This is a genomic window from Christiangramia qingdaonensis (genome assembly GCF_048381525.1).
GTDB lineage: Bacteria > Bacteroidota > Bacteroidia > Flavobacteriales > Flavobacteriaceae > Christiangramia.
The window spans coordinates 360,890-404,711 of the sequence record NZ_JBLWIM010000012.1 but is presented as its reverse complement, the minus strand read 5'-3'; the positions used below and the strand labels follow the sequence as shown (position 1 = coordinate 404,711).

Annotated in this window: 42 protein-coding genes and 1 tRNA gene; 32 read left to right on the top strand and 11 right to left on the bottom strand. The window is 38.6% G+C overall.

What is annotated here, in order from left to right; genetic code table 11:
* Both rnr and ACNI3T_RS06730 read left to right on the top strand, forming a co-directional pair.
* The coding region (gene rnr / locus ACNI3T_RS06735) for a ribonuclease R (RefSeq protein ID WP_418227165.1) at nucleotides 1-1,888 on the top strand (1,888 nt) is incomplete at its 5' end.
* Nucleotides 1,889-1,974: 86 nt separating this feature from the next.
* A complete protein-coding gene (locus tag ACNI3T_RS06730) occupies nucleotides 1,975-2,700 on the top strand; it encodes a LysE family translocator (protein WP_418227164.1) in 726 nt (241 codons plus the stop codon).
* A 37-nt stretch (nucleotides 2,701-2,737) separates the two neighbouring features.
* Here the strand turns inward: ACNI3T_RS06730 and ACNI3T_RS06725 are convergent.
* The 3 genes from ACNI3T_RS06725 to ACNI3T_RS06715 form a co-directional block, all read right to left on the bottom strand.
* Nucleotides 2,738-2,811: transfer RNA gene (locus ACNI3T_RS06725), tRNA-Cys, on the bottom strand.
* A gap of 50 nt (nucleotides 2,812-2,861) precedes the next feature.
* Complete coding sequence (gene folB, locus ACNI3T_RS06720) at nucleotides 2,862-3,218, bottom strand: dihydroneopterin aldolase (protein ID WP_418227163.1); 357 nt, start codon at nucleotides 3,216-3,218, stop codon at nucleotides 2,862-2,864.
* 44 nt (nucleotides 3,219-3,262) lie between these two features.
* A complete protein-coding gene (locus ACNI3T_RS06715) occupies nucleotides 3,263-3,976 on the bottom strand; it encodes a ZIP family metal transporter (protein WP_418227162.1) in 714 nt (237 codons plus the stop codon).
* Between the two features lie 110 nt (nucleotides 3,977-4,086).
* Here ACNI3T_RS06715 and ACNI3T_RS06710 point away from each other — a divergent pair, with 110 nt between their 5' ends.
* The 4 genes from ACNI3T_RS06710 to ACNI3T_RS06695 all read left to right on the top strand — a co-directional run bounded on the left by ACNI3T_RS06710 (nucleotide 4,087) and on the right by ACNI3T_RS06695 (nucleotide 6,871).
* Nucleotides 4,087-5,766, top strand: coding sequence for a glutamine--tRNA ligase/YqeY domain fusion protein (locus tag ACNI3T_RS06710; RefSeq protein WP_418227161.1), 1,680 nt, complete (start codon nucleotides 4,087-4,089; stop codon nucleotides 5,764-5,766).
* Between the two features lie 124 nt (nucleotides 5,767-5,890).
* Nucleotides 5,891-6,271, top strand: coding sequence for a YtxH domain-containing protein (locus ACNI3T_RS06705; protein WP_322301593.1), 381 nt, complete (start codon nucleotides 5,891-5,893; stop codon nucleotides 6,269-6,271).
* A gap of 7 nt (nucleotides 6,272-6,278) precedes the next feature.
* Nucleotides 6,279-6,638 carry a phage holin family protein gene (locus ACNI3T_RS06700; RefSeq protein WP_418227160.1) on the top strand — a complete coding sequence of 120 codons (360 nt, stop codon included), beginning with the start codon at nucleotides 6,279-6,281 and terminating at the stop codon, nucleotides 6,636-6,638.
* Nucleotides 6,638-6,871, top strand: coding sequence for a DUF6327 family protein (locus ACNI3T_RS06695; RefSeq protein ID WP_418227159.1), 234 nt, complete (start codon nucleotides 6,638-6,640; stop codon nucleotides 6,869-6,871). The genes ACNI3T_RS06700 and ACNI3T_RS06695 overlap by 1 nt, the downstream gene beginning before the upstream one ends.
* Here ACNI3T_RS06695 and ACNI3T_RS06690 read toward each other — a convergent pair.
* Both ACNI3T_RS06690 and gltX read right to left on the bottom strand, forming a co-directional pair.
* Nucleotides 6,868-7,872: an SPFH domain-containing protein gene (locus ACNI3T_RS06690; RefSeq protein ID WP_418227867.1), complete on the bottom strand. Its 1,005-nt coding sequence runs from the start codon at nucleotides 7,870-7,872 to the stop codon at nucleotides 6,868-6,870. The genes ACNI3T_RS06695 and ACNI3T_RS06690 overlap by 4 nt on opposite strands.
* A 107-nt stretch (nucleotides 7,873-7,979) precedes the next feature.
* Nucleotides 7,980-9,497: a glutamate--tRNA ligase gene (gltX, locus tag ACNI3T_RS06685; protein WP_418227158.1), complete on the bottom strand. Its 1,518-nt coding sequence runs from the start codon at nucleotides 9,495-9,497 to the stop codon at nucleotides 7,980-7,982.
* A 111-nt stretch (nucleotides 9,498-9,608) separates the two neighbouring features.
* On the opposite strand from gltX, the gene ACNI3T_RS06680 reads away from it, so the two are divergent.
* From ACNI3T_RS06680 to ACNI3T_RS06660, 5 genes are all read left to right on the top strand, one after another.
* The gene (locus tag ACNI3T_RS06680) at nucleotides 9,609-12,821 is read left to right on the top strand and encodes a DUF4175 family protein (protein ID WP_418227157.1); all 3,213 of its coding nucleotides are present in this window, start codon (nucleotides 9,609-9,611) and stop codon (nucleotides 12,819-12,821) included.
* Nucleotides 12,802-13,236, top strand: a complete 435-nt coding sequence (ybeY, locus tag ACNI3T_RS06675; protein WP_418227156.1) for an rRNA maturation RNase YbeY — start codon at nucleotides 12,802-12,804, stop codon at nucleotides 13,234-13,236. Before ACNI3T_RS06680 ends, ybeY begins: the two co-directional genes overlap by 20 nt.
* A gap of 15 nt (nucleotides 13,237-13,251) precedes the next feature.
* On the top strand, nucleotides 13,252-15,123 hold the full coding sequence (mnmG, locus tag ACNI3T_RS06670) for a tRNA uridine-5-carboxymethylaminomethyl(34) synthesis enzyme MnmG (RefSeq protein WP_418227155.1): 1,872 nt from the start codon (nucleotides 13,252-13,254) through the stop codon (nucleotides 15,121-15,123).
* Nucleotides 15,124-15,156: 33 nt separating this feature from the next.
* Entirely contained in the window at nucleotides 15,157-16,017 is an 861-nt protein-coding gene (locus tag ACNI3T_RS06665; RefSeq protein ID WP_418227154.1) for a class I SAM-dependent methyltransferase, read from the top strand.
* A 221-nt stretch (nucleotides 16,018-16,238) separates the two neighbouring features.
* Nucleotides 16,239-16,790: an OmpH/Skp family outer membrane protein gene (locus ACNI3T_RS06660; RefSeq protein WP_418227153.1), complete on the top strand. Its 552-nt coding sequence runs from the start codon at nucleotides 16,239-16,241 to the stop codon at nucleotides 16,788-16,790.
* A gap of 64 nt (nucleotides 16,791-16,854) precedes the next feature.
* On the opposite strand, the gene ACNI3T_RS06655 is transcribed toward ACNI3T_RS06660, so the two are convergent.
* Together ACNI3T_RS06655 and ACNI3T_RS06650 are read right to left on the bottom strand one after the other, a co-directional pair.
* Complete coding sequence (locus ACNI3T_RS06655) at nucleotides 16,855-17,250, bottom strand: DoxX family protein (protein ID WP_418227152.1); 396 nt, start codon at nucleotides 17,248-17,250, stop codon at nucleotides 16,855-16,857.
* A 6-nt stretch (nucleotides 17,251-17,256) separates the two neighbouring features.
* Nucleotides 17,257-18,408: a DNA polymerase III subunit gene (locus tag ACNI3T_RS06650; protein ID WP_418227151.1), complete on the bottom strand. Its 1,152-nt coding sequence runs from the start codon at nucleotides 18,406-18,408 to the stop codon at nucleotides 17,257-17,259.
* A gap of 68 nt (nucleotides 18,409-18,476) precedes the next feature.
* Between ACNI3T_RS06650 and ACNI3T_RS06645 the strand changes: the two genes are divergently transcribed.
* The 3 genes from ACNI3T_RS06645 to ACNI3T_RS06635 are packed head-to-tail and all read left to right on the top strand — an operon-like array spanning nucleotide 18,477 to nucleotide 22,298.
* Nucleotides 18,477-19,661, top strand: a complete 1,185-nt coding sequence (locus tag ACNI3T_RS06645; RefSeq protein ID WP_418227150.1) for a phosphoglycerate kinase — start codon at nucleotides 18,477-18,479, stop codon at nucleotides 19,659-19,661.
* A gap of 48 nt (nucleotides 19,662-19,709) precedes the next feature.
* Nucleotides 19,710-21,290: a lytic transglycosylase domain-containing protein gene (locus tag ACNI3T_RS06640; protein ID WP_141876433.1), complete on the top strand. Its 1,581-nt coding sequence runs from the start codon at nucleotides 19,710-19,712 to the stop codon at nucleotides 21,288-21,290.
* Between the two features lie 27 nt (nucleotides 21,291-21,317).
* Complete coding sequence (locus tag ACNI3T_RS06635) at nucleotides 21,318-22,298, top strand: DUF4837 family protein (RefSeq protein WP_418227149.1); 981 nt, start codon at nucleotides 21,318-21,320, stop codon at nucleotides 22,296-22,298.
* A 54-nt stretch (nucleotides 22,299-22,352) separates the two neighbouring features.
* Here the strand turns inward: ACNI3T_RS06635 and ACNI3T_RS06630 are convergent, their stop codons facing one another.
* Complete coding sequence (locus ACNI3T_RS06630) at nucleotides 22,353-22,562, bottom strand: twin-arginine translocase TatA/TatE family subunit (RefSeq protein WP_026913640.1); 210 nt, start codon at nucleotides 22,560-22,562, stop codon at nucleotides 22,353-22,355.
* 157 nt (nucleotides 22,563-22,719) lie between these two features.
* On the opposite strand from ACNI3T_RS06630, the gene ACNI3T_RS06625 reads away from it, so the two are divergent.
* From ACNI3T_RS06625 to ACNI3T_RS06595, 7 genes are read left to right on the top strand one after another with little or no spacing between them, the layout of a single operon-like run.
* Nucleotides 22,720-23,589, top strand: a complete 870-nt coding sequence (locus ACNI3T_RS06625) for a murein hydrolase activator EnvC family protein (RefSeq protein WP_418227148.1) — start codon at nucleotides 22,720-22,722, stop codon at nucleotides 23,587-23,589.
* A gap of 3 nt (nucleotides 23,590-23,592) precedes the next feature.
* The gene (locus ACNI3T_RS06620) at nucleotides 23,593-25,086 is read left to right on the top strand and encodes a GH3 auxin-responsive promoter family protein (RefSeq protein WP_418227147.1); all 1,494 of its coding nucleotides are present in this window, start codon (nucleotides 23,593-23,595) and stop codon (nucleotides 25,084-25,086) included.
* 9 nt (nucleotides 25,087-25,095) lie between these two features.
* Complete coding sequence (locus ACNI3T_RS06615) at nucleotides 25,096-26,784, top strand: DUF6909 family protein (protein ID WP_418227146.1); 1,689 nt, start codon at nucleotides 25,096-25,098, stop codon at nucleotides 26,782-26,784.
* 9 nt (nucleotides 26,785-26,793) lie between these two features.
* Nucleotides 26,794-27,336 carry a dTDP-4-dehydrorhamnose 3,5-epimerase gene (gene rfbC / locus ACNI3T_RS06610; protein ID WP_141876438.1) on the top strand — a complete coding sequence of 181 codons (543 nt, stop codon included), beginning with the start codon at nucleotides 26,794-26,796 and terminating at the stop codon, nucleotides 27,334-27,336.
* Nucleotides 27,333-28,184: a dTDP-4-dehydrorhamnose reductase gene (gene rfbD / locus ACNI3T_RS06605; RefSeq protein ID WP_418227145.1), complete on the top strand. Its 852-nt coding sequence runs from the start codon at nucleotides 27,333-27,335 to the stop codon at nucleotides 28,182-28,184. The genes rfbC and rfbD overlap by 4 nt, the downstream gene beginning before the upstream one ends.
* A 9-nt stretch (nucleotides 28,185-28,193) precedes the next feature.
* Nucleotides 28,194-29,183, top strand: coding sequence for a UDP-glucuronic acid decarboxylase family protein (locus ACNI3T_RS06600; RefSeq protein ID WP_418227144.1), 990 nt, complete (start codon nucleotides 28,194-28,196; stop codon nucleotides 29,181-29,183).
* A gap of 1 nt (nucleotide 29,184) precedes the next feature.
* Nucleotides 29,185-29,955 carry a glycosyltransferase family 2 protein gene (locus tag ACNI3T_RS06595; protein ID WP_418227143.1) on the top strand — a complete coding sequence of 257 codons (771 nt, stop codon included), beginning with the start codon at nucleotides 29,185-29,187 and terminating at the stop codon, nucleotides 29,953-29,955.
* Here the strand turns inward: ACNI3T_RS06595 and ACNI3T_RS06590 are convergent.
* The gene (locus ACNI3T_RS06590; protein WP_418227142.1) at nucleotides 29,945-31,255 is read right to left on the bottom strand and encodes a phenylacetate--CoA ligase family protein; all 1,311 of its coding nucleotides are present in this window, start codon (nucleotides 31,253-31,255) and stop codon (nucleotides 29,945-29,947) included. The two genes, ACNI3T_RS06595 and ACNI3T_RS06590, sit on opposite strands and share 11 nt — an antisense overlap.
* Nucleotides 31,256-31,339: 84 nt before the next feature.
* On the opposite strand from ACNI3T_RS06590, the gene purD reads away from it, so the two are divergent.
* The gene (gene purD / locus ACNI3T_RS06585; protein ID WP_418227141.1) at nucleotides 31,340-32,611 is read left to right on the top strand and encodes a phosphoribosylamine--glycine ligase; all 1,272 of its coding nucleotides are present in this window, start codon (nucleotides 31,340-31,342) and stop codon (nucleotides 32,609-32,611) included.
* Here the strand turns inward: purD and ACNI3T_RS06580 are convergent.
* Nucleotides 32,603-32,830, bottom strand: coding sequence for a DUF6341 family protein (locus tag ACNI3T_RS06580; RefSeq protein WP_295180392.1), 228 nt, complete (start codon nucleotides 32,828-32,830; stop codon nucleotides 32,603-32,605). The two genes, purD and ACNI3T_RS06580, sit on opposite strands and share 9 nt — an antisense overlap.
* Nucleotides 32,831-32,873: 43 nt before the next feature.
* Between ACNI3T_RS06580 and ACNI3T_RS06575 the strand changes: the two genes are divergently transcribed.
* The 3 genes from ACNI3T_RS06575 (at nucleotide 32,874) to ACNI3T_RS06565 (ending at nucleotide 35,593) form a co-directional block, all read left to right on the top strand.
* Nucleotides 32,874-33,797 carry a DUF6427 family protein gene (locus tag ACNI3T_RS06575; RefSeq protein WP_418227140.1) on the top strand — a complete coding sequence of 308 codons (924 nt, stop codon included), beginning with the start codon at nucleotides 32,874-32,876 and terminating at the stop codon, nucleotides 33,795-33,797.
* Nucleotides 33,798-33,902: 105 nt separating this feature from the next.
* Nucleotides 33,903-34,511, top strand: coding sequence for a DUF4254 domain-containing protein (locus tag ACNI3T_RS06570; protein ID WP_141876446.1), 609 nt, complete (start codon nucleotides 33,903-33,905; stop codon nucleotides 34,509-34,511).
* Between the two features lie 2 nt (nucleotides 34,512-34,513).
* A complete protein-coding gene (locus tag ACNI3T_RS06565) occupies nucleotides 34,514-35,593 on the top strand; it encodes a glycosyltransferase family 9 protein (protein WP_418227139.1) in 1,080 nt (359 codons plus the stop codon).
* Here the strand turns inward: ACNI3T_RS06565 and ACNI3T_RS06560 are convergent.
* On the bottom strand, nucleotides 35,590-36,639 hold the full coding sequence (locus ACNI3T_RS06560) for a 2Fe-2S iron-sulfur cluster-binding protein (RefSeq protein WP_418227138.1): 1,050 nt from the start codon (nucleotides 36,637-36,639) through the stop codon (nucleotides 35,590-35,592). The genes ACNI3T_RS06565 and ACNI3T_RS06560 overlap by 4 nt on opposite strands.
* Nucleotides 36,640-36,736: 97 nt before the next feature.
* Between ACNI3T_RS06560 and ACNI3T_RS06555 the strand changes: the two genes are divergently transcribed.
* The 7 genes from ACNI3T_RS06555 to atpB all read left to right on the top strand — a co-directional run.
* The gene (locus tag ACNI3T_RS06555) at nucleotides 36,737-38,221 is read left to right on the top strand and encodes a DUF5687 family protein (RefSeq protein ID WP_418227137.1); all 1,485 of its coding nucleotides are present in this window, start codon (nucleotides 36,737-36,739) and stop codon (nucleotides 38,219-38,221) included.
* Nucleotides 38,222-38,233: 12 nt separating this feature from the next.
* Complete coding sequence (locus ACNI3T_RS06550) at nucleotides 38,234-38,944, top strand: ABC transporter ATP-binding protein (RefSeq protein WP_141876450.1); 711 nt, start codon at nucleotides 38,234-38,236, stop codon at nucleotides 38,942-38,944.
* Nucleotides 38,945-39,038: 94 nt separating this feature from the next.
* Complete coding sequence (gene porW, locus ACNI3T_RS06545; RefSeq protein ID WP_418227136.1) at nucleotides 39,039-41,606, top strand: type IX secretion system periplasmic lipoprotein PorW/SprE; 2,568 nt, start codon at nucleotides 39,039-39,041, stop codon at nucleotides 41,604-41,606.
* 12 nt (nucleotides 41,607-41,618) lie between these two features.
* On the top strand, nucleotides 41,619-42,017 hold the full coding sequence (locus ACNI3T_RS06540) for a bactofilin family protein (protein WP_322301622.1): 399 nt from the start codon (nucleotides 41,619-41,621) through the stop codon (nucleotides 42,015-42,017).
* Nucleotides 41,998-42,213 (top strand): AtpZ/AtpI family protein, encoded by a 216-nt coding sequence (locus ACNI3T_RS06535; protein WP_322301623.1) that lies wholly within the window; start codon nucleotides 41,998-42,000, stop codon nucleotides 42,211-42,213. Before ACNI3T_RS06540 ends, ACNI3T_RS06535 begins: the two co-directional genes overlap by 20 nt.
* Nucleotides 42,213-42,596 (top strand): hypothetical protein, encoded by a 384-nt coding sequence (locus tag ACNI3T_RS06530; RefSeq protein ID WP_418227135.1) that lies wholly within the window; start codon nucleotides 42,213-42,215, stop codon nucleotides 42,594-42,596. The genes ACNI3T_RS06535 and ACNI3T_RS06530 overlap by 1 nt, the downstream gene beginning before the upstream one ends.
* Before the next feature lie 133 nt (nucleotides 42,597-42,729).
* On the top strand, nucleotides 42,730-43,822 hold a 1,093-nt coding region (gene atpB / locus ACNI3T_RS06525), incomplete at its 3' end, for a F0F1 ATP synthase subunit A (RefSeq protein WP_418227134.1).

The following is a 43,822-nucleotide window of genomic DNA, read 5'->3' as shown; positions in this document are numbered from 1 at the left end:
CTTTATTGCAAATAAAGATCTAAAATCAGCTTTTGATGGTGATACAGTCGAGATATACATTTATAATCGCCGTCGTAATAAGAAAAGTGAAGGTGAAGTTGTAAATATCACTAAACGTAAGCGAACAGAATTTGTTGGAACGCTTCAGAAGAAAAAAGATTTTGGATTTGTGGTAGTGGATGACAAATCCATGTACACAGATTTCTTTGTTTCGGCGAATAAAATGAATGGCGCTGAAGATGGAGACAAAGTAGTAATCCAGTTCGAAGAGTGGCCAGATAAGGCTGATTCGCCTTTTGCCACGATCACCAGAGTGCTTGGTACTCCTGGAGAACATAATACAGAAATTCATTCTATACTTGCACAGTATGGTCTTCCTCATGATTTTCCTGAAGAGGTGGAGGAATACGCTAATAAGATAGATACTTCTATCAACGAGGATGAGATCGCTAAAAGAAGGGATATGCGTGATATTCTTACTTTTACGATAGATCCAAAAGATGCAAAGGATTTTGATGATGCTCTAAGTTTTAGAAAACTTGAGAATGGTTATTATGAGATAGGAATTCATATTGCAGATGTATCGCACTACCTGCAACCTGGAACTATTCTCGACGATGAGGCTTATGAACGTGCGACATCAGTCTACCTGGTGGATCGCGTTGTACCAATGCTTCCTGAAATACTTTCTAACAACGCCTGTTCATTAAGACCGAATGAGGAAAAATTTACTTTTTCTGCGGTCTTTGAAATTAACGATAAGCTTGAGGTAAAAGATCAGTGGTTTGGAAGAACAGTAACCTATTCAGACGAGCGTTTTGCTTATGAAGAGGCTCAACATATTATTGAAACCAATGCTGGTAGTATTCCAAAAGATATTTCAATTCGTGAAGATGCCTATTCAGTTAGCGGTGAAGTAGTGGATGCTATTTCCACGCTGGACAGGCTCGCTAAAAAGATGAGAAGCCGTCGCTTGCGTAATGGTGCAATTTCTTTTGATAAGGTAGAAGTGAAATTCAACCTTAACGAGGAAAATGAACCAGTGGGAGTTTTCTTTAAAACTGCCAAAGATGCGAATAAACTTATCGAGGAATTCATGTTACTCGCTAACCGAAAAGTGGCTGAATTTATTGGTAAACAAAAGCCGAAAAAGACTTTTGTGTATAGATGTCATGATGAACCTAATGAAGAAAAACTTGCTTCTCTACAAAGCATCGTTGGTAGATTTGGACACAAACTGAATCTCACAGACCGTAATTCCACAACCAGTTCTTTAAATAAACTTCTGGAAGATGTGCAGGGTAAAAAAGAACAGAACATGGTGGATACTCTGGCAATTCGTACCATGAGTAAGGCCTATTATAGCACAGAAAATATTGGACATTATGGTTTAGCCTTTGATCACTATACTCATTTTACTTCTCCTATTCGAAGGTATCCGGATGTTATGGTGCATAGATTGCTTCAACATTATCTGGATGGTCATAAATCTGCCAGCGAAGAAGAGTACGAAGACAAATGTAACCATAGTAGTGATCGTGAGTATCTGGCTACCAACGCTGAACGGGATTCTATTAAGTTCATGCAGGTGAAATTTATGATGGATCACCAGGATGAAGAATTTCTGGGAGTAATTTCCGGAGTTACAGACTGGGGAATCTTCGTGGAGATCGTCGAAAATAAATGTGAAGGAATGATCAGGTTACGGGATATGAACGATGATCATTATGAGTATGATGCTGATGAGTTTGCTGTAACTGGTAAGCGTACCGGTAAAACTTTTACGTTAGGTGATGAGGTTTACGTAAAAGTTAAGAATGCAGACCTCGTGAAACGTCATTTAGATTTCACATTATTAGGTAGCAGAGCAGATGTAGAAGCAAATTAGTAGGAAAAGGTATGCTTTCAGGCATTAATTGATATATTTACTTTAAAAGCCACAAAAAGTTTACATTTGCAAAACAACTTAACTGTATGTTACAGGACGTTTTAGCTGCCTTACCCTTAGGTTTCTTTCTGGCATTTCTATTTGGACCGGTTTTTTTTGTATTACTGGAAACCGCTGCTATAAAAGGGTTTAGAGCTGCTATTGCATTGGATTTTGGGGTTATCTTCGCTGACTGTGTTTTTATAACCATCGCTTATTTTAGTACAACCAAGCTACTGGAAAGTCTTAAAGATGATCCCGCTCTATTCATTTTTGGGGGTATGATCCTCGCTACCTATGGCTTAATGACCTTTGTGCAATCTAAGAAATCTCTGCAAACAGATGATAAGACCCCTGAAATTAGAAAGCTAGGTAAAAGTGCCTATTTTAGCTTGTTCGTTAAAGGATTTCTACTGAATTTCATCAATATTGGCGTGCTTGGTTTCTGGCTGGGAGTGATCATTGTTTTTGGTCCCAAACTGGATATGCAAGTGGATAGAATAGGAATATTCATTTCTACAGTGCTTATTACGTACCTAATTGTGGATGTAGCCAAGATCTTACTGGCAAAAAAGCTAAACCGGAAATTAACACCCAACCGAATCTACATAATGAAAAAGTTCATTAGTTGTATACTGGTGATCTTCGGGGTGGTCCTGATCTTTCAGGGACTCTTTCCAGATCAGGTAGATGAGATCAAAGACCAGATCGAAGAAATTACACCAAGTGATTCTTTGATCGGTTATCTGGATTTTACGAAAAAAAATGATTGAAAATAAAAAAAGCTTCCTGAATCAGGAAGCTTTTTTTTGGAGGCATCGAGCGGATTCGAACCGCTGTACAAGGTTTTGCAGACCTCTGCCTAGCCACTCGGCCACGATGCCCTTTGCGGGATGGCAAATGTAATAAAAAATTTAAGTATCAAAACTAAAATCTACCTTGATTTCTGCATGCTTACAGTAACCATAGCAACATTACCTCCGATAGGTGGGTTGATCTTGGAAACTTCTACTTCAGCTTGCTGAACCATAATTAGTTCGCTAAGAATACGCGTTAAAATCCTATCAGCAACCGTTTCCAGTAATTTGGATCTAATCGCCATTTCCTGCTTAACAATATGATTTAGATGGACATAGTCGATGGTATCTTTTAGTTCATCTGTCTTTGCAGAATGGGAAAGATCTCCATAAACTTTAAGGTCTATCTGGTATTCGCTTCCAATTTTACTTTCTTCATCAAGACATCCATGATAAGCGAAAGTTCTAATATTCTTAAGTGTGATTACTCCCAAAACTTTTTATACAAAGATATGTTTCCTGAAGAATAGAGGAATTATTAAATTAATTTTTCTCCAATCATACCTATCAAAAAACCAAGATTAGCACCTAAAGCAGGTATCCATGCCCGTTTCAGCTTTACATTTGGGGCGATATCCTGAAATATGAGATATAATATTCCACCACCAGCAAATACCATCAGGAAGGCCGTGACTTCAGGTAGGTTCGTTAGAAATTCATAACCGAGCAGCGCACCTATAACTCCGCTAAAGCTCAATGCAAATAGTATTCCTAGTGCTTTTTTCGATTTCATTCCAGATCTAATTAGATCCTGGTAAGAATTGAAAGATTCAGGTAAGTTCTGTAAACCTATGAATGCGGCCAGTAGGGTACCAGTCTTAGGATCTGTCGCGAATATTGCACCTAAGGCTATCGCTTCCGGTATAAAATCCAGGAGCATTGCCAGTAATTGCGATAAAGTACTTCCAGATCTTTCTAGTTTCCGGTCTATTAAAAACACAATCAGGGCACCGGCTATAAATGCCAACAGCAAAACAGGGAGATCCAGATCTTCCATTCCTCGTGGTATCAATACCAATGCAACGGCACCCATAAGAATACCTCCTCCAAAAGCCGTAATAAAATGGGTTATTTCTTTCTTTCGATTGGTCCTGTCTGGATTGCTTCCGAAGTATTTGGAAAGCAAACCTCCTACAAATACTGTTATTCCCGAAAGTGCTGAGTATAATATGATTTTGTACAGGTCATCCATATTTTAATCCGTCATTTTAATTCAAGTTATCAATTTTAAATATACTATTGTTCGCATGCTGTCTTTATCGATTTAAAATTTGATAAATTTGCAGCTTATTAAAACAGGTTATGGCAGAAGCTAAAAAGTCCCTCAATTTCATTGAGCAAATCATAGAAGAAGATCTTAATTCTAATTATTCAAGAGAAGAACTCAAATTCAGGTTTCCTCCTGAACCCAATGGGTATTTGCATATTGGTCACGCATCCTCGATTTGTTTAAATTTTGGATTGGGTGAAAAATATAATGCACCTGTAAATTTAAGATTTGATGATACGAATCCTGCAAAAGAAGAGCAGGAGTATGTAGATGCTATCAAAAGAGATATCGAGTGGTTAGGTTTTAAATGGGCTGAGGAATGTTATGCTTCAGATTATTTCCAGAAGCTTTACGACTGGGCGGTAGAAATGATTAAAAATGGAGATGCTTATGTTGATAGTCAGACTTCAGAAGAGATCGCAGAACAGAAGGGAACACCTACTGAACCTGGAACGGAAAGTCCGTATAGAAACCGTTCAGTAGAAGAAAACCTGGAGCTTTTTGAGCAGATGAAGAATGGTGATACTCCTGAAAGAGGACACGTTCTTCGCGCAAAAATCGATATGACGTCTTCTAACATGCTAATGCGTGACCCGATCATGTATCGTTGTTTGCATAAGGATCACCACCGCACTGCAGATAACTGGAAGATCTATCCAATGTACGATTGGGCGCATGGACAGTCAGATTTTATTGAGCATGTTTCTCATTCGTTTTGTACTCTTGAATTTTTACCACATAGAGAATTATATAACTGGTTTCTTGACAAAGTCAGCAAACAAGGTGAATTTGAGCCAAAACAGCGAGAATTTGCACGTAGAAACCTAAGTCATACCATTGTAAGTAAACGTAAATTATTACAACTTGTAGAAAAAGGTTTTGTAGACAGCTGGGATGACCCTAGAATGCCTACGATCTCGGGATTGCGAAGAAGAGGCTATACCGCTGGTGCTATTCGAAAGTTTGCCGATTCGATTGGCGTTGGAAAACGTGAGAATATGATTGATGTTTCACACCTTGAATTCTGTGCCAGAGAAGATCTAAATAAAATAGCTCCAAGGGTTATGGGTGTTCTTGATCCTGTTAAACTGGTAATTACGAACTATCCTGAAGGAGAAGAAGAATGGCTGGAAGCTGAAAATAATCCTGAAGATGAAACTGCCGGGAGCAGAGAAATTCCATTTTCACGCGAACTATTCATTGAAAGAGAAGATTTCAAAGAAAGTGCAAACCGTAAGTTTTTCAGGTTGACACTAGGAAAAGAAGTACGCCTTAAACATGCATATATTATTAAAGGCGAGGAGGTTGTAAAGGATGCTGAAGGAAATATTACTGAAATTCATGTTACTTACGATCCTAAAAGTAAAAGTGGAAGCGGTTCTGAAGAATCCCTTCGGAAGGTGAAAGGTACTTTACACTGGGTTTCTGTTAAACATGCTGTTGAGGCTGAAGTTAGACTTTATGACAGGTTATTTACTGAAGAAGCACCAGATGGACATAAGGAAAAAGATTATCTTGAGTTTGTAAATCCCGAATCACTAAAAGTAGTGACTGGTTATCTTGAGCCAGGCCTTAAGGAGGCAAAACCTGAAGATAAGGTACAGTTCCAGAGAATAGGATATTTTTGCGTAGATAAAGATTCCACGAGTGAAAAACCTGTTTTCAATCGAACCGTCACTTTGCGCGATTCATGGGCTAAAATTAAGTCTTAAACTTATTTTCAGGCTATTTAAGAATAATTTAGCATTGAATTTTTAACATATTAACCGGTTATTAACAAGCTAGGGTGAATCCATCTGCTATCTTTGAGTTTTAATAACCTAAAATCAATAACTTATGGCAAGTACAGGAAATACATTATTAGCATTAATTACCGGAGCAGCAATTGGAGCTGGTGTTGGTTTACTTTATGCCCCAGATAGTGGAGATAAAACTCGCAAGAAACTTAGGGATGATGCTCAGAACGCACAGGACAGACTGAATAAGAAATATAACGAAACTTCTTCTAATCTTTCTGAAAAAGCTAAAAAAGCAAGAACAGATTTCGAAGCAAGACTGGAAGAGACTTTGTCGTCAGCAAGTCACAAAGCAGATGATATTCTATCTGCAATGGAGTCTAAATTAGAGGAACTCAGAAAGCAAAATTCTAAATTGCAGAAAGATAAGCCTGGAACCTCCTCTGGATCTGGAAACACTCCAAATAAAGCGGTAGTATAATTTCTGTATGGCATTTGAAAAACTTTCTAACAACGTAGACGACTTAAATCATAATATACAGGCATTTTTACATAGTAATGCTGAGTATTATAAACTTAAAGCCTTTAAACAGGGAATGAAAGGAGCAACATCGCTCGTTCGCTTCCTCATAATGGGTTTTTTGCTAAGCATTGCTGGGATCATGTTATCCTTTGCTATTGCGATTATTATAAGTCAGGCAATTGGTGTACCCAGCTCCGGTTATTTTATCGTAGGTGGTTTTTACCTTATCGTTGGGATATTGATTTTTATTTTTGGAAAAGAACCAATAGAAAAATTGATACTTCAGAAGTTTTCAAAGGCAGTTTTTAATGATAAAAATGATTAATGAGAGTTTATTCATCCTTTAAAGATATAGACAAGGATCTTAAGATTTTGAAATTACAAACAGAGATCGATAAAGAGGAGATTCGCCTTAGTATGGATCACACTAAAGAACAAATGACACCAATGTCATTGCTGGGAAGTGGTGTGGGTTCGATAGTTCATAAAATTTTATCTATACGTGCGGTTTCCAAGATTATGGGTATTAAAAGAACCGATTTGGATCATAATCTTTAATCATCATACATAAAAATTAAAGCCCCAATCGGGGCTATTTTTAATGCTTCATTTTCGTTATTCCTCTTTTGCTCTTCTATTTTTTTTTTGTTCTGTTCTTTCATCGCCTCCCCAATTTGGTTAGAAGCGGTAAAGGACGCAACCATATTGTTCAGCATTTCACTACCTGCCTGTGGAGAATTAGGTAAGAGAATAAGATTTGAATTCGTTTCTTCACCAATGGCCTGTAAAGTATCATAATGTTGCGTAACCACAATAAGGGCAGACGCTTCCTGAGAATTGATACCTACATTATTCAAAACATCCACGCTTTCTTCCAGTCCGCGTGCGATTTCTCGTCGCTGATCGGCAATTCCCTGACCCTGTAAGCGCTTACTCTCGGCTTCTGCACGGGCTTTCGCGACGATCTTGATACGATCTGCTTCAGCATCATATTCTGCTGCAACCTTTTCTCTTTCCGCAGCATTAATCCTGTTCATGGCAGCTTTCACCTGTACATCAGGATCTATATCTGTAACCAGGGTTTTGATAATATCATATCCATAAGACTGCATCGCTTCGTTCAATTCACGATTCACAGCAATGGCGATGTCATCTTTACGCTCAAAAACGTCGTCCAGCTTCATTTTAGGCACTTCTGCGCGCACAACGTCAAAAACATAGGCTGTTATTTGGTCATGCGGACTTTCAAGCTTGTAGAAGGCATCATAAACGTTATCTTTTCTTACCTGGAATTGTACAGAGATTTTCAGTTTTACAAATACATTGTCTTTGGTTTTAGTTTCCACCAGAACATCCAGTTGCTGAACTTTTAGATTGATCCTTCCTGCTACCTGATCAATCAGGGGAACTTTTAATTGTAATCCGGAATTCCGGATACTGGTAAACTTTCCGAAGCGCTCTACAACTGCTGAGGTTTGCTGCCGAACTACAAAGATTCCTGAGAATATAAGTAGTAACAGAATAATGGCAAGTATGGGTATTAAGACAAAATTTATTATGCTAATAGAATTTTTTACTGAAATTAAGCATTCTTCAGCATTTATTCAGCATAAAAAAAGCCGATAAGATCAAGTTTCTTACCGGCTTAAATAATATTCAGAATCAATTATCCCAACGTTTCAATGGCTTTAGTAAGCCTGCTTAATGTTTGTTGTTTTCCAATATAGCTTGCAATCTCGTAAACGTCTGGTCCTTGTAATGCTCCAACCAGCGCGAGACGTAAAGGCATCATTACCTTTCCAAAACCAATCTCCTTGCTTTTTATCCAGTTTTTGACTTCAGCCTGTAGTTGTTCGGTTTCAAAATTATCCTGTCCTTCCAGGAAGGTTTTTAATTCATTCATTAATTCCGCTGAACCTTCTTTCCATGCTTTTTTAGCATCTTTTGGTTCGAAAGAAGTAGGGGAGATGAAGAAGAAATATCCCTGATCCCAGAGATCCTCTACAAACACTGCTCTTTCTTTGATCAAGTTAACTACGTTCTTAACATAGGATTCTTCTACCACGATCTCTTTTTCCTTCAGGATCTTTTGATATTCCTTTGTAACCTTCGATTCATCTGCTTCCTGCATATAATGCTGCTGGAACCATTTTGTTTTTTCAGGGTCAAATTTTGCACCTCCTTTATGTACTCGTTCCAGTTCAAAAGCGCTCGTTAATTCCTCCAGACTAAAGAATTCCTGCTCTGTTCCAGGATTCCATCCTAAAAATGCCAGCATATTTACTACCGCTTCAGGATAGTAACCCTCTTCTTTGTATCCTGTAGAAACATCCCCAGTTGCTGGATCGTTCCACTCAAGAGGAAATACCGGGAAGCCCATTTTTTCACCATCTCTTTTGCTTAATTTCCCTTTACCCTGAGGTTTCAGAATAAGTGGTAAATGGGCAAATTCTGGAGCGGTCCATCCGAACGCACGATAAAGCATATAATGTAAAGCGAGAGAAGGCAGCCATTCTTCACCACGAATTACATGCGTGATCTCCATCAAATGGTCATCCACGATATTGGCGAGGTGATAGGTTGGCATTCCATCACTTTTAAATAGAACCTTATCGTCAAGTATGTTGGAATCAATTTCCATATCCCCTCGAATCACATCTTTTAAATGCAAGGTTTCATCTTGCGGAGATTTAAACCTAATCACATAAGCATCCCCGTTTTCAATTTTCTCCTTTGTCTCTTCGGAAGAGAGGGTAAGGGAATTATTGAGCTTTTCCCTGTTATGCCAGTTATATATAAAGGTTTTACCTTTTTCTTCGTGATCCTTTCTATGTGCGTCTAGTTCTTCTGAAGTATCAAAAGCATAGTATGCGTTTCCAGATGCTATCAATTCTTCTGCATAAGCACGATACTTATCTTTTCTCTCGCTTTGCCTGTACGGTCCGAAGCCTTTCTCCTTGCCCGGCCCTTCATCGTAAGGGATTCCGCACCAGTTCAGGGATTCGATAATATAATCTTCGGCTCCATCCACATACCTGTTTTGATCTGTATCCTCAATACGAAGAACGAAATCACCACCGTGTTTTTTGGCAAATAGATAATTGTATAAAGCGGTTCTTACACCACCAATATGTAATGGTCCCGTAGGGCTCGGAGCAAATCTTACTCTAACTTTAGAAGACATAAAAAGTGAATTTTAGTGCAAAGATACAACCTTATTCAAGCATTCCTAAACTCAGCCAATTACTAATTAAAGTGTCTTAATTATCGTATTTTTAAACAAACTATAGAAGAAGTGACCAGCAATTTTGATCGCGTAATTTCCAGGCTTGATGCTTTCATTCGAAAATATTATTTCAGCCAGATCCTAAAGGGCTTGATGCTCTTTGCAGGTATTGGGTTGTCGTATTTTCTCCTAATCGGAAGCCTCGAGCACTTCTTCTGGTTTAATGAATCTGTAAGAGCATTCCTGTTCTGGTTGTTTATCGCCATAGAAATTGCCCTTTTCATTTACTTTATTGGGATACCTCTTTCGAAACTTTTTAAACTACGGAAGGGAATAGATAAAGAACAGGCTTCAGAAATTATAGGAACACATTTTCAAGAAATAGGGGATAGGTTACTCAATTTATTGCAACTGGGTCATACTTCTGAAAGATCTGAATTACTTATAGCAAGCATTGATCAAAAAGCTAAGAATTTAAAAATCTTCGATTTTTCTGAAGCAGTTGAGCTAAAGAAGAACCGTAAATATTTACCGGTTGTAATTCTTCCTGTACTGATCATATTTGCTTTGCGGATCTCTAATATCGCTCACGTTTTTACTGAGGGTTTTAACAGAATAAGTAATTATGATCAGGCGTTCGAAAAGCCGGCTCCATTTCAATTTTTAGTACTGAATGATAAACTGGAAACATTTCAGAATTCAGATTTTGAACTGGTAGTACAGATTAAAGGAGACCAGATTCCTGAAGAGCTGCATCTTATTACAGATGACTACAAACGTGTTCTTACTGCAGTAGGGAATGGACGCTTTGTTTATAAGTTTGAAAATGTAGACAACTCTCTACAATTCAAATTACATGGTGCTGATATAAGTTCTAGGACTTATAAGTTGAAGGTTTTGGCACTACCGTTGATCACAAATATGGAAGTTGAGGTGAGTTATCCCAATTATCTAAATTTAGATGAGCAGGTATTCAAAGGTATGGGTTCCTTTCAGGTGCCTGAAGGTTCGAAATTAACCTGGAGGTTTTCAACTATAGCTACAGATTTTGTACAGTTCACGATTAATGACTCAGTCCGCAACCTATCAGTAAATGATCATCAAGCTGAAATAGAGCATCAAATTTTTAGAGATTTTGATTATTCTGTCAGTTCTTCTAACGCTTTTACAACTGAACATGAAAAGTTAGATTATCAAATTGAAGTAGTGCGCGATCTTCACCCGGAAATAGCTGTGCAAAGCACAAGAGATAGTTTAGACTTACAGCAGACTTACATCAAAGGTCACGTAGAAGACGATCATGGAATCTCACGATTGCAGTTGGTTTATTATCCGCAAGATTCGATTCAGAAACAGCAGACTCAAAATTTAGAAATTAGCTCAGCTCTTGTGGATGAATTCTACTATAGCTTTCCCAATAATTTGCAACTTGAACCTGGTATGTCATATTCCTATTATTTTGAAGTATTTGATAATGATGGTGTAAATGGAGCTAAATCGAGCAGGTCAGAGATCCTTAATTACCGAAAGATCACCAAAACTGAAAAAGAAGATCAAAAACTGCAGAAACAGCAGAATTCTATCGAGACGATTTCCGAAGAACTGGAACAATTCAGAAGGGATTCGAATGAACTGCAAGAGCTTCAAAGGATAGACAGGGAGAACAATAACTTGAATTACAACGAGAAGCAACGGCTGAACCAATTTTTAGAAAGGCAGAAGATCCAGAATGAGTTAATGCAAAAGCATAGCAAGGAACTTCAGCAAACTATAGAAGAACAATCTAATGATGAACCATCCTCAGATAAAGAAGATCTAAAACAAAGGCTTGAGGAGAATGAGAATAGCCTGAAAGAGAACGAGGAATTATTAAAGGAACTTCAGGAGTATTCTGATAAAATTGAGAAAGAAAATCTTGGAGAAAAGTTGGAGGATCTGAGTAAAAATAATAAGAACAATGAGCGTAATCTTGAGCAGCTTCTGGAACTTACCAAACGATATTATATAGAAGAGAAACAACAAAAGATAGCTCGGGATCTGAATCGTCTAGCCAATGAACAGGAGAAAATATCGAACGTTCCTGAACCAAGTTCAGAGGAACAGGAAAATCTAAATAATGATTTTGATAGAATTCAGGAGGAATTAGATGCCTTATCGAGAGACAATCAGGAATTGAAAAAACCAAAATCCTTAGCTCGCGATGAAGCCATAGAAGAGGAAATTTCAGAAGATCAAAAGAAGGCGTCAGAACAATTACAACAGCAAAAGAATGCCAGCGAGGAACAAAAGGATGCTGCTAAGAAAATGCGGCAATTGAGTTCTAAAATGCAACAAGCCGGTATGCAGGCACAAATGCAAAAGCTGGAAGCAGATGCTAAAGTACTACGCGAAATTTTGGATAATCTTGTAAGATTTTCTTTGATACAGGAGGATCTTATGGAAGACTTCAAAAGTATCAAACAAACAAGTCCGGCTTATGCGTACAAACTTAATGATCAAAGCGAACTTCGCGAAAACTTTGAACATATAGATGATAGTATTTACAGCCTGGCGCTACAAAATCCTATGTTCTCAAATAAGATTACTTCCAAACTTACCGACATAGATTTTGATATAGAAAAGTCGCTGGAACGACTTGCTGAAAATCAAATAGGGCAGGGAACCGCTAGCCAGCAATATGTTGTTACCGGGGCAAATGATCTTGCAGTTATGTTATCTGATGTTCTGGATTCGATGCAGGAGATGATGTCCAATCCTCAATCTGGTTCTGGTGATGGACAGGACTTTCAATTGCAACAGATCATCGATGAGCAAAAAGAACTTCAGCATGATATGCAGCAAAATATGGAGATTCCTGAAAAGTCTGGAAAGCCTGGTCAACAAAATTCTGGTGAAATATTTGAGATATATAAACGCCAGCAGAATATAAGAAGGAAACTAAATGAATTAATGGAAAACGGGTCATCTGACGCTCTAGAGAAAACTATGGAGCAAATAGAGCAGGACCTTCTGGACAAGGGTTTTGATTCGGAAATTTTGGAAAGAATGAAGCAGTTGGATTATGAGTTAATGAAAATGAAGAGCGCTGCACAAAGTCAAGGATTTGATAATAATCGGAAATCAAACTTGAATACCCTGAACTACCAGAATGAGCTTCAAAACCAGATAAATACCGCTAAAGATTATTTCCAATCGACTGAAATTTTAAACAGACAAGTCTTACCTTTGCAGCAAATTTACAGATCTAAGGTCAAGGAATATTTTGGTAAAAGGAACAATTAATTTTTTTAATGAAAATAGTTACAATCTCATAGATGAGGAACTGTTTCAAGACTGGTTATTCAGACTTGCAAAATCTGAGCATAAGAATATAGGCGAGATCAATTATATTTTTTGTGATGATGAGTACTTACTGGAGATCAACCAGAATTATTTAGATCATGATACCTATACAGACATTATCAGCTTTGATAATACTGTAGGTAATTCTCTAAATGGAGATATTTTCATTAGTACAGAGAGAGTAGAGGAGAATGCTAGGGAATATAATGTAGATTTTCTTCAGGAACTGAAAAGAGTTATAGCTCACGGTATGTTACATCTTTGTGGATATAAGGATAAATCTGAAAGTGAAAGTGAATTAATGCGACGTAAGGAAGACGAGAAAATTGAAATGTTCCACGTGGAACAATCGTAAAGAAAAGAAGATTTTATGTTCGAGAAGGAATATGATGTTATAGTAATTGGAGCTGGTCACGCGGGAAGTGAAGCTGCCGCCGCTGCCGCTAATATGGGTAGTAGCACGCTCTTAATTACAATGAACTTACAGAATATCGCTCAAATGAGCTGCAATCCTGCTATGGGTGGCATCGCAAAAGGTCAGATTGTAAGAGAAATAGATGCGATGGGTGGTTATAGTGGTATTGTAAGTGATACTAGTGCTATCCAGTTTAAAATGTTGAATAAATCCAAAGGACCTGCAATGTGGAGTCCGCGCGTACAAAGTGATCGTATGCGCTTTGCTGATGACTGGCGTTTAAAGCTGGAGCAAACCCCAAATCTTGATTTTTATCAGGAAATGGTCGCAGGACTGATCATCGAAAATGATAGGATTGTTGGTGTTCGAACTTCCTTGGGTCTGGAAGTTCGTGCTAAATCTGTTATATGTACCAATGGAACATTTTTAAACGGACTCATCCATATAGGTGATAAGCAATTTGGTGGTGGAAGAGCAGGGGAAAGAGCTGCAACCGGAATCACAAAGGATCTTATTGATGTTGGATTTGAGGCGGGAAGAATGAAGACAGGAACTCCTCCACGTGTGGATGGTAGATCTCTGGATTATTCTAAGATGATCGAACAACCTGGTGATGAAAAACCTTCTAAATTTTCTTATTCAGATGAGACTAGGCCGTTAGAAAAACAACGTAGTTGTTTTATGACTTACACTTCTAATGAAGTGCATGAGATACTAAAGGATGGTTTTGATCGATCTCCCATGTTTAACGGACGTATAAAAAGTCTGGGTCCAAGATACTGTCCTTCCATAGAGGATAAGATCAATAGATTTGCAGATAAGGACAGACATCAGTTATTTGTAGAACCCGAGGGTTGGAATACTGTAGAGGTTTATGTGAACGGATTTTCAACTTCACTTCCGGAGGATGTTCAGTTTAAAGCCTTGCGATCTGTTGCGGGATTTGAGAATGTGAAATTCTTCAGACCAGGTTATGCGATCGAATATGATTATTTTCCACCAACTCAGTTGAAGCATACCCTGGAGACTAAGTTAATTGATGGTTTATATTTTGCCGGGCAGATAAATGGAACAACAGGGTATGAGGAAGCGGCTTGTCAGGGTATGATGGCTGGTATAAATGCTGCTCTAAAAGTTCAGGAAAAAGAAGAATTTATTCTGAAGCGTAACGAGGCATATATTGGTGTTCTTATAGATGATCTCATTACGAAAGGTACCGAAGAACCCTATCGAATGTTTACCTCAAGAGCTGAGTATAGAACTTTATTGAGACAGGATAATGCCGACTTTAGGTTAACCGAGAAATCCTATAATATTGGTTTAGCTTCCGTAGAACGTATGCGAAAAATGGAAGAGAAAAAAGATAAGTCTTTAAAGTTTGTTCAGCACCTTAAGGATCTTAGTGTGGTCCCGGAAGAAGCGAATCCTGTTCTGGAGAATCGAAATTCTTCTCCCATGAAACAAAGTGATAAGGTCTTTAAAGTTTTTTCAAGACCACAAATTACGATGGAAGATGTACGTGGTTTTTCTGGCGTAAATGAATTTATCGTTGAGAATGATCTTAATAATGAAATGATCGAACAAACGGAAATTCAGGTCAAATATTCAGGATATATTGAAAAGGAGAAAAACAATGCTGACAAATTAAATCGTCTAGAGAACGTAAGAATTCCGTCGAATTTTGATTATTCCAGTATAAAAAGTATGTCATACGAGGCGAGGGAAAAACTTAAAAAAGTTCAACCTGCTACAGTTTCTCAAGCTTCTAGAATTAGCGGAGTAAGTCCTAACGATATTTCAGTATTATTGGTATACATGGGTCGATAATTTACTCATGTTCCACGTGGAACAATTAGAATTTTGATAGAATCAAATCAGATAAAATCAGCTAAGGAAACGCAGGAAGTTATACTTACCTGTAAAGATCATCTGGTATCTCAGGAAACCTTTTCTATATTAGAAAGCGAACCTGGAATCTTGCGTACTTCCCCTGTTCCAGAAAATTTACCGGCCTATTACGAGAGTGATAGATATATTTCTCACACAGACTCAAAAGAAAATCTTCAGGATAAGATCTATCAGTATGTAAAGTCTAAAATGCTTTTGAAAAAAGCAAAATGGATTGAGCAGGAAACAGCGGGTTGCAAACTTCTGGATTATGGAGCTGGTACCGGAGATTTTCTGGCATATATGCAAAATAGGAACTGGAATGCATTTGGTGTTGAACCAAATAAAGATGCCAGATCTTTAGCTTCGAGAAAAGGAATCACAATTGAGGACAATCTGAATAAATTGGATGCAAGAACATTTGATGTAATTACCCTCTGGCACGTATTGGAACATATTCCGGATTATGAAGAAATCTTGAAAAGACTTATAGCTAAATTAAATAAGGATGGGCTTCTTATTATCGCAGTTCCAAATCATAGATCCTATGATGCTTATTATTATCAAGATTATTGGGCTGCCTGGGACGTTCCAAGACATCTCTGGCATTTTTCTAGAAGTGGTATTGCTCAGCTTTTAAAAGAGAATGACCTTATAGAGGTTTGTGAAAAACCTTTAATATTCGATTCATTTTATGTAAGTCTGTTAAGCGAGGAGAATCAAAAACAGAAGCCTTCTAAAATAAATGCAATTTGGCGCGGTCTAATCTCCAACCTTAAGGCTAGATCTACCAGAGAGTACTCTTCCATTGCTTATTTCTACAGAAAATCATAAATAAGCTTATTTTAGCCATTTTAAGAGCAGTTGATATATATGTATAATGTTCATACCACAAAATTGCTTAAAGTCTCTTAAAACAGATTTAAATATATTATTTTTGATAGATTAAACTTATAATGAAGTTATTTTAGATTAATCTTATCGATAATAACTCTTCAATCTCCTATTTTACTCTGAGATTAGTTTATTACCTTTGCCAATCAAATTTTTTAACTATGATCAAAAAAGTTTTCGGAATTGCTGCAGTTGCAATTTTAATGGTATCCTGTAATGAGCAAAAAACAGCTTATGTAGATACTAAAGTATTGGTTCAGGAATATAAAGAAATGAAAGAAGTGGAAGCTGAGTTCACTTCAAAATCAGATTCTGTTCGTCAACAACTGGATTCTGTTGCAAAATCTTTTCAGGAAGAAGTTCAGGCTTACCAGTCTGAAATGAATTCCATGTCTGATGCACAAAGACAGGAAAAGGAACGTACGCTTATGCAAAAACAGCAAATGCTACAACAACAACAGCAAATGCAAAGTAACCGTCTTAGAGAGCAAAGTACGGCTGCTATGGATTCTTTAGTTGAAAAGGTTAAGGGATACGTGAAAGACTACGGAAAGGATAATGGTTATACCTACATTTTTGGTTCCAATGAATCTGCAAATATTATGTATGCTGAAGAAGGTCTTGATATTACTCAGGATGTTCTAGCTGAATTGAACGAGCAATACGGTGGATCTGATGTTACTACTGAAGAAAACGAAGAAGTAGAAGACTAAACTCTACGAATAGCTTAAATAAAAAAGGCTCCTAATTAGGAGCCTTTTTTATTTAAAAAGTTTTTTAATTCATCATCCATACACCCAGTATACATACGATAAAGTATCCAGTGAGCGTAAATGCTCCTGCATAATCTTTAGCAACTCTTTGTCCAAATAACAACATAAGCAAGGTAACACAGGCGAGAATGGAGGCTAGTAGTCCCAAATCAGGATCACCGCTGGCTATTAAAGTATAGATACCAGCGATTGCGAGAAGTCCGACAATGACTTCGATCACCAGTATAATTCCAACCATGAGGGGAACCATTCCTGCCAGAAAGGTTTTTGAGAAATGTTCCTTCAACCAACCTGTATTACCATTCCAGTCCATCATTTTATCCACTCCAGATTGTAAGAATGTGATAAGAATGAATAGCAGTATTAGAATCTCAGTAATATAGGTATTCAGATTTTCCATAATTCGTTAATTTTTGTGTAGGTATCGGGTTAGTTTAATTGAAAGATCGGTCAGTATGATTTTAGCATTTCCATTTCTACCAATATGATAAATGGCAGTTTCTATTGCTTCGGAAATTTCTCCAATATTCTTACCATTAATAAAGGTGGCGAATTTATCGAATTTAAAGACTTTTGGTTCAATATCATTGTATACTAAGTCTTTAGCCTTATAATTCTGAAGCATGGCCTGCCTAAAGAAGTCTAGACAATAGCGAAGGAAGCTTTTTTGAGTTTCACGGTTGAGGGATGCAATCTCATCACTCCAGGCTACCAGCTCCAATACTGTAGCTTTGTTTCCTTTAGCCTGAAATGCACTCCGCACCCATTGAATAAACCAGGTCTGAAACTGTTCGTCTCCCGCATCCTTTCTTAGAATGTGTACTGCCTTCGTGTAGTCTCCATTAGCCTGATGCGCAATCTTCTTTGCAATTTTTGGCTCGCAATCCTCTTTGCGTATTAGAAAATCTTCTATATCAGATTCCCCAAGGGGTGGAAAATGTAATCGTTGGCATCTGGATCTAATGGTTTGTATTATTTGTTCTTCAGCTTCAGTAACAAGTAAAAAGATGGTTTTGCTTGGCGGCTCTTCAATTAATTTCAGCAACTTATTAGAAGCTTCATTATTCATTTTTTCAGGCATCCAGATGATCATCACTTTAAAACCACCTTCATAACTTTTTAAGGAAAGTGATTTTACGATCTCATGAGCTTCATCTACCCCAATCTTGCCTTGCTTATTTTCAATTCCAAGACTTTGATACCAATCATACAAACTTCCGTAGGGATTCGTATGAACGAACTCTCGCCACTCCTCGAGAAAATGTGAAGAAACCGGATGTTTTTTGATCTTTTCATTGGTTGCCACCGGAAATGCGAAATGCAGATCTGGATGGGAAAGATTATTGAATTTAAGATTGCAGGAAGCTGAACTTTCTGAATCATTTTCTCCATTGGAATTGCCACATAATATATACTGAGCGTAGGCGATCGCCATGGGTAAAGTACCACTACCAGCCTTTCCGGAAAAAAGTTGAGCATGCGGAATTCTTCTCCGGTCTGCCGTGGTCACAAGGTGATTTTTTATATGCGGAAGGCCTATTATTTCTCTAAAAAGCATAGGCAAATATAAAATTATATAAGCTTTATTATCTTCGGAAAAATTTATATTTGTAACAAAGCAAACCTATGAAAACTATAGACGATTATAACTTTAATGGTAAACAGGCCTTGATTCGAGTAGATTTTAATGTGCCATTGAATGATGAAATGGAGGTAACTGATGCCAATAGAATAGAAGCTGCTAAACCTACAATTATCAAAATTCTTGAAGATGGTGGCAGTGTAGTTCTAATGTCACACCTGGGTCGTCCAAAAGGAAAGGAAAGTAAATACTCGTTACAACACATTCAGGACAAAGTTTCCGAAGTTATTGGCGTGAACGTTAAGTTTGTTGAAGACAGTACTGGTGAGGAAGTTGAAAAGGCTGCGAATGATCTTAAGTCTGGAGAAATTCTTTTACTGGAAAATCTTAGGTTTCATGATGAAGAGACTGCTGGAAATGAAGCTTTCGCTGAAAAGCTTGCGAAACTTGGTGATATTTACGTAAACGATGCGTTTGGAACTGCACACAGAGCTCATGCTTCCACAACTATCGTAGCTAAATACTTCCAGGATAAGTGCTTTGGTTATTTGTTAGCTAAAGAAATCAAAAGTCTTGATAAGGTATTAAATAGTAGTGAGAAGCCGGTAACAGCTGTACTTGGTGGTGCGAAAGTGTCTTCCAAGATCACCGTAATAGAGAATATTCTTGATAAGATCGATCACCTTATCATTGGTGGTGGAATGACTTATACTTTTATTAAAGCTCAGGGTGGGCATATTGGAACTTCACTAGTGGAAGATGATAAACAGGAACTTGCTCTTGAAATCCTTAAAAAAGCTAAGGAAAAAGGCGTGGTAGTTCATTTACCGGTAGACTCAGTGATCGCAGATAGTTTTTCTGAACAGGCGAGCACACAGGTTGAGAGTGTGGATAATATTCCTGATGGTTGGATGGGACTTGACGTAGGTCCAAAAACAGTTAAGAATTTCGCAAATGTGATCAAGGATTCCAAGATCATTCTTTGGAACGGTCCACTGGGTGTTTTTGAAATGGAGACATTTGCTCAGGGAACTATAGAGCTTGGTAAAGCGATCGTAGAAGCTACAGAAAATGGTGCTTTCTCTTTAGTTGGAGGAGGAGATTCAGTTGCCGCGGTGAAACAATTTGGATTTGCAGATAAGGTGAGTTATGTTTCTACCGGTGGTGGAGCGATGCTGGAGATGCTAGAAGGAAAATCACTTCCGGGTATCGAAGCAATTAGGAATTAATCGGGTACGAAATTTGATTAATTCCCGTTTGTAATTCAAAATAATTTTATGCTGAAACGAAGATTTTTTGCAGTGCTGCTATTGGCAGGAATTTCTGGTTTTGCTCAGGAGAAAGATAAGAAGGTTCGTGAGGAAAAAGCGAATTTCAGAGTTCAGATCTTTCAGAAAAGTGATGATACTGAAATCAAACTGACTGAACCAGATCCGGAATTTCAGAATAAACTGCCTATTTCCGCAGTGATCAGAGATTCATCAAAAGTGGCGCTTTCAGATCTTCCTAAAGCAAAGACTATAGATTCTCTCTGGAGGCTGGAGCTTACAAATTCAGATCTTTTTGAGACCATGCAGAAGTCTATAGAAGATCAGGACTACGAAAAAGTGGTCTATGATGAACTTCCTACAGATACTCTTAAGGCAAGGTTAGCCAGGCTGAATGCAAGAACGCCTTTTAACGTTGAGTACAATCCAATACTGGAATCGGTCATAAAATCATATCTGAAAAGGAATAAAAAAGGAATGGAGCGACTTATGGCTCTAAGTACCTACTACTTTCCGCTCTACGAGCAGGAATTGGATAAATATGATGTTCCTTTAGAGATCAAATATCTATCTATTGTAGAGTCGGCTTTAAATCCCAGAGCTAAATCACGAGTTGGTGCTACAGGTTTATGGCAATTTATGTTTCCAACCGGGAAGATGCACGGACTTGATGTAAGTTCTTACGTAGATGAGCGTATGGATCCATCAAGATCTACGGAAGCTGCAGCGCAATATCTTTCAAGTTTATATAAAGTCTTTGGTGACTGGAACCTTGTACTTGCTTCTTACAATTCTGGCCCCGGCAATGTGTCTAAAGCAATACGAAGAAGCGGTGGATCTACAGATTACTGGCACTTGAGAAGATTCCTTCCACGTGAAACAGCAGGTTATGTTCCTGCATTTCTGGCTACCTTATATCTTTTTGAGTATGCCGATGAGCATAAGTTTCAGCCAGCAAATCCAGATGTTGTATTTTTTGAAACTGATACACTACAGGTGAAGCAGTTGATTACTTTCGATCAGATATCCAAAGTAACGGGAGTAGAAAAAGAAATGCTTCAGTTTTTAAATCCAAGCTATAAGCTTGATATCATTCCATTTGTAGAAGACGAAAAATATACGTTAAGATTGCCGAAACCGGCGATTGGGAAATTTGTTTCCAATGAAAACGCGATCTATGATTTTGTAGATACTCAGGCAAAAGAAAAGGAAAAAGAACTACCACAACTGGTGAAAACCGAGGATAAGGTTCGTTACAGAGTAAGAAAAGGCGATTATCTAGGCAAGATCGCAGAAAAATACGGGGTTGGGGTTAGTAGTATTAGGCGCTGGAATAACATGCGTAGTAATAATTTAAGAATAGGACAGTATCTAACCATCTATCCTAGAAAGCCCGTAGCATCCTCTTCAAATACTTCCACAGCCTCTAATTCATCGAACCCAAAGATCTATACGGTTAAGAGTGGAGATAGTCTCTGGAGCATCTCAAAAAAGTTCCCGGGAGTTACGGTACAGAATTTGAGGAGTTGGAATGATATGAATACCAACAGCCTTAAACCTGGAATGAAGATCAAAATTTCCAAAGGTTAAGGTTCTAAAAAAACCTAATCCGAAAAAATGAAACGTAGTTTATTATTATTAGCCAGTATTTTCCTGTTTTTTGCCTGCGAGGAAAGTAAAGATCAAAAGAAAGACACCAGAATCCTATCAGATTCTTCCGGAAACATAAATCAGCTCACAGTAGTGATCGATAATCAAATGTGGGAAGGTGAAGTAGGTGAGGCCATAAGGACTAAATTCGCAGCGCCGGTAGACGGACTGCCACAGGAAGAACCACTTTTCAGCTTAAGCCAGATACCACCAGAAACTTTTACCGGGTTTGTACGTAACAGCAGGATCTTTTTAAAAATCGAAAATGGCAAACAGGGAATGGCCGTGGTAAGTGATGAGTTTTCCCGTCCTCAAAAAGGAATTGTACTACAAGGGGCAAATTCGCAGGATATCATAGATGTGATTGAGAAAAAGTCTGATACTATTATAGACATTCTTAAACAAACCGAACTTACAGAGAAACAACGCCGAATTAGAAAATCACTTTCAGATGATGTAGCACTGAAAGAGAAATTTGGAATAGATCTAAATTTTCCTTCAGCTTACAGATATGCTAAGGATGAAGATAAATTCAGCTGGATTAGAAAAGAGATCCCAAAGGGAAGCATGGAAATTCTTATTTACGAGGTTCCTATGAGTTCTATAGATAATGACTCCAGCGTAGTTGCAAACATCATTAAAATGCGTGATTCTATTGGAGAAGCGATGATCCCAGGTCGTCTGGAAAATTCCTATATGATCACTGAAAAAGCATATGCTCCATACTTGTTCGAATCTACAGTTGATGGCAAATTTGCTTATGAAACAAGAGGTACGTGGGAGGTACAAAATGATTTTATGGCTGGACCCTTTGTGAACTATGCTGTAAAGGATGAAGCGAATAACAGGTATTTGATCCTGGAAGGATTTGTATTCTCACCATCGAGGGCAAAACGGGATAATATCTTCGAGCTCGATGCTATACTGCGATCGGCAAAACTGAACTAAACTAAAAAAAGCCCAACTGAAAAGTTGGGCTTTTATATATTCTAAAATACCGGTTTACTTGTTCTCTTCCGGTACTTTTTTACTATCATCTGTAGTTGCAGGATTCTCGTCATCCTTAGAAGCGTCTTTAAATTCTTTAATTCCGCTACCAAGGCCTCTCATTAATTCCGGGATTTTTCGTCCTCCAAAAAGCAACAATATTACCACTACAATCAGGATAATTTGTGGTGCTCCTATAGCCAAAGGCAAGATAAATGCGTTCATGTGTTATAATTTTGTTCTACAAACTTAACAAGAATAACCTAATATAAACGTTAAGAAGACAATAAATTGATGTATACCTGCTCACTAATAATAACGGTCACGGTCATTCAGGAATTCGAATTATTTTAATTTATCTTTGTAATACTCAATCACGGCTATGGCTGAAAACACAAAACCTAAAAAGAAGTTCGCTAAGAAACTGCTGCATAAGTACCGCATGGTGGTTCTTAACGAAGATACTTTTGAGGAAAGGTTCTCTTTTAGACTAACCAGATTGAACGTTTTCGTAGCTGTTGGTATCTCTGCAATTCTATTGATCGCTATGACTACCTTCCTGATTGCGTTTACACCATTGCGAGAGTATATTCCTGGTTATTCTTCCGCAGCATTGAAAGAAAAGGCTACAAAACTGGCATATACCTCAGATTCTCTGCAGAACAGGATGCGTATGAACGACCAGTATTTGAAGTCTATACAGGATGCGCTACGAGGAGAGTTTGATGTACAGCAACTGGACAGGGATTCTATTCTAAGCCAGCCGATCACTGACCTGGAATATCAGGAAATTAACCGGATCAAGGCAGATAGTCTGTTGCGCGAAGAAGTAGCTCAGGAGGACAAATATAATATCCTGCCAACAGCAACAGATAACATCAACTTTTCACTGTTTCCGCCGGTAAAAGGGACTATTTCTGAAAATTATAATATCGAAAATAAGCATTATGCTATAGATATCGTTACCACCAGGAATTCGCCAATAAAGTCGGTTGCAGATGGTCGTGTGATCTTTGCCGAGTGGACTGCTGAAACCGGGTATGTGATCATCATCGAACACAGTTATGGTTTGCTTTCGGTATACAAACACAATGCTTCACTAAGTAAAAGTCAGGGCGATATAGTGCGATCTGGCGAGGTGATCGCTACTGCTGGTAATACCGGTGAATTTACTACAGGACCGCATTTACATTTTGAACTTTGGAACGAAGGAAACCCTGTGGATCCTTCAGAATATATTGATTTCAATTAATTTATGTCTATAAAATCTTTTGCTGCCGGGATCTTTGCGTCCTATGTTAGAAAAAAAATGAATAAATGGGTTGAGAATCCTCATGATACCCAAGAGAAAGTATTTCAGCAATTATTGAAAAAGGGCGCAAATACAAAATTCGGTAAGGATCACGATTTTCAAAATATCAACAATCATCAGGATTTTTCAAAGCAGGTTCCGGTAAGAGATTATGAAGAGTTAAAGAATTATATGGACCTGATGGTTTCCGGAGAAGAGAATGTATTATGGCCTGGAAAACCTTTGTATTATGCGAAAACTTCAGGGACCACGAGTGGAGCCAAATATATTCCACTAACCAAAGACAGTATGCCCACACATATAGAAGCTGCCAGAAATGCCATTTTATGCTATATCCATGATACCGGGAATAGTAAGTTTGTGGATGGTAAGATGATATTCCTGCAGGGAAGTCCGGAGTTGCAGGAGAAAAACGGAGTGAAATTAGGCAGGTTATCGGGAATCGTGGCGCATTATGTTCCAGGCTATCTTCAAAAGAACAGAATGCCTTCGTGGGAAACTAATTGTATCGACGATTGGGAAACGAAAGTGGATGCGATCGTGGAGGAAACTGTACAGGAGGACATGTCGGTAATAAGCGGGATTCCGTCCTGGGTGCAGATGTATTTTGAAAGATTGATCGATAAGACAGGGAAAAAGGTAGGAGAGATTTTTCCAAATTTTGACCTGTTCATTTATGGCGGAGTTAATTACGAACCATATCGAGCCAAATTCGAAAAATTAATTGGCAGAAGGGTAGATAGTATTGAATTATACCCTGCTTCGGAAGGTTTTTTTGCTTTTCAGGATAAGCAGAATGTTCATGGTATGCTGCTTCAGCTAAACTCAGGGATTTTTTACGAATTTATTGAAGCAGATAAATTCTTTGAAGAAAACCCAGCACGTTTACTTCTGAAGGATGTACAGATTGGGGTGAACTATGTCATGATCATAAGTTCTACCGCTGGTCTATGGGCATATAATATTGGCGATACGATACAGTTCACTTCAGTAAAACCATACAGAGTCATAGTTTCCGGAAGGATCAAGCATTTTATTTCAGCTTTTGGAGAACATGTAATCGCTAAAGAAGTGGAAGAGGCCTTGCAGGAAGCAGTTAAAGATACACAGGCTGCTATTAGCGAGTTTACGGTAGCACCACAAATTAGTCCGGATAATGATGAACTACCGTACCATGAATGGTTTATAGAATTTGAAAAAGAACCCCAGGATATAGATCATTTTGCGGGAGTTATCGATAGAGCAATGCAACAGCAGAATTCATATTATAAGGATCTTATAGATGGAAGCATCCTTCAGAGGCTCAAGATCACTAAATTGCCCCCAAACACATTTCAGCAATACATGAAATCTATTGGAAAGCTTGGAGGACAGAATAAACTGCCAAGATTATCCAACGACAGGAAGATTGCTGATAAATTAAACGAGATTATATAAAACAAAACTATGTCAATATTAAAGTTACAGGGAAGAACAAGAGCTCAGGAAAGTTCAGGAGCAATTGAACGAATGTATATCACTATGAGACACCTTTTTAACCGTGGTTTTTATAAACCTATGGGTGTTTCCGGAGAAACTTTAAGGGAATCCTTACTTACATTACGTCCTGAAATTTACGGATCTATCGCGAATGAAAAAGCAGAACTGGAAGGTTTGCTATACGTTATAGATCGTTTACCACACGGTATCGAAGAATGCAGGTTTATAAACCTAACCAGCGATGAAGGCTATGGGAATTCGCATTTCAAGCCTATTATACCGCCGAAAAGACGTAGAAACTGCTATAGGATCGATGATGAGCAAATGAACATTGAGATCACTCGTGGTCGCTCAGAGATCTATGATATCCTTACGCATCTTACTTTTCTATTTATAGAATCGCATAAGATCATGAAAAGAGTGATTATTGATGAAGACGGGAGCGTGAACCGGGACTGGGAAAAACTGGATTTTGCAGTAACCCAGAAAGATCCGCTTACACAATCACAGCGGGAAATAGCTCTTACCCATACCGCTAGTATCCTGGGAAGAACTTTTTCAGATATCAATAAACTTTATCCTAAATTCAGCACACCAGACAATCCAGACAGATTTCTTAGAGTGATCTGGTCTCTTGGAAAAATGGCGATCAAGGAAGCGGTTCAGAATGAAAAAAGAATTATCACTTTTAGCCCTGTGCTGCGGGAAAGACTGGGACATCACATTCACGGAGAAGTCTGGGCGAATGATATAAAGAGTTTTCTAACCAAAGAAGAACTTATAAAAAGACCAATTCATATCATCTCTGCGAATATGCACAGTGTCATGAACACTTTGTATACTCCGTGCGCTTTCAAAGCAGAATTAAAAAAGAAAAAACCCCTTGATATTTACGAAGAACTAAGTGATAGTGGAAATGGGAACCTTAGAACCAAGATCACCAAGTTTGCTCTGGACAACGGGATGACCTTTCTTGAAGATAAAAGCGGAACCAATATCGATGTGCAGATCTTTGATACTGCGCAACTGGAAGGTGGTTTCCAAACCGATAAATTCGCTGATATAGATCTTTCAGAAAAACCGGTACTAGTGGTCATGGACTACGCCTTTGGTGAGCAGGCTTATGAAACTATGGATGAACTGCTTAAACCTTTTGATAACGACGGAAAAGAGATCAAACTCAATGTGAAGTCGGTTTCTATCATGGGGAAAGCGGGGATTCTTGAAGGTGGCAAGGGTGATATTATGATTCCTGATGCCCATTTATTTGAAGGAACAGCAGATAATTATCCTTTTGAAAACCAGTTAAAGAAATCTGATCTTGAAGGCCAGGGAATTAGCGTGGTAGACGGAGCAATGATCACTGTACTGGGAACATCATTGCAGAATAAGGATATTCTAAGATTCTTCCATGATTCTACATGGAATGTGTGTGGTCTGGAAATGGAAGGTGCACATTACCAAAAAGCGATACAGGCAGCTTCCAGATTACGAGGAAGTATTGATGAAGATGTTCAGGTAAGATATGCTTATTACGCATCAGATAATCCATTGGAAACAGGAAGTACACTTGCTTCTGGAGGACTTGGAACATCTGGAGTGAAACCAACCTATCTTATTACTGAAAAGATCCTGGAACAGATCTTCAATTCCTAAAAACCGTTTATGCAAATTGAAAAAACTCCGCTAAAAGATTGCCTGCTCATCAAACCTACCATGTTTGAAGATCATCGTGGTTTATTTCTGGAGACTTATCATCGCAAGAGGCTGGCAGAATTTAGTGGTATAGATGCTGAATTCGTTCAGGATAATCAATCTATGTCGCATTATGGTGTCTTAAGGGGACTGCATTATCAACAGGGAGAATTCGCGCAAACCAAGATCGTAAGAGTGATCCACGGGAAGGTTTTGGATGTGGTGGTGGATTTACGGCCAGATTCTCCAAGTTTTAAAAAGACTTTTTCTGTAATACTGGACGATGAGAATTTGTTTCAGCTTTATGTTCCGAAAGGTTTTGGACATGGTTTTGTAACGCTTTCCAAACGTTCTGTTTTTGCTTATAAATGTGATCACTATTATACTCCAGGCTCTGAAGCCGGAATTAGATACAATGATCCCGATCTCAATATCGACTGGAATTTTCCTGAAGATCAAATGATCTTATCAGATAAAGACAAAGAGCTTCCATTTCTAAAAGATGTATTTTGAAGAATATACTGGTAACCGGTGCAAATGGTCAGTTAGGTTCATGTTTTAGAAAGCATAGAAAAAAATATTCCGATCTCAACTTCGATTTCAAGAGCTCGCGCGAGTTGGATATTAGCGATTTTGCTGAAGTAGAAAAGTTATTCTCTTCGCGATCTTACGATTTCTGTATTAATGCAGCGGCTTATACCAATGTAGAAAAAGCAGAATCTGAGAAAGAGAAGGCATTCCAGATCAATGCTGAAGCGGCAGTTAAACTTGCAGAAGTTTGTGCTGCAAAGCAGGTTAAAATGATCCATTTCTCAACCGACTATGTTTTCGACGGAAGCAAAACAGAACCTTATCTGGAAACCGATGATGTAAACCCCATCAATGTTTACGGAGCCTCCAAATTAGCGGGAGAGCAACGGATCACTGAAGTTCTTGACGATCATTTGATCTTCAGAACGAGTTGGTTGTATTCAGAATTCGGACATAATTTTTTCTGCACGATCTTAAAAAAAGCTGCTGAAAAAGCAACCTTAAATATAACGACCACTCAGCTTGGTACTCCAACCAATGCCAACGATCTGGCCATATATGTTCTGGATGGTATTCAGAAAGAATCTTCAGCAACGGGCATTTACCATTATAGTAATCTGGGACAGGCGACCTGGTATGATTTTGCTGAAGAAATATTAAATTATTCAGGAAAAATTGATCAGGTTGTTCTAAATAAAACGGGATTTTTTAAGACCTTGGCACGAAGGCCTGAATATAGTGTGCTTTCCAAGGAAAAAGCACTAAAGGAGATCGGTGAGATCAAGGATTGGAGGAAAAGTCTTTGGGACTTGATAGATGAGGTTGTTTAAAAACAGGATATGTCAAAAAGAATACTAATTACAGGAGCAGCAGGATTTTTAGGATCTCATCTATGTGACCGGTTTATCAGGGAAGGTTATTCTGTTATTGGAATGGATAATCTTATTACTGGTGATCTTAAGAATATTGAACATCTCATCAAGGAAAAGAATTTCGAATTTCATCATCATGACATTACCAAGTTCGTTCATGTAGCCGGAGATCTTGATTATATATTGCATTTTGCCTCTCCGGCGAGTCCTATAGATTATTTGAAAATTCCTATACAAACCTTGAAGGTTGGTTCCTTTGGAACCCATCATTGTCTTGGTCTGGCAAAAGAAAAAAATGCCAGGATTCTAATTGCTTCCACTTCTGAAGTTTACGGAGATCCCTTGGTACATCCGCAGAATGAGGATTATTATGGCAATGTGAATACTATAGGACCTCGAGGAGTTTATGATGAAGCAAAACGTTTTCAAGAATCCATTACCATGGCCTATCATAGATTTCATGGTCTGGAAACAAGGATCGCAAGAATATTCAATACGTACGGTCCGCGAATGCGACTAAATGATGGTAGAGTGATTCCGGCCTTTATAGGTCAGGCATTAAGAGGCGAGGACCTTACCGTCTTTGGAGATGGTTCTCAGACACGTTCTTTTTGTTATGTTGATGACCAGGTAGAAGGCATTTGCCGACTTTTACTTAGCGATTATTCCAAGCCCGTAAATATTGGAAATCCCGATGAGATCACCATACTTGATTTTGCCAAAGAGATCATTAAGCTAACCGGAACAGAACAGAAGATCATCTTTCAGGAGTTGCCGCAGGATGATCCATTGCAACGCCAGCCCGATATCACGAGAGCGAAGGAAATTCTGGGGTGGGAACCTCAAGTTTCAAGGAGCGAGGGTATGAAGATCACTTATGACCACTTCCGAAGTATGAGTAAAGAGGAACTGGATAAAAGAGAGCACAAGGATTTTTCAGCACATATTAGACGATAGAATGAAGGAGGGACTGGTGTCTGTCATAATGCCCGCTTACAATAGCGAAGCTTATATTGCTGATGCGATTCGTTCTGTAATTTCTCAGACTTACCACAACTGGGAACTGCTTATTGTAAATGATGCTTCCAAAGATTCCACTGCACAGATCCTGCAGAAATTCGATTCCGAAGAAAATAGGATCAGGGTTTTTACCAATTCGACGAATAAAGGTACCGCATATTCCCGAAATAAGGCGATTGAGGCTGCAGAGGGACAGTATATTTCATTTCTTGACGCAGATGACCTCTGGAAGGAGAATAAGCTTGAGAGGCAGCTAAAGGTTCTTTCCAAGGCTAATGTCGCGGCTTGTTTCTCCAGTTACCAGTTAATGCATGAATCGGGCAACAAAAGTAATATCGTCATTCAGGCCTTGCCAGTGTTAAGTCATCGAAGATTGCTTAAAGCAAATTATGTTGGGAACTTAACAGGTATTTATAATGCTGGGCTGTTGGGAAAGATCTATGCTCCAGACCTTCGGAAGCGCCAGGACTGGGCAATGTGGCTAAGAGTTATTGAAGAAGGTGGACCCATGGAAGGAATCTGGGAATCACTGGCCTATTATAGACTTCGGAAGAATTCAATTTCAGGAAATAAACTGGAAATGCTGAAATATAATTACAAGGTTTACCGGCTTGTTGGTTTTGGCAGAAGAGCATCGCTTAAGAAAATGCTTATTTTTCTGAATGAGCAATTCTTTGTAAAATCGAAACAGAAATTAACTATTGAATAAGCGAGGTAAATTGTTTTAGTTTCCCGCTTTTTGTACGTTTTAGCACCTCATTTTTCTGAAAACTAATCTTCAGATCTTTTCCCACATACATTTCGATCGCCTTCATAATACCTTTTTTCTGAAGCTCAGAAAGTTCGATATCGCTCACATAATCTATATGAAATGTATCCAGTCTGGTTTGGGTAATAATAAATTCCCTAATGTTCCCGCTGTCTTCTATAATGGTTTTAGTGACATAATAAAAGGTTAGTCCTGGAACTACTTTACCATCTGGTAAGCGGGCAATGTCATTCGTACGACCTACTAATTGTTCCAGAACTGGCTTTTTTCGCGTACTTCTGGTAGATAAAGACCCGGTATCTCCAATATCGTAACGTATCATTGGGTGAGCATAATTATATAGTGCTGTGATCACGATCCGGCCTTCCTCACCATAGGGCAATATCCTGTCATTTTCATCGAGAATTTCTACGTAAAGATCTTCAGAATTTACGATCCAGTGATGGTTAGGATCCTCGAAAGCAATAAGTCCAACTTCGCTGGCACCGTATTCATTGATCACTGGAACTCCCAGAACATTTTCTATTAGTTCCTTGTCTTTTTCGAAGAGTCTTTCAGAAGTAACAATACATATTTTTAGACTTGGACAAAGATCCTTCAGTAGGATTTCCCGATCCTTTAAAAACTTTGCAAATAGCAGGATGGCACTTGTGTAACCATTAAGATAATTGAAATCTGCTTTTTTAAAACGTTCCAGAAAAGATTCCATTTTTTGTTCACTAAGATCAAAAATATTGAACCTCCGCCTCAGGCTTATTCTGTCTTTCAATCGTTCCTGCACATTTCCGAAGAAATCAAGAGGAATTCCGTAGAAACGAGCCTGTAATGAGGTGTTAAGATCGATGCCATACCAGGAGTAGCGATCCTGAAAACCAGCCCAACTCAAGGCATGAGCAAACCTGTTCTTGGCAAAAATAAAGGGATGCCCACTGCTTCCTGAAGTTTTCCCCACATAAGCCGACTTCGTTGTATACGTAGAACTCAACCTCTCCTTGAGCGGTTGTTGCAGATCTGATTTTTTCATGATCGGGACTTTGCTCCAATCGTCAAAACCTTCCCATTTAAAAAAGTCGCGGTAAAAATCGTTATGCTGAATATGATAGTCCAGCAATAGATTTCTCTGCCGGTATTGATACTTCTCATATTCGGCTTCGGGGATGTTCTTAACCTCCTTGAGTTTTTTCTGAGCCCGCTGAATAGGGAATTTATTGAGTTGTAAAGATAATCTGAACCAATCCAAGTGTAGAAGCGCTTTTTTAACGAATTTATTGGTGCTTCAATGTACAAACATTTATTTTTGATGCAACAATTAAAATTTGAAGCTATGAATATTCTCATTCTTGGTTCCGGTGGTCGCGAGCATACTTTTGCCTGGAAGATTGCCCAAAGTGATCTATGCGATAAACTTTATGTAGGACCCGGGAATGCCGGTACAGCAGCTATTGCCGAAAACCTGGATATCAATCCGATTGATTTTGCACAGGTAGGAAAAGTGGCCCTGGACAAGAATATCGACATGATTGTGGTGGGTCCTGAAGATCCTCTGGTAAAAGGAATTGTGGACTTCTTTAAGAATGATGATCAATTAAAGCATATTCAAATGATCGGGCCTTCACAGCGAGGAGCTTTACTGGAAGGTAGTAAGGAACGTGCCAAGGAATTTATGGCTCTTTACAATATTCCTACCGCTGCTTATGAGAGTTTCAGTTTTGAGAGTCTACAGGCAGGGAAACGTTTTCTGGAAACTTTAAAACCTCCGTACGTGTTGAAAGCCGATGGTTTAGCCGCAGGCAAAGGGGTGCTTATTATTAAAGAACTGGACGAAGCTAAAAAGGAACTTGAAAACATGCTTTCAGGGAAGTTTGGTGCGGCTAGTGAGAAGGTGGTGATAGAAGAATTCCTTGATGGGATCGAATTAAGCGTATTTGTACTAACCGATGGTGAGAATTATAAGATCCTTCCAACGGCAAAAGATTATAAAAGAATAGGCGAGGGGGACACCGGGCTTAATACTGGCGGTATGGGAGCAATTTCACCTGTACCATTTGCAGATGAAACGCTAATGAAAAAAATAGAGGACCGGATCGTAAAACCAACGGTGAATGGTCTTAAAGCTGAAGATATCGATTACAAAGGCTTTGTTTTTATAGGTTTGATCAAAGTTGGGGATGAGCCTTATGTGATCGAGTATAATGTTAGAATGGGTGATCCTGAAACTGAAGTTGTATTACCAAGAATAAAGTCTGATCTGGTTTCATTACTGGAATCTACCTGGAAAGGTGAACTAAATACTGCAAGTCTTGAAATTGACGAGCGGTCTGCGACAACGGTGATGCTGGTTTCTGGAGGTTATCCAGAATCTTACGAGAAAGGGAAGCCAATCACAGGATTGGACAAGGTGACAGAATCTCTAGTATTCCATGCAGGAACGAGTAGAACTGCAGAAGGAGTTGTAACTAGTGGTGGCCGCGTAATTGCGGTAAGTTCCTTTGGGGGTGATTACAAACAGGCACTAAAAAAATCTTACCAAAGTGCAGAATTGTTGCAATTTGATAAGATGTATTTTAGAAAGGATTTAGGTTTTGACCTATCCTAAGAATGAATGTGAAGTAGATTCTCTGTTTTCTTCGTTATTATCGTTAAAGGTTTTTAGCTGCTTCATCCAGTAAAGAAAAGCTAGAAAACCAATAGCCATAAAGATCCAGTTCAATCCATTGGCAAGAAACCAGGAATCAAGTTCCAAAGCTCTCAATTCGTCTAATGGAGCAAGGAGTAACTCAAACAAATCTTCTATTCCTTCAAAAAAATCTTTCATGATCGTATCATTAATTGTGACTACAAAAATATAAAAACTACCAATGCTAACAAGCTTTTTTAGCAAATCCAAACCTATTAACCTCACGGTGATCGTTCTGCTACTGGTTATCTTTTACACCGGAGTGAACTTTTTTCACTGGGAAAATGGTTTCGAGATACTGGATTTACTGCAAAAGATTGGTGTTTTGGGTTTGCTTGTTCTAAGTTTATTCGTGCTGAATTTTATAGCAAAGAAAAATGAACTCACTAAGCGGAGTGCGTATAAAACCCTGCTTTTTGCAATTTTCGCGATTAGTTTTAGTGAACTTCTGGCCAATACGCCGGTAATCATTTCCAATCTTTGTATCCTGCTGGCTTTACGGAGGATCATTAGCCTCAAATCTCACAAATTTGTACGGCAAAAGATCTTTGATGCAACTTTCTGGATCGCCATTGCCACACTTTATAATTTCTGGTCGGTATTGTTCTTTCTGCTTATATTTTTCGCGATTCTTAATTTTGCTTCTGCTTTTAAGAACTGGCTGGTTCCCTTTGTAGCTTTTCTGGCGGTAGGCATTCTAACGGTAACATTTCATCTACTCGCTTATGATGAGTTGTATACGTTGAATGACTGGTTTCAGACCAGTAATTTTGACTTTAGTCGTTATAACGTAGCGTCGATATTAGTTCCATTAAGTATTATTCTGGGTTTGCTTTTCTGGACACTTATTCAATATTTCAGTGCGATACAGAAGGCAAGCATTACCAGAAGACCGGTCTTAAGCATGATCCTGTTCTGCCTGGTTATTTCTATTGCTGTTGCGATCTTCGCTCCGACTAAAAATGGAAGTGAACTTATATTCTTCTTCGTACCTCTTAGTATCATTGCTTCTAACTATTTTGATAGCAAGAAGGATCGCATATTCAAGGAAATATTACTGGCAGTGCTAATTTTTATGCCTTTTGTCCTGGTTTTTCTGGGTTAAACCATTTCCTTCAGATTCACCGGAATCTCTTTATAAAAATAATATCTTTGCAAAACCTGAGCATTTCAGGCCAATTCGCATTCAATTTATATTAAAAACAACTTTATGTTTTCAGATAAAGCCAATACTATTTTTAGAGAAGTGATCGAACTCTATCATGAAAAAGATAGCGTAGAACAGGATTTCAAAAATCCTTATGATGCTGAAAAGAATCTTCTGGAACATTTACTTTTCAGAAAATGCTGGATAGATACCGTCCAATGGCATTATGAAGATATTATTCGCGACCAGAATATTGACCCGGTTGCAGCATTAACTTTAAAGCGTAAGATCGATGCTTCCAACCAGGATAGAACAGATACTGTGGAGTATATTGATAGTTACTTTCTTGAAAAATATAAGGATGTAAAGGCAAATACAGATGCTACGATCAATTCTGAAAGTCCTGCATGGGCGATCGATCGTTTATCTATTCTGGCGCTGAAGATCTATCATATGAACGAAGAAGCACAGCGTACAGATGCTTCAGAAAAGCACCAGATGGCCTGTAAGGCTAAATTGGATATACTTCTGGAACAACGTGTAGACCTTTCTACGGCGATCAATCAGCTTCTGGAAGATATCGAAAAAGGTGAAAAGTACATGAAAGTGTATAAGCAAATGAAGATGTATAATGACGATGAGCTTAATCCTGTTCTAAGAGGTAATAAATAGAAATGGAAGATCAGAATAGTAATCAGCATCCATCAACTTCAGAGAATAAACATCTGTTGGTGATTCGTCTTTCTGCCATGGGAGATGTGGCGATGGTGGTTCCTGTTTTGAGCATTCTGGTTAGAACCTATCCACAGCTTACAATTACGGTACTTACACGTTCTTTCTTTTTTCCGCTATTCAGTCATTTGCCAAATGTGCGTCTCTACGAGGCAGATGTCGATGGCGTTCACGAAGGTGTTCTGGGACTTGGTACCCTGGCCCGGGAACTTCGTGATGAGGAGATCGATATGGTCGCAGATCTTCATGATGTTCTAAGAACCAATGTCTTACGCTCGGTTTTTTATTTCTACGGAATTCCTTTCGAACAAATAGATAAGGGAAGAGCTGAAAAGAAAGCTCTTACACGGGAGACCAACAAGATTTTCAAGCAGCTGAAAACTACCCATCAGCGTTATGCTGAAGTTTTTGAGAAACTAGGATACCCGATAGATCTTTCCAATTACACAGCAGCTGCAAGGAGGGAAATACTTCCCAGAATTTCTGATGTTACCGGTAAACGGAAAAAAGTAAAATGGCTTGGAATCGCACCATTTGCCCAGCATAGTTCAAAATTTTATCCGGTAGATCTCATGGAACAGGTGATTTCCAGGCTTTCTTCGGAGGCAAATACTAAAATCTTCCTGTTTGGAGGAGGGGATACAGAAAAGAAACAGTTGGAAGAATGGGAATCCAGATTTGAAAATTGTGTAAGCGTGGTTGGTAAATTGAGGTTTGCGGAAGAACTAAGCCTTATCTCTAACCTGTATATGATGTTATCCATGGATAGTGGAAATGCTCATATCGCAGCGATATTCGGGATTCCGGTTCTAAGTATCTGGGGCGTTACCCATCCTTATGTGGGATTCGCTGCATTTAATCAGCCTATGGAGAATTGTATCTTACCGGATCTTGAGAAATATCCAAAGATCCCAACTTCGGCTTATGGTAATAAAGTTCCGGAGGGCTACGAAGATGTTATGCGAAGCATTCCTCCGGAAGTGGTAGTATCTAAAGTTCAGCGGCTGCTGACTAATTCTTAAACATCATCAAAATCTACTTTTAGCGTAGAAGTAGTTGGATGCGCCTGGCAGGTAAGTATAAAACCTTCCTCGATCTCTGCATCTGTAAGGATCTGGTTTTTACTCATTTCAGCTTTACCTTCAGTAATTCGAGCCATACAGCTACTACAAATTCCGCCCTGGCATGAATAAGGCACATCGATATCTTCTTCCAGCGCAACGTCAAGTAACACATCTTTACGATCCATAGAAAAGCTATACTCTTCATCATCCACAACAATGGTTACTGAAGTTTTTCCATCAGTATCTCCCTCAATCACTTTTTCTTCTGAAGTGCTTGTAAACAATTCGAATTTGATCTGCTCATCACGAACATCGTTCTTCTTCAATACTTCAGTAACGTGATCGATCATTTTTTTGGGTCCGCATAGATAGAAGGTTTCGAAATTACGGTCCTTGAATTTATTCTTCAGGATATAGTTTACAGTACTTGTTTCGATTCTTCCGAATTGTGCATTTTCTTCACGTGTACGGCTGTAAATAAACTCTACGAAAAGCCTTTCCGGAAACTTAGATTGCAATTCCAGTAACTCCTTAAAAAAGATCGTATCGTCTACAGATTTATTTCCATAGGTTAGCACAAACCGACTTTCGGGTTCCTGTTCCAATACAGATTTGATGATGGAAAGTACTGGCGTGATCCCGCTACCTGCTGCGAAAGCAGCATAATCCTTAGCGGAATTACCAGGTTCAAAAACAAATTTTCCTTCCGGCGGATGCACCTCCAGAATATCTCCGGCTGTAAGTTTATTGTTTGCGATCACTGAAAAGCTACCGCCTTCTACTTCTTTTACGGTTACCTTGAAATCTTCAGAAGCAGGAGCAGAACAAAGAGAATAGGCTCTTCTTATTTCCCCATTTTCAGCATCATATTTAATAGTGATATACTGCCCGGCCTTGAATTGGAACTCTTCTTTCAAGTTTTCAGGAATATCGAAAGATAAACTCACCGCCTGGGAAGTTTCACGAATTATTTCCTTTATTTTTAGCGGGTAAAAATTACTCATTTTTTAATATTTGGGCGTAAAAATACAAAGTATGAAGCTTTTAAAAATGTAACAAAAGTTTAAATTTCTCTACCTATCTAAATAAACAGCAGATTTTATGTTTAGTAAATTTCTCTGGCTGGAATGGAAATCATTCACAAGGTCGGCCAGTTTTGGAAAAAGTCTGGGATTAAAAATCCTGATGATATTCCTGGCGCTCTATTTTTCAGCCATGTTTTTATTTCTGGGCGTAGCATTATTTCCGCTGCTTAAGGAATCTTTTCCAGAACAGGATCCCTTGGCGATCGTGAATAGATTTGCTTTGACTTATATAGGCTTTGAGTTCATTTTCCGGTTTATGTTGCAAAGCCTACCGGTGATGAATATCAAACCGCTTATGGTAATTCCTGTATCGAAGAAAAAAGCGGTCAATTATATACTTCTTAAATCACTATACTCATTTTATAACATTTTGCCATTGCTCTGGATCATTCCCTTCGGGCTGGTAAGTATCCTGAAGTATGATTACCCTGCCTGGAATGTTCTAGGCTGGATGCTTGGGTTTTACGCACTTGTTTTATGTGTGAACTATTTCAATTTTATTGTCAAGAAGAAGTTCAACGAAAGTCTTAAGCAATTAATTCCGGTTATTATAGGGGTGGCAATTCTGGGTGCTTTGGACTACTATGGTATTTTCGATATTGGAAGTTACTTTGGTTCGGCCCTCGATTATTTATATGACCAACCGTACTTAGCAGTCATTCCTTTCATTTTACTGGTTATACTTTATCAGTGGAATCTTTCAGACTTAAGGAAAAAATTCTATCTAGACCGGGACTTAAAAGCCAAATCTAAGGAAGTGAACACCCAGGATCTTGGTTGGACCCGTAAATTTGGAAGTATTGCACCTTTCCTTCAATTAGATATTAAACTTATTCTTCGGAATAAAAGAGCGAAAACAACCATTTTCATGTCTCTTCTGCTTTTATGCTATGGGCTCATCTTCTACCCGAACGACGCCTATCAGGACATGCCAGCATTCTTTCTGTTTGTGGGTGTTTTTATGACCGGTGTATTTATGATGAATTTTGGTCAATTTGTACCATCCTGGGATTCGTCCTATTACTCCATGATCATGTCTCAAAACATACCTATGAGACAATACCTGGCTTCTAAAATGGGATTAATAACCGTAAGTGTGGTGGTATTGTTGATTCTTACAACTCCCTATATCTATTTTGGATGGGAAGTGGTTTTGCTGAATATTACCGCCGCGATCTATAATATTGGAGTGAACGTTCCTATGCTAATTTTTGCCGGAAGTTTCAACAAAAAGAGCATCGATCTTGACAAAAGTCCGGTGATGAATTACCAGGGAATGGGTGTTTCACAATGGCTCGTTGGAATTCCAGTTATGGCATTTCCCGTCTTCATTTTCTGGCTGGTAAATAAATTCATAAGTTATGAAGTTGCCGTGGGAACCATTGCTGGATTGGGTATTATCGGGATCCTTATGCGTCCGGTACTATTAACTTACCTTACACAGCGCTACCGAAGACGTAAATATGTAACGATCCAGGGATTTAAACAAAAAGGAGAATAAATTTATAGGAATATGATCACAGCAACCAATCTTTCAAAAATATATAACGGAAACAAAGTGCTTGATATCGAGCATCTGGAAATTCCTTCAGGACAAAATTTCGGACTCGTAGGTAACAACGGTGCGGGTAAAACCACATTTTTTAGCTTGCTGCTGGATCTTATTCAGCCCACTTCCGGAAATATCTTTAATCAGGATATAACGGTGAGCGAAAGCGAGGACTGGAAAACTTTTACTTCTTCCTTTATCGATGAAAGTTTCCTTATTGGTTACCTGACTCCAGAAGAATATTTTTACTTTATTGGAGATCTTCGGAATAGAAATCGGGCAGATGTAGACTCATTCTTAACGCAGTTTCAGGATTTTTTCAATGAAGAGATCATTGGTCGCAAGAAATATCTTCGGGATCTTTCAAAAGGAAACCAGAAAAAGGTAGGAATCGTAGCCGCATTGATCGGTGATCCTGAAGTGGTTATTCTCGACGAACCATTTGCAAACCTGGATCCAACCACACAGATCAGGCTTAAAAAGATTCTTAAGGAGCTTTCAAATACCTCTGGAACCACTGTCCTCATTTCCAGTCATGATCTTATTCATGTTACTGAAGTTTGCGAAAGAATCGTTGTCCTGGATAGGGGAGTGCCGGTTCGTGATATAACTACTTCCGAAGCTACCCTGAAGGAACTGGAGGATTATTTTTCCAGTGAGATCGTTGAGGCCTAGTAATTGCAGCTATTGGACTTTGCAAAAAGAAGTTTACTTTTACATACTAAACCAGCTGTATCAAAGTTATTCATGATACCATAAAAGGTTCATATTGAATACGTTTACCCGAATTTCACTGCTTTTACTAACTGCCGCGGCAATTCTTAGCTGCTCCAGGAAAAAGAACTCTTTTGTAAACCGAAATTATCACGCGATCACTTCGGAATATAATACGCTGTACAATGGTGGTCTCGCCTTTAAACAGGGAAAAGAAGAGATCAACCAGAATTACGCAGATAATTACTGGGATATTCTACCTGTTGAAAGACTTGCTCTTGATGAAAATATCGTCCTACCAGATAGCATTAGAAATCAGAATTTTGGTATAGCTGAAGAAAAAGCGGTCAAAGCTATTCAGAAGCATTCCATGCAAATTGGAGGCAAAGAGCGAAATCCTCAAATGGATGAAGCTTATTTGCTCCTTGGGAAATCCCGGTATTTCGATCAGCGTTTCGTCCCTGCGCTCGATGCATTCAACTACATTCTTTACCGTTATCCTGCTAGTGATAATATAACTCACGCAAGGATCTGGCGAGAGAAAACAAATATCAGGTTAGGAAATGAAAAACTGGCGATCAAAAACCTGAAAAAGATTCTTGATTCAGATAAACTAAACGATGAAGATATAGCCGATGCCAGTTCCAGTCTTGCGCAGGCTTATATCAATTTACAATATATTGATAGTGCTGTAGTCCCATTACAGAACGCTAGTGAATTCACCAGTAATAATGCTGAAAAAGGTCGTTATTACTATATTCTTGGTCAGCTCTATGATCGAATGGATCAATCGGCAGCCGCAAATGCTTCTTTTGATAAAGTAATAGACCTGAAACGCAAGTCTCCCCGAATTTACCTGGTGAATGCTCATATTCAAAAGGCAAGGAATTTTGATTTTCAGAATGGTGACCGTACCCAACTACTGGCGCTTTTAAGAGATCTGGAAGAAGATCGCGAAAACCGACCATTTCTCGACAAGATCTATTTTCAGATTGGAGAGTATTACAATCGTCTAGATTCCGTAGAAACGGCTGTGAATTATTATAATCGCTCTTTGAGATCACCATCAAGCGATATTTTTTTGAAATCGATCAACTATGAGATCCTGGCGAATATCAATTTTGATGAAGCAAACTACCGGCAAGCCGGGAAATATTTTGATAGTACCTTGACCTATATGTCTCCAGATCTACTGGAGTTCAGGACCATCAGCAAAAAACGAGAAAACCTTGCCGATGTGATTCTTTACGAAGAGATCGCTGAGGAAACAGATAGTATTTTGAGGCTCGCGAACATGAGCGAGGAGGATAGATTGCAGTATTTTACGACTTATACAGATACATTAAGAGCACGAGCTGTCAAAACCATGGAGTCTGGAGAATTACCTGCTTACACAGCAGGGATAGGGCCAAGAACTAATTTTCCGCAAACGAATATACCAGCTTCAGCTTCGGTGCCGCCAGCAGGTGACTTTAATAGCGGAAATACTGGTAACATTTTTTACTTCTATAATCCAATACGGGTTTCCCGGGGCGCGCAGGATTTCCTCCGCACATGGGGAAGCAGGGAACTCGCCGATAACTGGCGCTACGGCAGCCGTGCTATGAATCAAAGTACGGTAAATGCTGAAGAGCGATTGATGGATATCAACCTGGACAATGATCCAATCTACGATCCCCAAACCTATCTTGCACAAATCCCTACAGACGCTTTAGTTCTGGATAGTTTGTCTTCTCAACGAAATCGTGCAAATTATCAACTGGGAGTGATCTATAATGAGAAGTACCGTGAGTATGCACTGGCAGCGAACAGGCTGGAGTTTATGCTGAATAGTAATCCAGAACAGAGCCTGGTACTTCCGGCAAAATATAATTTGTATTCGGTTTACAAAGCTCAGAATCGTGTAGATGATTTACGAAGACTGGAACAGGATATACTGCAGAATTATCCAGATTCGCGATATGCCGCTTTCATCAGAAATCCCCAGAGCGTTCAAATGGATGAAAGCAGTCCTGAAAAAATATACGAACAATTATATAGAAAATTTGAGGCACAGAATTTCGCTGAGGTTTTAGAGCAATCAGACGCTTATAGATCTCAGTATAACGGTAATAGTATTTTGCCTAAGATAGAATTACTGAAAACTCAGGCGATCGCAAGATTATATGGAATCGATGCTTATGAAAATTCCCTGCAATATGTGGCTGCAAACTATCCGCAATCTCCGGAAGGTCAAAAAGCACAGCAATTACTGAATACGGCTATTCCATCCCTTAAAAACCTGGAGTTTGTAGCCGATAGTACTCAGACTAATTTTAAACTGGTGCTTGCTTTTTCTGAAAGTGAAAATGTTTCTGCAGATTCTTTAAAAATTCAGATTGAAGAAAAATTAGAAGAATTAGACTACAGGAAAATACAAACTTCACGGGATGTTTATAACTCTGAGCAGACGTTTGTTGTTATACATGGATTAAGCTCAAGATCTGCAGCACAAGGATTTCTGGAGCTACTTCAGAAGGATGAGAAGATTAAAATTGAATCGGAAGCTTTTGTCATGTCGGCAGAAAATTATAGAATTGTACAAATTAAGAAAAATTTAAGAAATTTGTCAGATCTTAATTAAAGCCCTACTATTATGTTTTCAGATACCAAAAAGTCCAGAAGCTCTGCAGATCAGCGTGAGCAAAATCGTATTGCAGCAGGAACAATTATAACCGGTGAGGTCTCTGGAAAAGGATGCTTCAGAATAGAAGGCAAGCTAGAAGGTAGTCTTAAGACTACCGGAAAGGTTGTAATAAGTAAAGGCGGAGTGATAAATGGTACTCTGGAATGTGATAGCGCAGATATTGAAGGAAACTTTAATGGCAAATTGCTGGTAAAAGACGTACTTAGTCTCCGCGGCACGGCTCATATTGAAGGAGAAGTGATCGCCGGTAAACTTGCGGTAGAAACGGGAGCAGTATTTAATGCGACCTGTGAAATGAATGGAGGTATAAAACCTCTTAAAGCGAAAAATGAAAAACGATCAGCGTAACAAGTATCTGGGTTTTATAAATATAGCCTTTCAAATGGGGCTTCTCATAGCTGCCGGAGTTTTCGCGGGCATCTGGCTTGACAACAAGTTTCCGAACAAATTTTCTGTTTATACAATTTCTCTATCTCTTGCAGGCGTGTTTATCTCACTTTACCTTGTTTACAGGGAGGTCAAAAATCTGAACGAAGACGAATAATGCAACAAAAGATCTTAGGTTTCCTCAAAGTATTTATTCCTTTTTTTATCATTTGCCTGCTAATACAGTTTGCACTGGTAAACTACCTGTTCCAGCCCGAACTTTATTATTCTACATTTGCGATCTATGCTTTCCAGTTCATAGCAACACTCATTGTATACATTTTACTGGTTCTTGTACAGCAAAACTTTAGCGATAAAACTGGTTTTGCCTTTATGGGTTGCGGTCTTTTTAAGATGCTCGCCGCAGTTTTGTTTTTGCTTCCTATGATGCTGAATGGGACGCTTAATCCATTTCAGAGCTTAATCGCATTTTTTATACCTTATTTTATCTTTCTTGTTTTTGAAACTATTTACGCTGTAAAGCTTATAAACCTGAAATAAACTGCTGACTTTCAGTAAAATCATAAAATCGCAGGATAGGCAAAAAAAATATAACTGCTTCTTTCAGATAAAAATTAAAAGTATACCTTTGCACGGAAATTTAGAGCCCACAATTTTAAGTAGATCAGGTAGTATGATAGCACAGAAATCTTTAGTGATTAGCTTGTACTTTACATTGGCCTTAGCCATTTTCCCAGCCTTTACCTTTGCTCAGGAGCACGGAGAGGAGCATTCCGATCTTCGGGAAGCTGAAGAAGAGTTTAACGCAACAGAGATGATCCTGCATCATATCGGTGATTCTCACGGTTGGCATTTCTTTGGTTCCGGAGACAATTCGTATACATTGCCTTTACCGGTAATTCTTTATACGGAAAACGGTCTGGTAACTTTTATGTCTAGTGAATTTCACCATGATACTGAAGGTCATCATGTAGTTGAAAAAGACGGAATGCGTTTTGTAAATCTTCATGAGGATATTTACAGGCTTAATGATGGTGCAACCGCTGTGGAGCTTGACGCTGAGGAGCACCCGATAAACGCTTCTAAACCATGGGATTTTTCTATTACAAAGAACGTTGCGGCTATGCTGCTTACAGTGATATTAATGCTGTTGTTTTTCACAAGCCTGGCCAGACATCACAAAAAGAATGCACATGCACCAAAAGGTTTCAATAATATTCTTGAAACACTTGTGATCTTTGTTAGAGATGATATCGCGATTCCACAGCTGGGAGAAAAGAGATACATGAAGTTCATGCCTTTCTTATTATCGGTATTCTTTTTTATCTGGATTACTAACTTACTTGGTCTGTTACCAGGAGCTGCAAACGTTACCGGTAATATTGCTGTAACTGTATCACTTGGTTTATTTACACTTGCCTTAATATTAATCAACGGTAATAAGGATTTCTGGAAGCACACTTTATGGATGCCAGGAGTTCCTACTTTCGTAAAACCAATTCTTGCAGTCGTGGAACTTGCAGGGGTATTTATTAAGCCTATCGCGCTTATGATTCGTTTATTCGCGAATATTACGGCAGGGCACATTATTATCTTGAGTTTGATCGGGTTGATCTTTATCTTAGAAAATGCAGGCATCGCCGGAGTTTCGGTTCCGTTTGCCTTATTTATAACAGTACTGGAATTGTTAGTAGCATTCCTACAAGCGTTTATTTTTACAATGCTGTCTGCCCTGTTTATCGGGATGGCAGTTGAGGAACATGAAC

What these genes read in the sequence shown, in the direction of transcription:
- ACNI3T_RS06600 (WP_418227144.1), top strand. Translation starts at nt 28,194, where the DNA reads ATGTCAAAAAGAATACTAATTACAGGAGCAGCAGGATTTTTAGGATCT.
- ACNI3T_RS06730 (WP_418227164.1), top strand. Translation starts at nt 1,975, where the DNA reads ATGTTACAGGACGTTTTAGCTGCCTTACCCTTAGGTTTCTTTCTGGCA.
- rfbC (WP_141876438.1), top strand. Translation starts at nt 26,794, where the DNA reads ATGCAAATTGAAAAAACTCCGCTAAAAGATTGCCTGCTCATCAAACCT.
- ACNI3T_RS06615 (WP_418227146.1), top strand. Translation starts at nt 25,096, where the DNA reads ATGTCAATATTAAAGTTACAGGGAAGAACAAGAGCTCAGGAAAGTTCA.
- gltX (WP_418227158.1), bottom strand. Translation starts at nt 9,497, where the DNA reads ATGTCTTCTAAAGTTAGAGTAAGATTTGCTCCGAGCCCTACGGGACCA.
- ACNI3T_RS06715 (WP_418227162.1), bottom strand. Translation starts at nt 3,976, where the DNA reads ATGGATGACCTGTACAAAATCATATTATACTCAGCACTTTCGGGAATA.
- ACNI3T_RS06630 (WP_026913640.1), bottom strand. Translation starts at nt 22,562, where the DNA reads ATGAACGCATTTATCTTGCCTTTGGCTATAGGAGCACCACAAATTATC.
- purD (WP_418227141.1), top strand. Translation starts at nt 31,340, where the DNA reads ATGAATATTCTCATTCTTGGTTCCGGTGGTCGCGAGCATACTTTTGCC.
- ACNI3T_RS06580 (WP_295180392.1), bottom strand. Translation starts at nt 32,830, where the DNA reads ATGAAAGATTTTTTTGAAGGAATAGAAGATTTGTTTGAGTTACTCCTT.
- ACNI3T_RS06645 (WP_418227150.1), top strand. Translation starts at nt 18,477, where the DNA reads ATGAAAACTATAGACGATTATAACTTTAATGGTAAACAGGCCTTGATT.
- ACNI3T_RS06655 (WP_418227152.1), bottom strand. Translation starts at nt 17,250, where the DNA reads ATGGAAAATCTGAATACCTATATTACTGAGATTCTAATACTGCTATTC.
- ACNI3T_RS06660 (WP_418227153.1), top strand. Translation starts at nt 16,239, where the DNA reads ATGATCAAAAAAGTTTTCGGAATTGCTGCAGTTGCAATTTTAATGGTA.
- ACNI3T_RS06595 (WP_418227143.1), top strand. Translation starts at nt 29,185, where the DNA reads ATGAAGGAGGGACTGGTGTCTGTCATAATGCCCGCTTACAATAGCGAA.
- ACNI3T_RS06700 (WP_418227160.1), top strand. Translation starts at nt 6,279, where the DNA reads ATGGCATTTGAAAAACTTTCTAACAACGTAGACGACTTAAATCATAAT.
- ACNI3T_RS06635 (WP_418227149.1), top strand. Translation starts at nt 21,318, where the DNA reads ATGAAACGTAGTTTATTATTATTAGCCAGTATTTTCCTGTTTTTTGCC.
- ACNI3T_RS06560 (WP_418227138.1), bottom strand. Translation starts at nt 36,639, where the DNA reads ATGAGTAATTTTTACCCGCTAAAAATAAAGGAAATAATTCGTGAAACT.
- ACNI3T_RS06710 (WP_418227161.1), top strand. Translation starts at nt 4,087, where the DNA reads ATGGCAGAAGCTAAAAAGTCCCTCAATTTCATTGAGCAAATCATAGAA.
- ACNI3T_RS06640 (WP_141876433.1), top strand. Translation starts at nt 19,710, where the DNA reads ATGCTGAAACGAAGATTTTTTGCAGTGCTGCTATTGGCAGGAATTTCT.
- mnmG (WP_418227155.1), top strand. Translation starts at nt 13,252, where the DNA reads ATGTTCGAGAAGGAATATGATGTTATAGTAATTGGAGCTGGTCACGCG.
- ACNI3T_RS06625 (WP_418227148.1), top strand. Translation starts at nt 22,720, where the DNA reads ATGGCTGAAAACACAAAACCTAAAAAGAAGTTCGCTAAGAAACTGCTG.
- ACNI3T_RS06535 (WP_322301623.1), top strand. Translation starts at nt 41,998, where the DNA reads ATGAAAAACGATCAGCGTAACAAGTATCTGGGTTTTATAAATATAGCC.
- ACNI3T_RS06695 (WP_418227159.1), top strand. Translation starts at nt 6,638, where the DNA reads ATGAGAGTTTATTCATCCTTTAAAGATATAGACAAGGATCTTAAGATT.
- ACNI3T_RS06620 (WP_418227147.1), top strand. Translation starts at nt 23,593, where the DNA reads ATGTCTATAAAATCTTTTGCTGCCGGGATCTTTGCGTCCTATGTTAGA.
- ACNI3T_RS06565 (WP_418227139.1), top strand. Translation starts at nt 34,514, where the DNA reads ATGGAAGATCAGAATAGTAATCAGCATCCATCAACTTCAGAGAATAAA.
- ACNI3T_RS06705 (WP_322301593.1), top strand. Translation starts at nt 5,891, where the DNA reads ATGGCAAGTACAGGAAATACATTATTAGCATTAATTACCGGAGCAGCA.
- ACNI3T_RS06540 (WP_322301622.1), top strand. Translation starts at nt 41,619, where the DNA reads ATGTTTTCAGATACCAAAAAGTCCAGAAGCTCTGCAGATCAGCGTGAG.
- ACNI3T_RS06550 (WP_141876450.1), top strand. Translation starts at nt 38,234, where the DNA reads ATGATCACAGCAACCAATCTTTCAAAAATATATAACGGAAACAAAGTG.
- ACNI3T_RS06575 (WP_418227140.1), top strand. Translation starts at nt 32,874, where the DNA reads ATGCTAACAAGCTTTTTTAGCAAATCCAAACCTATTAACCTCACGGTG.
- ACNI3T_RS06530 (WP_418227135.1), top strand. Translation starts at nt 42,213, where the DNA reads ATGCAACAAAAGATCTTAGGTTTCCTCAAAGTATTTATTCCTTTTTTT.
- ACNI3T_RS06570 (WP_141876446.1), top strand. Translation starts at nt 33,903, where the DNA reads ATGTTTTCAGATAAAGCCAATACTATTTTTAGAGAAGTGATCGAACTC.
- ACNI3T_RS06555 (WP_418227137.1), top strand. Translation starts at nt 36,737, where the DNA reads ATGTTTAGTAAATTTCTCTGGCTGGAATGGAAATCATTCACAAGGTCG.
- ACNI3T_RS06650 (WP_418227151.1), bottom strand. Translation starts at nt 18,408, where the DNA reads ATGCTTTTTAGAGAAATAATAGGCCTTCCGCATATAAAAAATCACCTT.